This window comes from Acidovorax delafieldii 2AN (assembly GCF_000175235.1).
GTDB lineage: Bacteria > Pseudomonadota > Gammaproteobacteria > Burkholderiales > Burkholderiaceae_C > Acidovorax > Acidovorax delafieldii_B.
On sequence record NZ_ACQT01000004.1, the window covers coordinates 1 to 57,671 of the forward strand.

45 protein-coding genes and 3 pseudogenes (1 of these 48 running past the window's edge) are annotated in these 57,671 nt (G+C 61.2%); 24 read left to right on the forward strand and 24 right to left on the reverse strand.

Annotation, left to right across the window (positions count from 1 at the left end):
- The first annotated feature begins 553 nt into the window (after nucleotides 1–553).
- Entirely contained in the window at nucleotides 554–1,576 is a 1,023-nt protein-coding gene (locus tag ACDELDRAFT_RS23510) for an AraC family transcriptional regulator (protein ID WP_198403193.1), read from the forward strand.
- A 37-nt stretch (nucleotides 1,577–1,613) separates the two neighbouring features.
- Here ACDELDRAFT_RS23510 and ACDELDRAFT_RS26065 read toward each other — a convergent pair.
- Together ACDELDRAFT_RS26065 and ACDELDRAFT_RS01515 are read right to left on the reverse strand one after the other, a co-directional pair.
- Nucleotides 1,614–2,561 (reverse strand): annotated as a pseudogene (locus tag ACDELDRAFT_RS26065) (alpha/beta fold hydrolase).
- A gap of 272 nt (nucleotides 2,562–2,833) precedes the next feature.
- Nucleotides 2,834–4,168, reverse strand: coding sequence for a ferredoxin reductase family protein (locus tag ACDELDRAFT_RS01515; protein ID WP_005792968.1), 1,335 nt, complete (start codon nucleotides 4,166–4,168; stop codon nucleotides 2,834–2,836).
- A gap of 567 nt (nucleotides 4,169–4,735) precedes the next feature.
- On the opposite strand from ACDELDRAFT_RS01515, the gene ACDELDRAFT_RS01525 reads away from it, so the two are divergent.
- On the forward strand, nucleotides 4,736–4,939 hold the full coding sequence (locus ACDELDRAFT_RS01525; protein WP_157764849.1) for a hypothetical protein: 204 nt from the start codon (nucleotides 4,736–4,738) through the stop codon (nucleotides 4,937–4,939).
- A gap of 239 nt (nucleotides 4,940–5,178) precedes the next feature.
- The gene (locus ACDELDRAFT_RS23835; protein ID WP_005792971.1) at nucleotides 5,179–5,592 is read left to right on the forward strand and encodes a VOC family protein; all 414 of its coding nucleotides are present in this window, start codon (nucleotides 5,179–5,181) and stop codon (nucleotides 5,590–5,592) included.
- A 331-nt stretch (nucleotides 5,593–5,923) separates the two neighbouring features.
- Here ACDELDRAFT_RS23835 and ACDELDRAFT_RS01530 read toward each other — a convergent pair whose 3' ends face one another.
- Nucleotides 5,924–6,553, reverse strand: a complete 630-nt coding sequence (locus ACDELDRAFT_RS01530; protein ID WP_005792972.1) for a LysE family translocator — start codon at nucleotides 6,551–6,553, stop codon at nucleotides 5,924–5,926.
- 95 nt (nucleotides 6,554–6,648) lie between these two features.
- Complete coding sequence (locus ACDELDRAFT_RS01535) at nucleotides 6,649–7,461, reverse strand: helix-turn-helix transcriptional regulator (protein WP_040327710.1); 813 nt, start codon at nucleotides 7,459–7,461, stop codon at nucleotides 6,649–6,651.
- A 1,069-nt stretch (nucleotides 7,462–8,530) separates the two neighbouring features.
- Here ACDELDRAFT_RS01535 and ACDELDRAFT_RS01540 point away from each other — a divergent pair.
- From ACDELDRAFT_RS01540 to ACDELDRAFT_RS25955, 13 genes are all read left to right on the forward strand, one after another.
- Nucleotides 8,531–9,568, forward strand: coding sequence for a glycoside hydrolase family 88 protein (locus ACDELDRAFT_RS01540; protein WP_005792974.1), 1,038 nt, complete (start codon nucleotides 8,531–8,533; stop codon nucleotides 9,566–9,568).
- Nucleotides 9,565–10,791, forward strand: a complete 1,227-nt coding sequence (locus tag ACDELDRAFT_RS01545; RefSeq protein WP_005792975.1) for a CaiB/BaiF CoA transferase family protein — start codon at nucleotides 9,565–9,567, stop codon at nucleotides 10,789–10,791. Before ACDELDRAFT_RS01540 ends, ACDELDRAFT_RS01545 begins: the two co-directional genes overlap by 4 nt.
- On the forward strand, nucleotides 10,788–11,921 hold the full coding sequence (locus ACDELDRAFT_RS01550) for an acyl-CoA dehydrogenase family protein (RefSeq protein WP_005792976.1): 1,134 nt from the start codon (nucleotides 10,788–10,790) through the stop codon (nucleotides 11,919–11,921). Before ACDELDRAFT_RS01545 ends, ACDELDRAFT_RS01550 begins: the two co-directional genes overlap by 4 nt.
- A 10-nt stretch (nucleotides 11,922–11,931) precedes the next feature.
- The gene (locus ACDELDRAFT_RS01555; protein WP_005792977.1) at nucleotides 11,932–13,119 is read left to right on the forward strand and encodes a CaiB/BaiF CoA transferase family protein; all 1,188 of its coding nucleotides are present in this window, start codon (nucleotides 11,932–11,934) and stop codon (nucleotides 13,117–13,119) included.
- Nucleotides 13,120–13,138: 19 nt separating this feature from the next.
- Entirely contained in the window at nucleotides 13,139–14,749 is a 1,611-nt protein-coding gene (locus tag ACDELDRAFT_RS01560) for an AMP-binding protein (RefSeq protein ID WP_198403194.1), read from the forward strand.
- Between the two features lie 5 nt (nucleotides 14,750–14,754).
- Entirely contained in the window at nucleotides 14,755–18,291 is a 3,537-nt protein-coding gene (locus ACDELDRAFT_RS01565) for an indolepyruvate ferredoxin oxidoreductase family protein (protein ID WP_005792979.1), read from the forward strand.
- Between the two features lie 31 nt (nucleotides 18,292–18,322).
- The gene (locus ACDELDRAFT_RS01570) at nucleotides 18,323–19,192 is read left to right on the forward strand and encodes a branched-chain amino acid ABC transporter permease (protein WP_005792980.1); all 870 of its coding nucleotides are present in this window, start codon (nucleotides 18,323–18,325) and stop codon (nucleotides 19,190–19,192) included.
- Nucleotides 19,189–20,172, forward strand: coding sequence for a branched-chain amino acid ABC transporter permease (locus tag ACDELDRAFT_RS01575; protein WP_005792981.1), 984 nt, complete (start codon nucleotides 19,189–19,191; stop codon nucleotides 20,170–20,172). The genes ACDELDRAFT_RS01570 and ACDELDRAFT_RS01575 overlap by 4 nt, the downstream gene beginning before the upstream one ends.
- On the forward strand, nucleotides 20,169–20,969 hold the full coding sequence (locus ACDELDRAFT_RS01580; protein WP_005792982.1) for an ABC transporter ATP-binding protein: 801 nt from the start codon (nucleotides 20,169–20,171) through the stop codon (nucleotides 20,967–20,969). Before ACDELDRAFT_RS01575 ends, ACDELDRAFT_RS01580 begins: the two co-directional genes overlap by 4 nt.
- Entirely contained in the window at nucleotides 20,966–21,706 is a 741-nt protein-coding gene (locus tag ACDELDRAFT_RS01585; RefSeq protein ID WP_005792983.1) for an ABC transporter ATP-binding protein, read from the forward strand. The genes ACDELDRAFT_RS01580 and ACDELDRAFT_RS01585 overlap by 4 nt, the downstream gene beginning before the upstream one ends.
- A gap of 63 nt (nucleotides 21,707–21,769) precedes the next feature.
- On the forward strand, nucleotides 21,770–22,948 hold the full coding sequence (locus ACDELDRAFT_RS01590) for an ABC transporter substrate-binding protein (protein WP_005792984.1): 1,179 nt from the start codon (nucleotides 21,770–21,772) through the stop codon (nucleotides 22,946–22,948).
- A gap of 107 nt (nucleotides 22,949–23,055) precedes the next feature.
- Complete coding sequence (locus ACDELDRAFT_RS01595) at nucleotides 23,056–23,691, forward strand: TetR/AcrR family transcriptional regulator (protein WP_005792985.1); 636 nt, start codon at nucleotides 23,056–23,058, stop codon at nucleotides 23,689–23,691.
- Nucleotides 23,692–24,152: 461 nt separating this feature from the next.
- Nucleotides 24,153–24,278, forward strand: coding sequence for a hypothetical protein (locus ACDELDRAFT_RS25955; RefSeq protein WP_269763806.1), 126 nt, complete (start codon nucleotides 24,153–24,155; stop codon nucleotides 24,276–24,278).
- A 201-nt stretch (nucleotides 24,279–24,479) separates the two neighbouring features.
- On the opposite strand, the gene ACDELDRAFT_RS01600 is transcribed toward ACDELDRAFT_RS25955, so the two are convergent.
- The 15 genes from ACDELDRAFT_RS01600 to ACDELDRAFT_RS01670 all read right to left on the reverse strand — a co-directional run bounded on the left by ACDELDRAFT_RS01600 (nucleotide 24,480) and on the right by ACDELDRAFT_RS01670 (nucleotide 42,438).
- Nucleotides 24,480–25,970, reverse strand: a complete 1,491-nt coding sequence (locus ACDELDRAFT_RS01600) for an NAD-dependent succinate-semialdehyde dehydrogenase (protein WP_005792986.1) — start codon at nucleotides 25,968–25,970, stop codon at nucleotides 24,480–24,482.
- A gap of 10 nt (nucleotides 25,971–25,980) precedes the next feature.
- Complete coding sequence (locus tag ACDELDRAFT_RS01605) at nucleotides 25,981–26,262, reverse strand: cupin domain-containing protein (protein ID WP_005792987.1); 282 nt, start codon at nucleotides 26,260–26,262, stop codon at nucleotides 25,981–25,983.
- Nucleotides 26,263–26,291: 29 nt separating this feature from the next.
- Entirely contained in the window at nucleotides 26,292–27,593 is a 1,302-nt protein-coding gene (gene gabT, locus ACDELDRAFT_RS01610; RefSeq protein ID WP_005792988.1) for a 4-aminobutyrate--2-oxoglutarate transaminase, read from the reverse strand.
- A gap of 35 nt (nucleotides 27,594–27,628) precedes the next feature.
- The gene (locus tag ACDELDRAFT_RS01615; RefSeq protein WP_005792989.1) at nucleotides 27,629–28,657 is read right to left on the reverse strand and encodes a histone deacetylase family protein; all 1,029 of its coding nucleotides are present in this window, start codon (nucleotides 28,655–28,657) and stop codon (nucleotides 27,629–27,631) included.
- A 31-nt stretch (nucleotides 28,658–28,688) separates the two neighbouring features.
- Entirely contained in the window at nucleotides 28,689–29,618 is a 930-nt protein-coding gene (locus ACDELDRAFT_RS01620) for a 2-hydroxyacid dehydrogenase (RefSeq protein ID WP_005792990.1), read from the reverse strand.
- Complete coding sequence (locus ACDELDRAFT_RS01625) at nucleotides 29,615–31,015, reverse strand: FAD-binding oxidoreductase (RefSeq protein WP_005792991.1); 1,401 nt, start codon at nucleotides 31,013–31,015, stop codon at nucleotides 29,615–29,617. Before ACDELDRAFT_RS01625 ends, ACDELDRAFT_RS01620 begins: the two co-directional genes overlap by 4 nt.
- Nucleotides 31,012–31,941: a DMT family transporter gene (locus ACDELDRAFT_RS01630; protein WP_005792992.1), complete on the reverse strand. Its 930-nt coding sequence runs from the start codon at nucleotides 31,939–31,941 to the stop codon at nucleotides 31,012–31,014. Before ACDELDRAFT_RS01630 ends, ACDELDRAFT_RS01625 begins: the two co-directional genes overlap by 4 nt.
- A gap of 14 nt (nucleotides 31,942–31,955) precedes the next feature.
- The gene (locus ACDELDRAFT_RS01635; protein ID WP_005792993.1) at nucleotides 31,956–33,452 is read right to left on the reverse strand and encodes an aldehyde dehydrogenase; all 1,497 of its coding nucleotides are present in this window, start codon (nucleotides 33,450–33,452) and stop codon (nucleotides 31,956–31,958) included.
- A complete protein-coding gene (locus ACDELDRAFT_RS01640) occupies nucleotides 33,449–34,711 on the reverse strand; it encodes a Zn-dependent hydrolase (protein WP_005792994.1) in 1,263 nt (420 codons plus the stop codon). The genes ACDELDRAFT_RS01635 and ACDELDRAFT_RS01640 overlap by 4 nt, the downstream gene beginning before the upstream one ends.
- A 14-nt stretch (nucleotides 34,712–34,725) precedes the next feature.
- A complete protein-coding gene (locus tag ACDELDRAFT_RS01645) occupies nucleotides 34,726–36,450 on the reverse strand; it encodes a thiamine pyrophosphate-binding protein (RefSeq protein WP_005792995.1) in 1,725 nt (574 codons plus the stop codon).
- Nucleotides 36,451–36,463: 13 nt separating this feature from the next.
- Nucleotides 36,464–38,113 carry an ABC transporter ATP-binding protein gene (locus tag ACDELDRAFT_RS01650; protein ID WP_005792996.1) on the reverse strand — a complete coding sequence of 550 codons (1,650 nt, stop codon included), beginning with the start codon at nucleotides 38,111–38,113 and terminating at the stop codon, nucleotides 36,464–36,466.
- A 3-nt stretch (nucleotides 38,114–38,116) separates the two neighbouring features.
- Nucleotides 38,117–38,956 carry an ABC transporter permease gene (locus tag ACDELDRAFT_RS01655; RefSeq protein WP_005792997.1) on the reverse strand — a complete coding sequence of 280 codons (840 nt, stop codon included), beginning with the start codon at nucleotides 38,954–38,956 and terminating at the stop codon, nucleotides 38,117–38,119.
- 1 nt (nucleotide 38,957) lies between these two features.
- A complete protein-coding gene (locus tag ACDELDRAFT_RS01660) occupies nucleotides 38,958–39,947 on the reverse strand; it encodes an ABC transporter permease (RefSeq protein ID WP_005792998.1) in 990 nt (329 codons plus the stop codon).
- 109 nt (nucleotides 39,948–40,056) lie between these two features.
- Nucleotides 40,057–41,646, reverse strand: a complete 1,590-nt coding sequence (locus ACDELDRAFT_RS01665) for an ABC transporter substrate-binding protein (RefSeq protein WP_005792999.1) — start codon at nucleotides 41,644–41,646, stop codon at nucleotides 40,057–40,059.
- Between the two features lie 69 nt (nucleotides 41,647–41,715).
- Nucleotides 41,716–42,438, reverse strand: coding sequence for a FadR/GntR family transcriptional regulator (locus ACDELDRAFT_RS01670; RefSeq protein ID WP_040327718.1), 723 nt, complete (start codon nucleotides 42,436–42,438; stop codon nucleotides 41,716–41,718).
- Nucleotides 42,439–43,241: 803 nt separating this feature from the next.
- Between ACDELDRAFT_RS01670 and kdpA the strand changes: the two genes are divergently transcribed.
- Genes kdpA through kdpE form a run of 5 tightly spaced genes read left to right on the forward strand, consistent with a single transcriptional unit; the run spans nucleotide 43,242 to nucleotide 51,264 of the window.
- Complete coding sequence (gene kdpA, locus ACDELDRAFT_RS01680) at nucleotides 43,242–45,047, forward strand: potassium-transporting ATPase subunit KdpA (RefSeq protein WP_005793003.1); 1,806 nt, start codon at nucleotides 43,242–43,244, stop codon at nucleotides 45,045–45,047.
- Between the two features lie 9 nt (nucleotides 45,048–45,056).
- On the forward strand, nucleotides 45,057–47,150 hold the full coding sequence (kdpB, locus tag ACDELDRAFT_RS01685; RefSeq protein ID WP_005793005.1) for a potassium-transporting ATPase subunit KdpB: 2,094 nt from the start codon (nucleotides 45,057–45,059) through the stop codon (nucleotides 47,148–47,150).
- A 10-nt stretch (nucleotides 47,151–47,160) separates the two neighbouring features.
- A complete protein-coding gene (kdpC, locus tag ACDELDRAFT_RS01690) occupies nucleotides 47,161–47,733 on the forward strand; it encodes a potassium-transporting ATPase subunit KdpC (RefSeq protein WP_005793006.1) in 573 nt (190 codons plus the stop codon).
- 59 nt (nucleotides 47,734–47,792) lie between these two features.
- Entirely contained in the window at nucleotides 47,793–50,555 is a 2,763-nt protein-coding gene (locus ACDELDRAFT_RS01695) for a DUF4118 domain-containing protein (RefSeq protein WP_005793007.1), read from the forward strand.
- A 4-nt stretch (nucleotides 50,556–50,559) separates the two neighbouring features.
- Nucleotides 50,560–51,264, forward strand: coding sequence for a two-component system response regulator KdpE (kdpE, locus tag ACDELDRAFT_RS01700; RefSeq protein ID WP_040327747.1), 705 nt, complete (start codon nucleotides 50,560–50,562; stop codon nucleotides 51,262–51,264).
- A 409-nt stretch (nucleotides 51,265–51,673) separates the two neighbouring features.
- Here the strand turns inward: kdpE and pdxR are convergent, their stop codons facing one another.
- Nucleotides 51,674–53,158, reverse strand: a complete 1,485-nt coding sequence (pdxR, locus tag ACDELDRAFT_RS01705) for a MocR-like pyridoxine biosynthesis transcription factor PdxR (RefSeq protein ID WP_040327721.1) — start codon at nucleotides 53,156–53,158, stop codon at nucleotides 51,674–51,676.
- Between the two features lie 110 nt (nucleotides 53,159–53,268).
- Here pdxR and ACDELDRAFT_RS01710 point away from each other — a divergent pair, with 110 nt between their 5' ends.
- The gene (locus ACDELDRAFT_RS01710) at nucleotides 53,269–54,462 is read left to right on the forward strand and encodes a benzoate/H(+) symporter BenE family transporter (RefSeq protein WP_005793011.1); all 1,194 of its coding nucleotides are present in this window, start codon (nucleotides 53,269–53,271) and stop codon (nucleotides 54,460–54,462) included.
- 311 nt (nucleotides 54,463–54,773) lie between these two features.
- Here the strand turns inward: ACDELDRAFT_RS01710 and ACDELDRAFT_RS01715 are convergent, their stop codons facing one another.
- Complete coding sequence (locus ACDELDRAFT_RS01715) at nucleotides 54,774–54,992, reverse strand: hypothetical protein (protein ID WP_005793013.1); 219 nt, start codon at nucleotides 54,990–54,992, stop codon at nucleotides 54,774–54,776.
- Between the two features lie 179 nt (nucleotides 54,993–55,171).
- Between ACDELDRAFT_RS01715 and ACDELDRAFT_RS26175 the strand changes: the two are divergent.
- Nucleotides 55,172–55,378: pseudogene (locus ACDELDRAFT_RS26175) on the forward strand (IS3 family transposase); the annotation flags it as partial.
- Nucleotides 55,379–55,471: 93 nt separating this feature from the next.
- Here the strand turns inward: ACDELDRAFT_RS26175 and ACDELDRAFT_RS25520 are convergent.
- Nucleotides 55,472–55,780 (reverse strand): annotated as a pseudogene (locus ACDELDRAFT_RS25520) (CHC2 zinc finger domain-containing protein); the annotation flags it as partial.
- A gap of 142 nt (nucleotides 55,781–55,922) precedes the next feature.
- On the opposite strand from ACDELDRAFT_RS25520, the gene ACDELDRAFT_RS01725 reads away from it, so the two are divergent.
- Nucleotides 55,923–56,288 (forward strand): helix-turn-helix transcriptional regulator, encoded by a 366-nt coding sequence (locus ACDELDRAFT_RS01725; protein WP_005793016.1) that lies wholly within the window; start codon nucleotides 55,923–55,925, stop codon nucleotides 56,286–56,288.
- 196 nt (nucleotides 56,289–56,484) lie between these two features.
- Here ACDELDRAFT_RS01725 and ACDELDRAFT_RS24895 read toward each other — a convergent pair whose 3' ends face one another.
- On the reverse strand, nucleotides 56,485–56,673 hold the full coding sequence (locus tag ACDELDRAFT_RS24895) for a hypothetical protein (protein ID WP_198403195.1): 189 nt from the start codon (nucleotides 56,671–56,673) through the stop codon (nucleotides 56,485–56,487).
- Nucleotides 56,648–57,671, reverse strand: partial view of an RHS repeat domain-containing protein gene (locus tag ACDELDRAFT_RS01730; protein ID WP_198403196.1) — the end only. Its footprint extends 1,844 nt past the window's final position; only the last 1,024 of its 2,868 coding nucleotides appear in the window; the start codon falls outside the window, past its right edge; it ends in the stop codon at nucleotides 56,648–56,650. The genes ACDELDRAFT_RS24895 and ACDELDRAFT_RS01730 overlap by 26 nt, the downstream gene beginning before the upstream one ends.

The following is a 57,671-nucleotide window of genomic DNA, read 5'->3' on the forward strand; positions in this document are numbered from 1 at the left end:
GATCCCGATCGAGAAAGTTGAGACGATCATGTGGGCGAGTTCGTTAATGGTTGGTGGAAGTCCATCAGCACCCCCAAGCGAGTTGACCAATGTTGGGTTCGCTGGATCGATCTCGGTGTCGATTTCGGCCGCGAAGTTGATCCGAGATGTGATGTGTGCCATGGTGCGATTCGTTGGTGACGCGGAGGGTCGACTGGTTTGCAGCGGATTGTGTGTGCACCACCTAAAGGCGTAAACCGCGTGCACCTGGTGCACATTGCTTTAAGGGTTTGCCCCTAGCGAAGGCGGTAGTCAATCGGCATAGACCGTCGTTGGAGCGAAATAGAGGGAGGCCCGAGGTTCGACTGGATTCCGGTCATGGCAGCTTGTCACGGTCAATGATCTTTGTCGTGAGCTTGTCGGCGCTCATCGCGATGAGCCTTGTCACCGGCCACCACGCCGTAGAACATGTACTGCCTTCAGCCGATAGAGACCATTATTCTTGGCCGTTGGCTCCTTCCGTGAGCGAGCAGCGATGCGATGCTCGAGTCCCTATTCCCGAGCCATCCGACGAATGCCCATTCGCGCGCGCACTGCACATGTCTCCGCTCGTATTGGGGCGATGATCGTTCAGGTGGCCGCCGTTCAAGGTGTGGATGCACCGCGACTGATGACCGAGGCGGGATTTATGCCGGACTGGCTGAACGATCCCGAGGCACGGATTCCGCTGGCCGTTGAGGAGCGGTTGTGGGAGCGAGCCTCCGAGCTGACGGGCGACCCGCTCTTTGGTCTGCATGCAGCGGCCGCAGTTCGCCCCGGGGCCTTCGACGTGCTTGACTACGCCGTGCGCACAGCCCCCGATCTGCGCACGGCACTGCAGCGCCTGTCCCGATACAACCGACTGGTCCACGATCTTGCAAGTTTCGAGGTCGTCCCGGCAGGTGAGGCGGTGCATATTAGGCATCGCTTTGATGCCGCTGGATCGCGGCCTTGCCGGCAGGCTGCGGAGTTCACGTTGGGGTCGCTGGTGGTGGTGGCCTCGCAGATCGGCGACCAGGCGGTTCGAGCGCTGGCAGTCGAGTTCGCACACTCTGCGTTCGGCGATGGGGATGCCTACCGGGCGCTTTTCGGCGTGATGCCGCGCTTTGACGCGCCGGTGTCCTGTCTGGTGCTGTCCAGCGACCTGCTTGATCGCCCTGTGTCAGCCGCCGATCCAGCACTATCGCGCATCATCACTGCCCATGCCGAGCAGTTGTTAGCGGTCCATGTGCCGGCGCATGAGAACATCAGCGCACAGGTGCGGCGCCAACTGGCCGATGGCATGGCCAACGGGCCGATCACGCTGAAGTCTGTGGCGCAGCGCCTGCATCTGAGCGAACGCAGCCTGCAGCGCAGGCTAGACGCTGCAGGCACGTGTTTCGCAAAACTGGTGGACGAGGTACGGCACGAACTGGCCATGCGCTACATCGCCGACGAGCGTCTGACGCTCGGCGAGGTGGCCTACCTGCTGGGCTTCGCCGAGCCCAGCCCCTTTCACCGCGCCTTCAAGTGCTGGACTGGCACCACGCCGGCCGCCGTGCGCCGCGCTAGGCACTGACGATACGAAGGGTAATCGCACTGTGCAGCCGTCTGGATCAGGATGCATAGAGGCGCGCAAGAAAGTCCATGAGGGCTGGCGCTACGCGCTCGGGCATCTCCAGGTGCGGGTAGTGGCCGGCGCCCTCTACGATCAGCGGCTCGGTGCCCAGAACCTCGCCCAGCCAACTAGCTTCGGCGGCGGCGTCTGGGAAGTCTGGGTCCCGCGTCCCCATCACCACCAGCGCCGGCACGCGGCCGCTCCCCAGGATGGACTCAGTGTCCGTCTTGGACAGGCTGACCATCTTGCGCAGCGCGGCCATCCGGCCAGGCTCGCGCAGGTTGGCGGCAAGCGCCGCCTTGGCTCCGGCATGGCCGGCTGGCTTGCGGGACGGGAACAGGCTGTTCCAGTAGGCCATCCAGAACGCTACGCGCCAAGGGCCGCCGAAGCCTACAGCGACTGCGGTCCTTGCGAGCTACGACAGCGGGCCATCGCGTACGATTGGGCCAAGCAGTGCGATGCCGCGCACTCGGGCGGGCGCTTCGTGCGCGGCCCAAAGTGCCGACCCGGCGGCAAACGAGTTCCCCAAAATCACGGCCTGGCTATCACCAAGGTGCTCGATCAGAGCCAGCGCGTCGCGGCCGATGGCATGCGCCGAGTAGTCGCCCCAGTGGGCCGAGGTCTCTCCGTGGCCGCGCACATCCATCGTTACTACGCGGTAGCCAGCCTGCTGCAGTAGCGGGCGCAGCGCGCGGAATTCAGAGCGCAGGTCGCACATGCCCGGGATGGCCAGGACCAGCGGGCCGCTGCCGCCGGTGTCGTCGTAGGCGATTTGACCTTCGCAGACTGCCAGGAAGCGGGTGGACGAAGGCGGCGTGAACACTTCAGCCGCCAGCGCAGCGGATTGGGCGCCGTTCACCATCGAGGTGCCGATCAGGAGCTGGAATAGTGCGTTCATAAGTGACGGTGGCAAATGCAGTGAGTCAATGGAGTCACTATGCCGCATCTGCTGAGAGGCCACTATGACTGCGAACGCCTGCGTATTGACCGCAGGCGCCAAGCGGAAAATCGGGAAAACGTATGCGTCAGCTGACTGGCTTGGAGTCGGCAGAACGCTGATTTCCACGCAAACCTGCCCCACCCGTTTTGAACAGTCAATGTTCTTGGCCACAGGTGGTCAAACCAGTATTTCAGCCGCTTGTTAGAGAGCTGCCACAGCCTTGCCTTCAGTAAATATCCAGGATGAATCCCTTAAGGCCTGTTGAAATCGGAGTGTTATCAACGCATTTCAAACAGTTCTTGATGAAACCTTTCATCAGGCAGTCCGTTGGCGCAGAAATCATCGCGCAGGGCCTGTCCAAACCCAGCCGGGCCGCAGAACCATACACTGGCTGAGCGCCAGTGCGGCACAGCTGTCCTGATGCGTTCTCCGTTGAGCCTGCCATCCTTGCCGTCGACCAGCAGATGCAGCCGCACCCCTGCGGCAGCTGCATCTGCTGTGAGACGGTCTATCGCGGCCTGTTCAAAGTCGGCACTCGGATGAAACAAATCGATTGTCCTGGTATCCGGGTTGGCTGCTCGGTGCTTGAGACGGGCGACGAAGGGTGTGATACCGATGCCTGCGCCGATCCAGATCTGGTGCGGCTGCGTGTCCTCGAAATCAAAGCAGCCATAGGGTCCTTCCACCGTGACCGGCAGGTCGATCTTCAAGCGTTCCCGCAAATGGCTGGTGTGGTCGCCTAGGGCCTTGGTGATGAAGGTCAGGCGAGGATTTGAACGGTTCCATGCAGAGGCGATGGTGTAAGGGTGTGGGCCTTCGTTCTTGTCTGAAGTAACAAAGGCGAATTGACCCGCGGCATGGCCGGGCCAGCCGTCGTTGAGCATGACCGTGGTTTCCAGCACCCGCAGGGCGGGGTACTCAGTCAGGGACTCGATAGTGCCCTGCACTTTGCTACCTGCCCCAATTTGGCCAAACAGGGCCAGCACGGCGGCGATGCTGCCTCCGAGCATCAAGGCTGCTAGTAACCAGCCAATCGGCTGCGTCCAGTAATCGAACTTGGTCAGCACGGCGGAGTGATAGGCCAGAGCCAGGTACGCTGCCGCAAGCCATTTGTGGGTTTTGACGAAAAGGTGGTAGGGAAAACGTCGGATCAGTGCCAGAACGATCAACACTGCAGCGACATAGAACATCCATTCGCCGATGGATTCCGCCAAGCCCCGCTGGCCGCGCAACCAGCCTTCGATGGCGCCCAGGGTCTCTCCTGCATTCGGTTTGCGCGCGGGCCTCTCCAGCCAGCCCCAACCGACCATCCACTTGGTTCCCTTTGCCAACCACCAATGAAGCACGGCCGCCACCAAGGCACAGATACCTAGCCACTTGTGCAGACGGTACATCTTGTCGAGGCCATTCAAATGGCGATCCAGCCATTTGGACCGCAACGCCAGCAGCATGGCGATACTCATCAGACCGATGCTGAGTACCCCGCTGAACTGAATAAAAACGCTGCGAAATGAGAAATAGTTGAAGGGTTCGGGAAGCAATGTGTCGGCAGCCAGCCATAGCGAAGTCAGCAGGACAAGTATGGCTATGAGAGAAACCTTGATGCGCTTCATAGGGGACCTCCGATGCAATGTATGCAGTGTTGATTTCCATGTAACCGTAACCATCCTGGGGGTTAGTGGGCCATTCCTGCGTGGAAATCAACGGGGGGCATTGGGCGCACTTCCACTGGTCGCTGCGCCCAGCTCTTGCCCAACGTTGACGAGCCTATTGGTGAAATTGCCCCCGCTAAATTCTGCCGGAGCGCGGGCGATTGAAATTACGGGAGAACTGGACGGCCCCTGCATGGCGTTCGGCACTCGATTCTGGGCTGCAGTCAACCCGCAAGACCTGCTCAACGGCCTGCTAATTGACAGATCGATCGTTTCGATCAGCTACGAGGATCGCTATATGGTGACCCCCCTGAGCTGCGCCCTGTGGGTTGAGACAATCAGCGTGCTGAAGGCCCGATTTGAGCCATTGGACCGATGGGCCAACCCCGAGATCATGGTGTCTTCAATATACATTGAAGACTCTCGATCAGTGCGTCACCGAGATAAAAGGACGAGCGATTGGCCCGCCGCGGTGCGTGGGTAGTGCTCACGGTGCGATTTCTTTACGGCTGCCGAATCGCTGGGCCCGTGTTGATCGGTGCCAGCGGCATGCGGTGGGAGCGTTTCGCGTTCTCCAATGCACTGGGTGCGGGGGGCTGGGCTGCACTGCTGACCAGTGTCGATTGGTTCTTTGGTCAGGTCGCAGAACTGCTGTTGGGTGAACTGCGGCATTACGAGGGGGCTCTGGCGGTGTTGTTGCTGGCCCTTGCCTTGTGCTATGCGGCGTGGTGATATTTAAGGCGTCCGCGACCACACGAAGCGGGCTTACGCGTTTGCCGAGCTTGATGTAGAGCTCAACGGCTCATATTCTGTCTGCGTAGGAATACATGAACTACCTCCTGGTAGTCCAAGTCTTCGTCCGCACTCCCATCTGGTATCTCGCAAAATTGCTGTATGCTAAAACAGTACTGTTGTTTTATTCAGTATTTCGGCGCCGCACCACACGTCGAGTTAACTTCAGGAGGACCCGCATGCTTGACCATATGACATTCCGCGTTATAGATATCAGTCGCACCAAGGCGTTTTATAGCGCCGCTCTAGAACCGCTGGGCTACAGCGTATGTTTCGAAGGTCGTTACGGCTCAAACATGCTGGGACTTGCCTATCCAGACGCATCTGAGCCTGATGGCAAGAAGGCCGACGTGTGGTTCATCGACGGGCCTTCGCCATACGGCGGCGCATCTGCAACCACCGGGTGCCACCTAGCATGGCGAGCAAAAAGTCGTGCGCAAGTAGATGCCTTTTACAGCGCGGCCATAGCCGCTGGCGGGAAAGATAACGGTGCACCTGGGCTCCGACCGGACTATCACGCAAACTATTACGGAGCATTTGTCATTGACCCTGAAGGCAACAACATTGAAGCGGTCTGCCACTTGCCTGAATAGCTGGCCAATGTGGCAGCATCGCTCTAGTGTGGAAGCTCTCCAATACCTAATGCCGAGCTTGCGCACCAAGGCGGTAACGCAGATGCGGACATTCGGCGTTGAATGATCGGCTCCCATTAAGCCGAACGTCGTCATTGGATCGGAAAACGACAGCCCTAGTGATGGGGAAGCGGTCCGTGGCGAGGTGCCAGTGGGGCCGCGGAAGTTTGACGACCGATATACTTCGTGCAGCGGCCAATCGGGTTATCGCCACTTCGGGCTGGCTGTACGCAGCCCACTGGTGGGCTCAGCAGTGATGTTCTTCAGCGTCAAGGCAATGACGCTCGAATCCTTAGCGTGTAAGAAGAATCCCGATGACGCCGAGTGCAAACAGCACCAGAACAACACCGGAGATGCGTTCCAGCCACGGCAACGTCTTTGCGAACCGATCCAGGACGGTCTGATTACCAATCATGACTGCTACAAAAAAATCCCAGAGCAGAACGGCACTGAACATCCAGGTGCCATAGATCACCTTCCAGCCCATGCTGGCGTGCGGTCCCGTCAGCATCGCTGCCAAGCTCGCGTAGAACAGTGCATTTTTCGGATTGAGTATGCCGGACAGAAATCCCATGCCAGCGGCGCGCCACCATGCGGTGACCGGCGACGCCTGTCGTGGAAGACCATATCCTTGGTCCGGCGTGATTTCCAAGGCATTGGTGCCTGCGTGGCGTACGAACACGGTACCTAGATAGAGCAGGTAGGCGCAGCCTGCAAGTTGCAGGGCAACGAACGTCCCACTTTCGGTCTGCATAGTTGTCGTGCCAGCAAAGGCGGCCACGATGAAAACGCCGTTGGCCAGTGCGATCCCTAAACAGGTGCCGCTGGCCACCCGCCAGCCAGTAGACAGTGAAGTCCGCGCCACCAGAAAAAAGTCTGGGCCAGGGGAGAGCAGCGCCAGAAAGTGCGCTGCGGCAATCATAAGAAAAGGCTGCATTCAAGTCGGCAAAGTCGAGCAATTTGCATTCGACTTTGCCGATTTTGATGCCCCCAGTATTGAAGAAAATTGCAGTGATCTCAGGCTCGGAAAGCGCCTGGCGTAACCCCGGCGTGGGCCTTGAAGACGCGCTGAAAGTGGGCCTGATCTGCGAAACCCAGATCGTAGGCCACCGCGGCAATGTTCTCGCCCGCTAGGATCCGCTTTCGCCCAAGGTTCACGCGTCGATTCAACAGCCATGCATGAGGGGTCATGCCGGTGGCAGTCCGGAACGTCCGTATCAATTGGTAGCGGCTTATGCCGGCCAAACGCGCTAATTCGGCAAGCTCTACGATGGGCGTCGCCTCCTGATGCAAGAATTCCAGAACGGGGCGGAGTAGGCTGTTCACTCGCGCCGGTACGACTGGCTCGTCAATGTGCAGGCCAAGCGCTCCATCGCATTCCCCGATGAACTCGATTAGAGCCACTTCCTTCTCATACGGGTCGGCTTGAGAGAACAACATCGCATTGAGGCGACAGAAACGTGCAAAGACATGAGGTTCATCGATGATTCGGATCCGTTCGAAATGGGCCCCCGATTTTTCTTGTGCGTATTCGTGTCGGACAGCTCCTATCCAAGCTGCGTCCAGATGCAGCATTTGGTAACTCCATGCCGTACCTGACGCAGGGTTACAGGCATGAACACGGGACGCCGGGACGAAAACAACACTTCCGGAGCTCAGGCTGACCGAGCCGCCACTTGCTCCTGTGAAGATACTGCGGCCTTGATCAACCGCGCCGATAGAGAATGTGGGATGGCTATGAGCCTTGTAGCAAATTCTGCTGTTGCAAGCCCGGCGACTTTCCGCGTAGGGCACGGCCGGGTCGCGCCAGAATTGGGTGGTGTTTCTCACATTGCAATGGTATTCGCTGCGACAGATTCAGGCATCTATCCTCTTTTGGGCAGACATTGATCCAGTGATCTGGGAGTGGGGAGTGGGGAGTGGGGAGTGCACAATCTAGAATATTCGCGGGGAGGTGATGGCGAAGCCTTCTGAGGGTTTCTCGGTTTTTGAGCCTGCGCCCTTGTGAGTTGATTCACTACAGGGGAGGTCTGAAAAAAGCCTACCCAGTTTGTGCTGCGGTCAGCGCCTGGCATCCAAGATAGTTTCCGCATTGATCAGTTCCCCAAGGGCCGGGAGCAGCTGTCCAAGAAGCCCAGCAGGGATGAATTCCTTGACGAGATGAAAAGGTCCCCCGCATTGGTGGCCCTCATTGCCACCTTCACCCGTCGCGCGCACCGGCCACTAGGCGTTCGGTCAAACGTGCGTCCGCCAACGTCAACGATTTGGCGCAGGCAGCAAGGGGGGCTGCACGGCAAGGAGAAAAGCTGCTTGGGGTGATGCCGGCTACCGGGACTTTGACAAGCGCAAGGCGCTCGATCCCTAGCGTGAGCTTCACAAACTGCTGGAGAAGGCTGAGCCACTCAGGGCCAGCGTGTGGGTCGAGGAGCGCTACCGGTGTCGGAAGAGGAAAACGGCGAGGCTGCCGATGCTGTTTGCGCTGAGCCAACTGTTGGTTGCCAGGCCGCGCAACATGACCGCGCAGGGACAAGTGCGCTTGAATGGCGCCAAAGCGCTGCACTGCCTGAACCAAGTCTGCACGCGGTGTGAATTTTGCGCCGGGACGCGAGGCCTTGCGAGGAAATTGAGTGACCTATGTTCGTTGTGGCACCAGGCGGGCCCGACAACAGGGGCTTTGCAGACTCGCCCAAGGCGTGAACGCTTGCATCATGATGGACTTGGCCATCATTGATGGCTGTAGGGCGCTGTTTCCTCATCACCTCTGTTCATAGGCTGCACGCAGCAGCAGATGGCACATTTTTGAAACCTCACGTCGCGTGCGAGACAACTGAAGGGTAAACCCTGGGTGTCTTTTTTTTGCTTAAAGCAAACTAGCCAGCCGGTATGTAAAAGGAATAATATGATGGCTGAAAATCAGTTGGCTGAGCGGGTTTTGCAGTTCGCTTTTCTGAATGGTAGCGAGCGAGATTGCTGGACCAAAGCTGCGGTAATCACTGCGGCGCTGCGTGCCGGAAGGAATGTGGAGGTCGCTGATTTATGGCTCTCCCGAGCCGTGGCAACCCAGCGCTCCGACGGCAATTTGGGCTATGCCGACACGGTTCAAGGACTGACTGCTGGGCATGTCCGAAGCTTCACCCCGCTGGCGAGTCTTTCATCCGCACTCGGTTATCCGCTGCTACTGAGTCATCAGCGCAGTCCTAATGCGCGCTTCCTTTCCGCTGCCACCCGTCAGGCGGAGGCCCTTATGGCGGCGCCACGCACGAGCGATGGCGGCGTTTGGGCGCGCGCAGAAGGACCGGAATTGTGGGTGGACTTCACTTATCTGATGAGTCCATTCCTTGCCCTGTACGGGAAAATTACAGGTCGTGCGTTTGCAGTGGATGAAGCCTTTTTGCAGTTCGAGGTGCATGTCGCGCATCTTCTCGACCCGCGCAAGAAACTAGTACGCCACGCATGGTGCGAGAAGCCAGACCACTATCCACAATCTACCTTCTGGACGCGTGGTAACGGCTGGCTGGTTTGTGCAGGCGTGGATCTGCTGGAGATCGCACCCGAACACGATAGAGCTTCATTTGTCCGCAAGACTGTGGTCGATGTCTTGAATGCCATGACCCCGTATCAAGATGCATCGGGCTATTTCTGCCACGTGCTCGACGATACGCGTTCAAACCTAGAGGCCTCAGGTTCCCTGATGTACGCCTATGCCGTAGCGAAAGCGGTGCGTCTCGGCCTCCTGGGCTCTGAAGAACTGACATGTGCCCGTAGGGCGGTCGACGTAGTGGCTGGCGCGGTGGAACCTTCCGGAAAGGTGCCTGGTGTAGCCGTACCTCCAGGCGGTCCGGGAGTGCCTTTTGATTGGACGCTCTTCGGGCAGGGCTTCTTTGTGCTGGCGGTCGATGCCCTGCACGACGTGGCGGAAGTCGGAGTCCCGGTATGACGCACAAGGCATCTGGCCTCAAGCCGTTGACAGGCGTTCGCGTGCTTGACATGTCGCGGCTTGCGCCAGGTCCATACTGCACGCTACTCTTGGCCGATCTGGGCGCCGAGGTAATTGTGATTGGCGGTGGTCGGGCAGGGCTGCCAGTGTCGTCGTTCTCGCGCGGCAAGCATTTCATTGCGCTAGATCTCAAATCTGAGGCGGGGCGCGCTGCCCTTCAGCGCCTGGTCCGCACTGCCGATGTGTTCGTCGAGGGCTTTCGCCCTGGCGTGGCTGGGCGTCTGGGCGCGGGCTACGAGTCTCTTTCGAAGATTAACCCGGGGTTGATCTACTGCTCGTTGACAGGTTACGGCCAGAGCGGCCCATTGGCGCAGGAGGCAGGCCACGATCTCAACTATCTAGCCCTGACGGGCTTGCTTGGATCCATCGGTCCAGTGAATGGACCACCGACGGTCCCATTAAACCTCATCGCTGACTTCGCCGGTGGTAGTCTGGTGGCGACCATCGGCATCCTCGCAGCGCTGTATGAACGCGTGCGCTCCGGACGAGGACAACACATTGATGCTGCGATGGTGGATGGCTGTCTTTCGCTAATGGCCATGCACTCATCTGTATGGGGCAGCGCAACTGCTCCTGCACGTGGACGGGGGTGGCTTTCGGGTGCTGCGCCATACTATCGTTGCTACGCTTGCAAGGATGGTCTGTATGTTTCGGTCGGGGCCTTGGAGCCGCAGTTTTTTGCCGTGCTCTGGGCCGATCTGGTAGGCGGTGCGCCTCCTGATCAGATGGACATGGCCGAATGGCCGCGGATCGAGGCTGTCTTCTGCAACGCCTTTATGCAGCGCACGCGCGACGAATGGGCGGCGCATTTCGCCGGACGCGATGTCTGCGTATTTCCGGTGCTGAGCTCCTATGAGGCATGGCAGCACCCCCATATCCTCGAGCGCCACCCGGAAGCAAGCGCCGATCAGATGCCCGCGGTGCCGCGGTTCAGCCGTACGCCGCTGACGATCGCGCCCACTGACACAACCGATCGCTCTACCCAAGTCTTGGCCGCTGCCGGCCTGTCGCCAGAAGAAATTGAACGGGCCAGCCCCCGGTCGGAGCGTGAACGTGGCCATGACAGTCGTCATGCCTGGCCGCCACCGCTGTACGAATCACCGAAAACCGTACCTATGCCATCACACGGCGCCTCATCGACTTCTGGAGAAATCACGATATGAACCTCAGCGACAGCCAAGCCTATGCAGCCTTCCGTGACACCATGCGCCGCTTTGCAAGCGACAAGGTGGCGCCCTACGCGGCCGCGGTCGATCGCGAGAAGCGTCCCCCGATCGAGGCCTTCGAGGCCAGTTTGGCCCTGGGCCTCCCAGGTCTGCCGTATCCCGAGAGCTTGGGCGGACAGGACGGCGACATGCTCAGTCAGTGCATCATGATCGAGGAGCTTTCGCGGGTCTGCGCTTCCACCGCGTTGACGGTCTCGAGCTGCTGGATCCTTATGGCGGTGATGGACTACGGAACTGAGGCCCAGCAGCGTGAGATCGTTCCGCAGATCACGCGCGGCGAGGCCCGCTGCGCCTGGGGATTGACCGAGCCTAAGGGGGGCTCCGACCTGATGGGAGCGACTACGCGCGCAGTACGTGACGGCAGCGGCTGGGTGCTCGACGGCACCAAGCGCTTCATCACCAACGGCGGCTGGGCAGAGTGGTATTTGATCTTTGCCCGAACGACGGAGAAGCGCTTCGGCTTGTTTCTAGTTCACAAGAACGATCCAGGGGTTTCATTCGGAGCACCCGAGCGAAAGATGGGCATGCGCGGAAGCCCCACTTCAGACGTCATCCTCGACGCTGTCAAGCTGCCAGCTGACCGTCTGCTGGGGGATCCCGAACGCGGCGCCGAGTACATCACCCAGGCGCTGTTGCGCTCGCGCCTGCATATCGCGTCGCATGCGTTGGGCATCGCCGCCGGTGCGCTCGAAGAGACACTACGCTACACAGGCGAGCGCGAGCAGTTCGGTAAGCCGATCGCGCGCTTCCAAATGGTGCGCAGTATGGTGGCCGACATGGCCATCAGGGTCGAGTCAGCCCGCGCCACACTGCACCGTGCTGTATCACTGTACCAAGCCGGAGATCCGCAGGCCAAGATGCTGGCATCCATTGCAAAGGTGCTGTGCTCTGATGCAGCGATGGCGGTCACTACTGACGCGGTGCAACTACACGGCGGATATGGCTACCTGGAGGACTACGCTGTCGAACGCATGATGCGAGACGCAAAGGTCACGCAGATCTGGGAAGGCACCAATCAGATTCAGCGTCTGATGATCGCCAAGGACGTCTACGACGTTCCGGCCTGAGGGGTGCATTATGTCCACTATCTTACAGGGCCTGACGGTGCTCGAACTGTGCGAGGTCTACCAGGGGCCGCTTGCCGGTCAATGCCTGGGTGACTTCGGCGCGCGCGTCATCAAGATCGAACGCGGGCCACTCGGCGATCCGCTACGCGCGGGCGATTTCTACGCCAGCGAGCGCGGTTTGATGAGCAGTTACTTCGCTGCAGCTAATCGCAATAAGGAGTCGGTCTGTCTAGACCTCAAACAGCGAGCCGGCATGGAAGCGCTGCGCGCGCTCGTGAAGACAGCCGACGTATTGGTGCACAACTACCGTCCTGGCGTGATGGAAAAACTTGGCCTTGGCTATGAGGATATGGCTGCGCTCAATCCCCGTCTGGTCTACGCTGCCGCAAGTGGTTTTGGTGAATCTGGGCCCTGGGCCAAGATGGCTGGGCAGGATATTCTCATACAGTCGATCAGTGGCATCGCCGCCAAGCCAAAGGCGCAGCCGCAGTACGTCAATGCTCCGCTGTCTGACTATGCTTCCGGCATGCTGTTGGTACAGGGCATTCTGCTGGCGCTGATGGAACGTGCCCGGTCCGGCCAAGGCCAAAAGGTCACAGTTTCGCTACTGGATACGGCAGTGTCCATTCAAAGCCTGGAGGCCGCGGCCGAACTTAATTATGGCGTCGAAACACGCTGGCTGGACCGCGCGCTCAACTTTCCCATCGAAGCGAGTGACGGATGGCTGACTGTGCTCGGCTTCTTCCGCGACAACCCTCTGCAACTGATCTGCCAGGCACTGGAACTGGACGATCTGAGCGTCGAACTTCAGGTGCCGACGGCCGCAGAACAGTTGGCCCGGCGCGAAGACATTGTGGCGCGTCTGGCTCCGGCTTTCCGTGCGCGGCCCGTGGCCGATGCCGTCGAGCGTCTCCAGCGCGTGGGCATCCTTTCCGCGCCGGTGCTCGAATTCCGTAAGACTCTGCGGATGCCGCAACTCGCGCACAACGGCATGGTACGCGCGGTGCCTGTGGCTGGGCAGGACGATATGCGTGTTATCGACCACCCGCTACGTCTGTCGCGCACGCCGCACACGGTGCGCCGCGGGCCGCCGCGACTGGGTGAGCACACCCGGGCCGTGCTAGCCGAAATTGGCTATGACGAAGCGCGCACGAGCGCCGCGGCGGGCGACTGGAAGGGCGGTGGCTGCAATGAATGAAGATATGGAATGCTGGACAGTGAGCGAGTTGCTCCGTACTCAAGTCGAGCGCGCGCCAGGACGGCCTTTCCTGCAAATGGTTGGAGGCGCAACCTATAGCTACGGTGAAGTCTGGACGCGGGCGTGCAAAGTCGCAGCCGGTCTACGAGCCAGCGGCGTCGGACCTGGCGACGCGGTGGTCATCCTGCTGCCTAATGGACCGGATGCCGTGTTCGCCTGGCTGGGCGCCAACGTGCTCGGCGCCATCGATGTGACTATCAACAGCGGCTACCGTGGCGCCAGTTTTGAGCATGCGCTCAACCAGGTTCGCGCGCGCGTTCTGATTATGTCCGCTGAGTCTCTGCCCCTGCTCAGGGCGAGCGAAGGAGAACTCCAGCATTTGGAAAGCGTGTTCGTGCTTGGTCTGGCCGAAGTGCAGGGCGGGGTCGACTGGATGCCCTGGCGTTTTCGCTTACAGGACTACGACCAGGCCATCGCATCGGCGCCTGCCAGTTATGAGATCGCTCTTCCGGTTCCTAGCGATATCGCCAGCGTGATCTATACCTCGGGCACCACGGGGGCCGCCAAGGGCGTGATGATGCCGCACGCGCAAGTCGTCTTGCTGGCTCGCCAGACGGCGAAGAATTTCCGCATCGGGCCGGATGACATTTATTACAGCTTCCACCCGCTCTATCACATGGCGGGTAAGTTCATGCAGGTGCTTGCCTGCGCCGCCGTAGGTGCGAAGCTGGTGCTGGACAATGCCTTCGATCCGGCGCAGTGGCTGCAGCGCGTGCGTGACAGCGGTGCCACGCTCAGTGGCGCTCACGGCCCCATGCTCGAGATGATCTTCGCCCAGCCAGATTCGTCCGCTGATCGCGAGCACCAGTTGCGGGCCATCTGCAGTGCGCCGTTTCCTCGCCACATCGCGGCCGCGTTCGAGGCGCGTTTTGGCGTGCGTGGCATCGAAGTCTGGGGCATGACAGAGGTCGGCATACCCCTTTGGTGTTCATTCGACGAGCCGTTGCGTGAAGGCTCGTGCGGTCGGGTCGACGGCGATTGGTTCGATTTCTGCGTCGTGGATCCGTCGACCGATCGGCCTGTGCCAACTGGGCAGACGGGTGAGTTCGTCGTACGGAATAAGCATCCGTGGACGCTGATGCAAGGCTACATCGGCATGCCTGATAAGACGGTGGAGGCTTGGCGCAACCTGTGGTTCCACACGGGTGACTCGGGGTATATGGACGAGAGCGGCAACGTTTATTTTGTGGACCGCACTTCGGACCGTATTCGCCGTCGTGCCGAGAACATAGCTTCCTATGACATCGAAGTGGCAGCGCTCCAACACCCATTCGTAGCCGAGGCGGCGGCTGTGGGAACGCCTTCAGAGTTCGCTAGCGACGACGACATTCGATTGTGCGTAGTGCTGCATCCAGGCATGGAGCTGCTGCCCCAGGAGCTGCTTGGGCATCTCGCCGGCCTATTGCCACACTTCATGGTGCCGCGGTACATCGAACAACTGGACGAACTGCCGCGCAGTGCCACGCACAAAGTGCAGCGAGGCGCATTGAGACGTCGTCCACTTGGACCTCGAACCTGGGATCGCAAGGCCCACGGCGTCTCGTTGCGAACCCTGATTCACAAGGAATAGACAACATGACAGACGACAACACTGCCTCGGCGGTGGGGACGGCTACGTCCGTACTTCCTCCGTTGCCCACCGAACCCATGCTCGCCGACCTGTCTGAACGCTACACCCGTGAATCGGGCGTCGTCTTCATGTCAGGCAACCAGGCTCTGGTGCGACTTCCGCTGCAGCAACGCATGCGCGACCAGCGTGAGGGCTTGCGCACCGCAGGGTTCATCTCTGGCTACCGAGGCTCTCCGCTGGGACGCTTCGACATGGAACTGTGGCAGGCTGGCAAGCTGCTCAAGCAACTGGACATTCATTTCCAGCCCGGCGTGAACGAAGATCTCGCCGCGACGGCCGTCTGGGGTACCCAGTATGTTCCGATCCTCCCGGGGCCGCGCGTGGATGGCGTATTCGGCATCTGGTATGGCAAGGGGCCGGGTGTGGATCGCAGCGGCGATGCGTTCAAGCACGCCAATGCAGCCGGAACTTCGGCGCTCGGCGGTGTGCTCGCCCTTGCGGGTGACGACCACGCAGCCAAGTCATCCACCCAGGCCCATCAGTCGGAACAGGCCTTTGTGGCTGCCGGCATTCCGGTGCTGTATCCGTCTAACGTGCAGGAGATACTGGATTATGGGCAGCTGGGTCTTGCCATGAGTCGCTACGCCGGCTGCTGGGTGGCCCTCAAGTTGGTGACTGACGTGGTCGAGGGTTCGGGCTCAGTGCGCGTTGGGCCTGATAGTCCATCTATCGTGCTCCCTCCCGAGTCCGGTGGTTTGACGCCCGACCGTCACATCAAGCGATTCGAACCCGCTCCCATGCAGGAGGCTCGCCTGTACCAGCAGCGTCTGCCCGCCGCTCTGGCCTTCGCGCGCGCAAACCGGCTTAACCGTATCGAAGGTGCGGGCGATGGCGCGACGGTCGGCATCGTGAGTGCGGGTAAGTCCTGGTCCGACACTCAATTGGCGCTGGATAGGTTGGAGCGCGAAGGCGTGATGTTGCCGCGCGCTCGGCTGCGGCTACTTAAGGTCGGCATGGTCTGGCCGCTCGACGCCGACATCGTGACCCATTTCGCCAGAGGCCTGGACAGCCTCCTGGTTGTGGAGGAGAAGCGGCCGCTGCTGGAAGATCAGATCAAGAGCATCCTGTTCGATGCAGGTGGCGAGCAGCCAAGCGTGCACGGCAAGTTTCATGGAGCAGGCATATGGTCCTCGCAGCGCGGTGCGCCTGCATTGCCGCTGGTGGGAGAGCTGTCGCCTTCGGTCATCGCTGCGCACATCGCCGCTTGGCTGGGACTGCAGCGGACGGCCATCCCCGCCCTGGTGCCCACAGTAGCCACGCCAACGGTCGATCGCGCGCCGACTTTTTGCTCGGGCTGCCCGCACAGCACCTCGACGCGGGTGCCGGATGGAAGTCTGGCGCTGGCCGGCATCGGGTGCCACTCCATCGCACTGTTGCTCGATACGGAGCGCACCGGGCCCATTTCGCACATGGGCGCAGAAGGCGCGATGTGGGTCGGGCAATCGCCCTTCAGCGAGCACAAGCACATGTTCGCCAACATCGGGGACGGCACCTACTACCACTCGGGTTTCCTGGCCATACGCCAAGCCGTGGCGGCGAAGGTCAATATCACTTACAAGCTGCTACTCAATGGCTTTGTATCCATGACCGGCGGTCAACCGATCGAGGGTGAGTTGACCCCGGCGCAACTGGCGACCGAGTTGCTTGCCGAAGGTGTGGCGCGGGTGGTGGTGGTGACCGATGATCCAAATAAGTATAGTCGCCAGCGCCTGCCCGACGGTGTTCCCGTGCATCATCGCGAGCGTATGGATGCGGTGCAGCGCGAATTGCGCGAGCACGACGGTGTCTCTGTATTGATCTACGACCAGATGTGCGCTACCGAGCGGCGGCGCCAGCGCAAGCGCGGCAATCTGCCAGACCCGCACAAACGTACCTTTATCAATCCGGCCGTCTGTGAAGGCTGCGGCGACTGCAGCGAGGAATCTAACTGCCTTTCGATCGAGCCACTGCAAACCGAATTGGGGCGCAAGCGCCGCATCAACCAGGCTTCGTGCAACAAGGACTTTTCTTGCGTCAAAGGTTTTTGCCCTAGCTTTGTGACCGTGCAAGGTGGCAAGGTGCGGAGCATGGCGAGCGGAGCGCGGCCTTCACCTTATGACATTGCGCTGCCCGAGCCCGAGGTGCCCGTACTGGATGGGGCGCGGGGAGTCATCGTCACCGGCATCGGCGGCACCGGTGTCATCACCGTAGGTGCCATCATCACCATGGCGGCTCACCTGGAAGGCATTCATGCGAGCTCGCTGGATCTTACCGGATTGGCGCAGAAGTACGGTGCAGTGATGTCGCACATCCGGCTGGCACGGCATGCCGAAGATATGGGTAGCTACCGGCTGGGCCTAGGCGAAGCCGACCTGATACTCGGATGCGACCTGATCGTGACCGCCAGCACCGAGGCCGTCGACCGCATGGCTGCGGCGCGTACGCGGGTGGTCCTCAATACCGATTTGGCCCCGACACGCGACTTTGCCCGCAATCCCGACTGGTCGCCTGATACGGCTGCCTTGCAAGCTCGGGTTGCCGCAGCCGCATGCGACCTGGTTGCCCTTCCGGCCGGCACCATCGCCACCGATCTGATGGGCGATCCGCTGACGGCCAATTTGTTCGTGCTCGGGCTGGCCTGGCAGAAGGGCTGGGTGCCGATCTCGCGCTCGGCTATCGAGCGAGCGATCCGGCTTAATGGGGTTAGCGTGGATACCAATCTCGCTAGCTTTGCGTGGGGCAGAGTAGCAGCCCACGATCCGGCACGTATCGAATCCGCCCGATCATCGGCACTGGGGCCTTCGGGCCATGGTCAGGTACTCCGGTTCGAACCTGCACCACTGCAGCGGCTGCAAGCCATCATTGACCACCGCAGCCAAGCGCTCACCCAGTTCCAGAACGCAGCCTACGCGCAGCGGTACCGGACATTGGTCGAACGTGTAGCGCAGGCCGAGCGGCGGGTGGCGGAGGCGCCATCCGACGAGAGGCTTGCCAAGGCCGTGGCCCGCTACTACTACAAGCTGCTGGCCTATAAGGACGAATACGAGGTGGCTCGCCTCTATTCGGCGCCTGAGTTCGTGGCGGAACTCAAGCGCACTTTCGAGGGTGACTTCAAGCTGCATTTCCATTTGGGGGCGGGGCCGTTCGCGCGCCGGGATCCCGACAACAGCGATATCCGAAAAAGCGAAGTCGGGCCCTGGGTGTGGCCGCTGTTCCATGTGTTAGCACGGTTGCGCTTCCTGCGGGGAACCTGGCTGGACCCGTTCCGGCGCAGCGAGGAACGTCATGCGGCGTTGGCAGCAATCGCACAGTATGAGTCCGATGTCGAGCGAGTGCTAGCTGAACTGGACGCAGGCCGCATATCCCTAGCAGCCGAGATTGCATCCTTGCCGGAGACGCTGCGCGGTTATGGCTACGTGCGCGCAGCCAGTGCCAAGAAGACTGCCGATCGGCGAGATGAGCTTTGGGCCCTTTGGGCCACGGCCGACCTGCAGGCCGCGTGATTGTTACAGCCCCCTCCAATGAGGAGTATTTATGCTGATTGAAATGATGGAGTTCCTGGTACGCGGCATCCTTCTGGGCGCCATCTACGGGCTGCTGGCATTCCCTGTGAGCCTGCTCTTTGCCACCACCGACTCGGTGGACCTAGGCGTCGGCGCCTATGCGGTGCTGGCCGCTGCCATCGCGATGCTGCTGGGCGGATCGTTTGGTATCTTGCTAGGTCTCTGTGGAGCGGTCCTAGCTTCGCTGCTGGCGGGCCTCTTGTCGGCGCGCATCAATGCGGGCGGCCGGGGTGGCGCCAGGAACGACCCTCTGGTGGTGGTGCTCGCCACCTTTGGCTTCGCCATCATCCTGGAGTCTTTCGTCCTGACATTTTTCGGCAAGGACCCCATGGTGCGCCAGGCCTTCGAGACATCCTGGCAGTGGGCAGGCATACGCATCAATCCACAGGCCGCGATCAACGTCGGCACCGCGCTGTTTCTGATGCTCCTGCTTTACCTGTGGCTATACCGAAGTGCGTGGGGGCGGGACATGCGTGCCTGCGCTGCAAACGCGCTGGCGGCGGCATTGGCCGGGATTCCTGTGCGCCACATCGCACTGATGACATATGTGGTCGGTGGCCTGCTGGCCGGCATTGCGGGCGTGCTCATTCTGTACACCACGGGCATGAGCTACAGCGCGGGCCTGCATCTGACCATCGCGGGTTTTGGCGCAGCGGCGCTGTTCGGCCTGCACAGCCCATTGCGTGGCTTCGTCGGCGGTGTCGTCATCGGTACGGTGCAAGCCTTATCGGCGGGATACCTACCTTCGGGCTGGGCGAGCGGTATGCCGATGCTTTTTACGCTGCTGGTGCTGATCAGCGGTCGGGTCAATGTGGCTGGTGTCGTAGGAGGACGCGCATGAAACATCATCTCCTTATTCGTCAGCGGCCTGTGCTCGTTTTGCTTGCTCTGGTGATTGCGGGCACACTGCTTAGCTGGGGCCGGCCTTTCTGGCTCGACAACAGTGTCATGATCGGCATCTTCGCGCTCATGGCGTTGTCCGTCGGGCTGTGTTATGGGCAGGCCGGCATTCTTTCCATGGCTACTGCCGCGTTCGCGTCCATTGGCGCATTTGGCAGCGCCATTCTGAGCACCCGTTACGGTTTTTCGCCCTGGTTGGGGCTGCCGTTCGCGATGATCGTGCCCATGCTTGTGGCCTATCCCTTGGCGCGCGCTCTCACACGACTGTCGCCGCTGCCACTGTCCATCGCCACCTTCCTGCTGAGTGGACTGTTTGAGATAGCGATACGCGAGGGCGGTGATTTCACGGGTGGCTACATCGGCCTTTCAGGAATACCTCCGCTGCCCCTAGTCAAAGGTGTGCAGCAGATGCACTTCCTGGTCTGGGGGGGGGTGCTTGTGGTGGTGGCGCTCTACGCGAACCTGATGGGTTCGACATACGGCCTCGCCATCAACACGGCGCGTCACGATCCTCTGCGCGCCACTGCAGACGGCGTGGGTGTTCCGCATCTGCTTGCCAACACCTTCGCGGCGTCTGCGGCACTCGCAGGGCTGGCCGGCTGGCTGTATGCCCATCACATGAGCTACATGGGGCCCGACTCGCTGACCACGCAGGTCTCCATCAGCGTGCTGCTGATGGCCGTCGTCGGCGGCGCAGGAACGCTCCTCGGCCCCGTAGCCGGTGCAGCGGCGCTGATGCTTGTCACGCTGTACCTGCCCGCCACTGAAAGTCACGGCATGGTCTACGGCGGCATTCTGCTGGTGGTGCTGATGCTGGCGCCAGGTGGGCTGCTGGGCACCCGCTGGCGGAGCAAGCAGCGCGCGCCTGAGTCCAGACTGCCGGTCGCCGAAATGCGGACCGTGCCAGGAGGAACTCCATGAGCATCGAGGTGGAAAACATATCTGTTCAGTTCGGCGGCGTCCATGCTCTCAAGGATATTTCGGTGCGGGTAGACCCTGGGCGGATAGTAACCGTCATCGGGCCCAATGGGTCAGGCAAGAGCACCTTGTTTAATAGCATCACGGGGCTGGTGGCCGTAGACCAAGGCACTGTCTGCATTGACGGCCAGAACTTGGCGCGCGTTCCGGCCTGGCAGCGTATTGGCCGGGGGCTGGCGCGCACTTTCCAGACGCCGCGTTTCGATCCTCGGGTGTGCGTGGAGGACGCCGTTTTGTGCGGCTTCTACCCGGTTTCGCGGGCCGGTATCCTGGGCGCGATGCTGCGTCTGCCCGTCGTGGCGCGGCAGGAACGTGCGTTTTCCGCCGCCTGCGATCGCATTCTGGACGACTTTGGGCTTGATGGCCTGCGTCATGCCTCCCTGGGCGAACTCCCGATGGGTATGGTGCGTCTGGTCGAAGTCGCCCGTGCCATTGCCAACAAACCGCGCTACCTGCTGCTGGACGAACCCGCCGCGGGCCTGACTCGGGCCGAGCAGCAACTGCTGAGCAGCGAGATTCGCCGCATCGCAGCCAGCGGCGTTGGCGTGCTGCTGGTTGAGCACAACTTTGCGATGGTGCGCAGCTTGTCCGACCACACGGTCGTCCTGGATCGTGGCGCTCTACTGGCGCAAGGCCATCCGGAAGAACTGATGCGCGATCCCGCCTTCGTCGCCGCCTATCTGGGCAGTAGCACACCCGGCCTGTCCGGCGCCCAGCCATCTATAGGGACCACTCTATGACAACCGTACATTCTCCCTCCCTCCCCAACGCGCTGGAAGGGCGTTCTCTGGACGCCGCCTATGGCCGAATCCGCGTCGTCGAAGGGGTGGATCTGCAAGTGGCCGCCGGCGAATTGGTGGTGTTGCTCGGCCCCAATGGTGCGGGCAAAAGCAGTTTGCTGGGCGCCATGGCCGGCACCGTGCGCGGCGGCGGGGCATTGACGCTAGACGGGCTGTCCATTGCCGGCCTACCGCCTGAAGTGCGCGCTGCGCGCGGCTTGGCATTCGTGCCTGAGCGGCGCGGGAACGTGTTCCCGGCGATGTCGGTCGCCGAGAACCTCGAACTCGGACTGCGCCTTTCGCCCCCTGCACGACGGGAGCCGATCCGCGAAAACATCCTGGGAATGTTCCCCATCCTTGCTGAACGTATGAACGCCATGGCCGGCATGCTCAGTGGCGGTGAGCAGCAGATGCTGGCCATCGGCATGGCGCTGGGTAGGGAGCCGCGCGTGCTGCTCCTCGATGAACCGTCGCAGGGTCTGGCGCCGGTGATTTTCGACTTGCTGCGCGACGCATTCACGCTGCTGCGCCGCCAGGGGCTGGCGCTACTGGTCGCTGAGCAGAACCTGCCGTTCGCTGCCGGCATCGCCGACCGCTACCTGGTGCTGGTGCACGGCCACCTTGTGGCGGCAGGCAACTCCGCTGAACTCCAGGGCGTAGACGACCTAATGGCGCTCTACATGAGCGCTGATGTCTAACCCCCCCTTCCGACAATCGCTTCTATTCCGCCGAGCCGCATTCACCAACGAAAGGACGAAATTATGAAGATATCTCACTCCCGCCGGGCATTTGCCAGCTCAACGATGCTGGGCTTTGGCTTGTCTTGTCTCGGGTTCGATGCCGGGGCGCAAGGGCAGGAATCTGTCAAGATCGGCGTGCTGCTCAGCCTGAGCGGAGCAGCCGCGACCTTCGGTATTCCCGAGCGCGACATGGTTAAGGTCCTAGCCGAAAAATACAATGCAGAAGGCGGTTTTCGGGGCCGTAAGCTGGAACTGGTCTTCCATGACGACCAGACCAATCCAACTGAATCGGCGCGCGGCGCTACCAAACTGATTCAGCAGGACAAGGTGGTTGTCATCATTGGCCCTACCATTGGTTCAGCCGCGCTGGCCGTGTTGCCGATTGCGGCCCGTGCACAGGTGCCGGTTCTGACGCCTGTGGGCACCATCTCTGTCACTGCGAAAGAGAACAGCTTCTTCCCTTGGGTGTTCCGCACTTGTCCGAACGACGAACTATTGGTGACAGCGTCGATGGAGACGGCGGTACTCAAGGCCGGTTACAAACGTCTGGCTGTGATGTACCAGGAAGATGCCTACGGTAAGAATTCGGCTGCATTCGCTGAGAAGTTCGCCAAGGAACACGGCATAGAAATCGTGTCCTTGGCAAGTGCGCCGGCTGCGGCTGTCGACCTGAGTGCGACGGCCACCCGGATTCGGGCGGCGAACCCCGACAGCGTGCTGCTCTGGACTTCTACGCCCGCTATGGGCGCGGCCTTCGTACGCGCAGCGCGTCAGGTCGGACTGAACGTACCCATCATCGGGTCTGGCGCACTGGTGCAGCGCTCTTTCATTGAAACCGCCGGCTCGGCAGCGGAGAATGTCACCATTCTTGCCTTTGCCAACTGGGATGACCCATCTCCCAAGCTGAAAAAGCTGGGCGCGTTGCTGCGGACAAATGGTAAGACACCGTCCGGTTTCGGCGAACTCCTTACGGCAACAGGGATGGCTGCCTTGACCGCTGCGCTGGCGAAAGTCGAAGGTCCTGTGACAGGAGCTAGGATTCGTGACGCGTTGGAGAAGGTCTGTGGCATTGATAATCCCTACGTTGATGGAAAGTTCTGCTATTCGGCGGACAGCCACGAAGGATTCGGATCCGATGCCCTGCAGGCCGTGACTGTCCGCGATGGCAAATTTCGATCGATTGCACCAAATCCCAAGTAGTTGAACGAGGATACAGCAATGGGTGGCCGTGTTTGTTGCATACGTCAGCATGCGGGCGGCATCTCGGATACTCTGAGCCGTCGATTCGACGCACCCGTTCATTTGATATGGCTACCCATAAAAATAGTCAGGAAACCGTAGAAAAGATCGTTTCCGCTGCGAGGCGTCTTTTCGCCAAGAAGGGTTACGCCAATGCGAGCCTGGAGGACATCGCCAAACTTGCAGGCTTCACCAAGGGCGCCATTTACCACTTTTTCCGGAGCAAGGAGTCCTTGCTGCTGGCAATACTAGTGGACATGGGGGAGCGCTCCATCGGGCAGACCGCCAGGGTCATGCAGAGCACGAACGTATGCGCTTTTGAAAAGCTGCTTCTCTTCAACCGCTTACAAGCGGAATGGGCGGCTCGAAATCCGGATGACCTGGCCATCCTCATGTGGGTCTCTATCGAGTCTGCTAACCAGAAGTCCGCTGTAAGGGCGCAAGTCAGAAGCATTTATTCCCGCATCGAGGAGGTGCTTGAAAGCACCCTAGAAAAGGGGAAGGAAAGCGGCGAGTTTCCCGGTATCCTTCAGGTCAAGGAGACGGTTCTCTGGATCATCGCCATCCATGATGGAAATATGCTTCTTTGGTATCGCAGCGGACGTGACAAGAACGTTGGTCGCAATTTGGCCCAAGCATCTAGGCAGGCAATGGCATACGCGGTAGGAGTGCAGGATCCACATGCTTGTGTGCCTGCGAGCTGACAGTTTGATGCGATGGATGGCGAGGTGGGTGATTCCTCATCCGCTGACACAACGAGAAGCGGATCAAGCTCTCCCTTGGCTCTCAGCCCTATCGAAAACCGGGAGAGTCTTGGGCTTGCGGCATAAAACCAGTCCAAGTTTTTATCCGCACCCCCTGACCCCACGGGGCTAAGTTTGCGTGGGAGTCAACACTGGGCGCCTTTTGGCAGCTGCTGCCAGGACAGGTTGAACGGCCCCGTGTAGGCAGATAGCGGTAAAAAGTTGGCCGCAGGGGCTGTTTTGACTGGCGATCGTCGCGGACTTTAGCGAGGCCGGCATTGGGCTAACTCTTGAAGTTCACAGCAGATCGCTGTGTGGCCACGGTTGGAGATTTCGGAAAACGAATCGATGCGGATCTTGCACGAGGTAGTCTCCAGCCGCTGAACTTTGGAGGCAGAGACATTTTGAGCAGAGACCCCTGCATGTGTCTGCGATCTGGTCAGGAATTGCCACCGCCCCATACTCGCGTGCGGCGCAGTGGCAAGAACTTCGCGACCAACGATGCGACGATCAACCAGAGTCCTGCGCACATCGAGATCAACCGCTGAGATACTGGCCCAGTGTTCGTCCCGGGTCCCGAGATGCTTCATCCGCCCTGAATGCAGAGCATCGTATGCCTCGGCGCAAGCGCCTGCATGCACCGGGGGGCCGAGAATGACCCCTTGCAAGGGCCTTACATCGCTTGCTCCAGCGTATCGAGCATGGACTCAATTCGCATCGAACGGCTGATGCGCTGGGTACTTTCTGGTCTACAACAGCACGTCCCCCAGGCAGAGGTACTTGATCTCCACATAGTCGTCCATGCCGTAGTGCGAGCCTTCGCGGCCCAGGCCGGATTGCTTGACGCCGCCAAAGGGCACATGCTCGGTGGCCAGGATACCCACGTTGATGCCGACCATGCCGTATTCGAGCGCTTCGCTCACACGGAAAATGCGGCCCACATCGCGGCTGTAGAAGTAGCTGGCCAGGCCGAATTCTGTGGCATTGGCAGCGTCGATGGCTTCCTGCTCGGTCTTGAACTTGAACACCGGCGCAAAGGGGCCGAAGGTTTCTTCGCGCGCACACAGCATGTCGGCCGTGGCGCCAGCCACCACCGTGGGCTCGAAAAACTGGCCCGAGCCCAGGCTGGACAGGCGCTTGCCTCCGGCCACCACTTGGCCGCCCTTGGCCAGCGCGTCATCCACATGGCGCTGCACTTTTTCCAGTGCGGCTTCCTCGATCAGCGGGCCCTGGCTCACGCCGTCTTCAAAGCCGTTGCCCACCTTGGCCGCCTTCACCTTGGCGGCGAACTTGGCCACGAATGCGTCGTACACGCCTTCCTGCACGTAAAAGCGGTTGGTGCACACGCAGGTCTGGCCGGCGTTGCGGTACTTGCTGGCAAACGCCCCTTCGACGGCGCTGTCGATATCGGCATCGTCAAACACGATGAAGGGTGCGTTGCCACCCAACTCCAGCGACATCTTCTTCACCGTGGGTGCCGATTGGGCCATGAGGATGCGGCCCACTTCGGTGCTGCCCGTGAAGCTGATGTGGCGCACCACGTCGCTGGCGCACAGCACCTTGCCAATCGCAATCGAGTTGGCACTGTCGGCGCTCAGGATGTTGAGCACGCCCGCAGGAATGCCTGCGCGAACGGCCAGCTCTGCGGCGGCCAGGGCCGTGAGGGGCGTCAGCTCGGCCGGCTTGATGACCACGGGGCAGCCGGCGGCCAGCGCAGGCGCCACCTTGCGGGTGATCATGGCCAGCGGAAAGTTCCACGGCGTGATGGCGGCGCACACGCCGATGGGCTGCTTGAGCACCAGCAGGCGGCGGTTGTTGTCGAACTGGGGCAAGGTCTCGCCGTTGACGCGCTTGGCTTCTTCGGCAAACCACTCCACAAAACTGGCGCCATACGCCACCTCGCCCTTGGCCTCGGGCAGCGGCTTGCCCTGCTCGGCGGTCATGATGCGGCCCAGATCGTCCTGGTTGGCCATCAGCAGGTCGTACCACTTGCGCAGGATGATGCTGCGTTCCTTGGCCGTCTTGGCCTTCCAAGCCGGCCAAGCGGCGTTGGCTGCGGCGATGGCGGCCTCGGCCTCTTGCGGCCCCAGATTGGCCACGTCGGCGAGCTTGGCGCCTGTGGCCGGATCGTGCACGGCAAAGCGGCTGCTGCCTGCCATCCATTGGCCGTTGACCAAGGCATCGGTCTTCAGCAGGCTGGGGTCTCGTAGCAAAGTGAGCGGGGATGTGTTCGTGACCATAAGTCTGGGATCAGCGCATTTCCACCTCGACGAAGATCACTTCGCCAGGGCCGGGGTTGATGACGTTGTGACGCACGCCGATCTGGCGTGCATAGCTGCGGCCCTGAACGAGCTGGCTGGTCTTGATGTCTTCATCGGTTTCCAACACTAAGTTGCCGTCGGTCATGGGCACCACCACATAGTCATGTGCGTGGGTGTGCCAGCCTGTTTCGGCGGTGGGCGGGAAGCGCCATTCAGTGACAATAGTGCGCTCGTCATCAATCTGAACTGTGGGGATGGCTTGGGGCCGCATGGCATTCCTTCGGTGACTGTGGGAACGGCTTAGGCTTGGGGCTGCAACGTATCAAGTGATGCGGCAATGATCGCAAGTCCTTCGTCGATCAACGCATCATCGGCAGTAAGCGGCACTAGGATGCGCACAACGTTACCGTAAGTACCGCAGGTCAGGAGGATCAGGCCACGTTTGGTGGCTTCGGCGGCGAGTGCTTTCGTGAGTTCGGCATCGGGCTGGTGCGGGTCACCGTTTTTGCACAGTTCCATGGCCACCATGGCGCCAAGGCCTCGCACTTCGGCAATGCTGCTGTGGCGCTTGGCCAGGTTTCGCAGGCTGGTTGTGATGCGTTGACCAATGTCGCGGCTGCGTTGCAGCAGATCATGTTTCTCAAATTCGTCCAACACCGCGAGCGCGGCTGCACAGGCCAGCGGACTGCCCGCGTAGGTGCCGCCCAGACCACCGGCTCCAGGAGCGTCCATCACTTCGGCACGGCCGACGACGGCGGATATCGGAAAACCACCGGCCATGGATTTGGCCATGGTGATGAGGTCAGGTGCGATGCCGCTTTGTTCACAGGCGAACCACGTACCGGTTCGGCCTGCGCCGGTCTGCACCTCATCGCAGATCAGCAGGATGCCGTGCTGATCGCACAGGGTACGCAGGTGTCGCATCAATTCGGGCGGAGCCACGTTGAAGCCTCCCTCGCCCTGCACAGGCTCCAGAATGATGGCGGCCACCCGACTGGCATCAATGTCGTTCTTGAAGATCTGCTCGATCGAGGCGATGGTGTCGTCAACGCTCACACCATGCAGGGCGCTGGGAAAGCGGGCGTGGAACACTTCGGCAGGGAAAGGGCCAAAGCCAAGTTTGTAGGGGGCGACTTTGCCAGTCATAGCCAGCGTCAGCAGGGTGCGGCCATGGTAGCCGCCGGAGAACGCGATCACGCCCGAGCGGCCCGTATGGGCGCGAGCGATCTTGATGGCGTTTTCCACCGCTTCGGCACCCGTGGTGAGGAAAAGTGTCTTTTTGGCGAAGTTGCCCGGTGCCTTGGCGTTGATGCGCTCGGCCAGTTCCACGTAGGGTTCGTAGGCCAGCACCTGGAAGCAGGTGTGGGTGTAGCAGTCGAGTTGAGATTTCACAGCCTCCATAACGGCAGCATTGCGATGGCCAGTGTTCAGCACGGCGATGCCGCCAGCGAAGTCGATGTAGCGGCAGCCTTCGACGTCCCAGACTTCGGCGTTCTCTGCCCTACTGATAAAAATGTGATGGCTTTGACCAACGCCACGAGGGATAGCGGCTTCGCGCCGGGCCATAAGGGAAGCATTATTCAAATGAGATTCGCGTTGCATGGTGTGCTCCTGTGGAAAGACTGAAAAGGTGGGGATTAGGGGGCAGGGCGCTGGAGTGCGCCTGAGAAGAACATGCGGGTGTTCTGTGCCAAAGCGTCGACGTGATAACCGCCTTCCTGTACGTAGACGGTGGGTAGGTCCAGACTCGCTACGGCTTGGCCAAGGCGGCGAAAACCTTCGCTGCTGACCGCGACTTGGGATTGCGGATCGTCTTCGTAAATATCGAAACCCAGTGAGAAGACCAGCGCGTCGGGTTGGAAGGATCTGATGGCGAGCAGCGCACGTTCGATCTGCTCGAAGAACACAGCTTCGGACGAACCATGGGGCATGGGAAGGTTCAGGTTGAAGCCCAAGCCGGCGCCGGCGCCGGTTTCATCGGGAAATCCGGCGACACCGGGGTAGAAATTCGTCGGATCGCCATGGATCGATACATAAAGCACGTCGTCGCGCTCGTAGAAGATTTCTTGTATGCCCTGACCGTGGTGCATGTCGGCGTCCAAAATTGCCACGCGTGCGTGCTTCTGGCGCAGGAGCTGTGCCGCAATGGCTGCGTTGTTCAGGTAGCAGAAGCCACCGGCGGCCTCAGTTCGTGCGTGATGACCGGGCGGTCGGCAGAGCGCGTAGCTTTGGCGATCCCCACTGAGCACCGCCGTGGCGGCAGCCGCCGCGCACTGCGCTGCCCAGTAGGCCGAGCGCCAGGTGAACTCACCCACTGGACAGCTTCCGTCAGCTAGATAGGCTGCTGCCTGAGCGAGTACGCCGCGCAGAGCATTGGGTTCGCGCACAAAGATGTTGGACATGACTTCGTCGCCCCAGTCCGCCGGAATCTTCTTCCATTCGGCGTAGGCCGTTTCGAGAAAACGGAGGTAAGACGCGCTGTGTACCGCCTGAATTGGCGCTACGCCATAGTCAGCAGGTTGATGTACCTCTAAGCCCAGTTCGCTGACTCCGCGCAGGATGGCGAGGGCACGGTCGGGGACCTCTTGGGGTTTGCGCATTTGTCCGCGCGAGAGATACGTCTGGGGATGGTGCAGCAGCTGCTCGGGGTGAAAAAACGTTTTCATGCAGGATCTTGAAAGAAGGTGGTGAGGAAGTTCAGTAGCCGACCGTGCGGTCAACAGCGTGTTGGAGAGGCTCACCACGCATCGCGCGGCGGATGTTCTCGATAACAGTGACGGACGATTGCGCTGGATCGCTGAGCGAGGCCACGTGGGGCGTGAGTCGCAGATAAGGATGCGTCCAGAATGGGTGATCTACGGGGAGCGGTTCGACACTGAAAACGTCAATGAAGGCACCTGCGACCTGGCCCTGATCTAGTGCGGCTAGGAGATCGGCCTCGACCAGATGCCCGCCCCGGCCCACTTGAATCAGGCAGGTCTCTGGCTTCAACAGGGCGAAGAAATTGCGGTTGAGCAGGCCCGATGTCTCGGCCGTGAGCGGCAGCAGGTTAATGACCACGTCGCAGCTACCAAGTGATTGCGCCAGGGCGGCACTGCCAATGCGGCATTCCACATCGGTAATCTGTTTGGCGCTGCGGCTCCAACCGGTGACCTGGAAACCCAGTTGTGCTAGGGCTTGGGCGACGGCGGCGCCCAACTCACCCAGGCCTAACACCAGCACGCGGCGCTCTGAAGTGTTTCCCGGGGGGAGAAAGCGCCATTCGCGCGCTGCCTGGTGCCGGGCGTGCAAATGCAAGTGACGGTGGAAGTAGAAGACGGCAGCTAGGCAGTACTCGACCATTCGCTGCGTCAGGGTTGGGTCGATCAGGCGCGCTACGGGGATATGGGCGTCGATATCGGTCAGGCGGAGTTGATCGATGCCCGCGCCCAGCGACAGCACGGCGCGCAGATTGGTGAAGGCACGGAAGCCCTGGGGCGGTGGCGTCCACACCAAGGCCACGTCCACAGCTTCCGGCTGGTCGCACTCAGGGCCGGTTACAAATTTCAGATCGGGAAGAGCCGCCTGCAGCGTGGCCCGCCAGGCTTGCGGGTCATCCAGATCGCTGTAAAAAAAAACCGTGGTCATGCCAGCACCTTGCCCCGGTTAAGGATGTTCTTGGGGTCCATCGCATGCTTGATCGTGCGCATCAGCGCCAGCTCCTGTGGCGTGCGTGAGTGGCTGAGGTAGGCTTTCTTATGTTCTCCAATGCCGTGTTCGGCTGAGATCGAGCCGCCATAGCGGCGCACAATGCCGTAGACACAAGCATCAATCCGGTCCTCTGGGAAGACACCGTGGCCTGGGCGGATGTGTACCCCCACGTGGAGATTGCTATCACCCACGTGGCCGAAATGCACGTGTTCGCAGTGCGGGAAGGTGTCGCGCAGGGCCCTCTGAAGCTCGTCTACAAAACGGCCAAGGCTACTGATGGGCAGGCTGACGTCGTAGCCGCAGTAGGGCGCCCACATCAACGGAAATTCGGACACGGCGTCGCGCAGACGCCAGAAGGACTCGCGCTCCTTGAGCGACTGTGCGATAGCCGCGTCTCGCAGCCACCCCTGTTCTAGCGCGGCTTCCAGCATGTTCGAGAACATCGCCATGTCGCGGCCGGCCTCACCGCCTTCCATTTCGATGAGCACCTGCAGGCCATGTGCATTGACGGGCGAGCGCAGCCCGGGTATGCGTGTTGTGGCCAGCTCGTGGAAATCCGGCCACATCACTTCGAACGCCGACAGCGTGCCGCTGAGGGTGCGTTGCGCATGACGCAAAAAGCGCACCACCGTGTCGTAGTCGGGCAGGGTGCACCAGGCGGTGTTGCAACTCTGAGGCTGCGGGTGCAGGCGCAGCACCGCTCGGGTGACGATGCCTAGAGTGCCTTCCGAGCCGATGAACAGTTGCCTCAGGTCATAGCCAGCGTTGTTCTTGAGCATCTTGTTGAGCCCGCACACCACGGTGCCATCGGCCAGTACGGCTTCAAGGCCCAGCACTTGGTCGCGGAACATGCCGTAGCGGATCACGCGGTTGCCACCGGCGTTGGTGGCGATGTTGCCGCCGACCTGACATGAGCCTCGTGCTCCCAGATCCACGGCCAGCAGCAGCCCGGCGGCGCGGGCCGCGTCCTGCGCAGTCTGCAGCGGTGTTCCGGCCAGCACCGTGAGGGTGCACGCTGCGGTGTCGATTTCCTCGATGCCGTTGAGTCGCGCCAGGGACAAGGCGATGTCGTTTTCGGCTGGCACCGCGCCGGCCACCAGGCCGGTGAGTCCGCCCTGCGGCGTGACAGGCTGGCCGTGCCGATGACAGATGGTCATAACCTGGGCCACCTCGACTGGGGTACCAGGGCGTACAAGGGCCAGCGGCACATGGGTGTGGGTTTGGAACCAGTCGGTACAGCTCTGGAGTGGGATGGCATTACCGGTCAGCACATGGGCGGCACCCACCGCCTGAGTCAGTTCGTCGATCAGGGTGGTCGTGGTGTGAGGTTTCATCGGGCCGCCTCTCGCGAAGCAAGCATCGCTCGCCACTGGGCTCGGAACATAGGTAGAGACAGCGCTAGGCCTGCGCAAGCGATCACGGAAATGCCCAGCAGCGCAACGGCGTCGGGCCGCTGCCCAAATACGAGCACGCTGAATACCACCGCGAGTAGCAGGTGGAAATAGTTGAAGGGCGCCAGCGACGAGGCAGGTACTTTCTGGAATGCCTCGATCAGCAGATACTGGCCGATGCCACTAAGGGCTCCCACCGCGACCATCAGAGCCAGGTCGCGTGCGCCGGGTAAGGCCAAATGGTCGGCCGTTGGCAGGGACAGGACCGTCATTACGGTGCAGATCAGCGCTGTCCATGCGAACTGTTGCTCCATGCTGACCTTTCCGGCTAGGTGGCGGGTGAGGATTTGCAACATGGCGTATGCGGCAGCGGCCAACAGCATCAGCACCGTACCAACCAGTGGTAGTGCGCCGCCCGGGCGCACGATCAGCAGCATACCGACGAAGCCGGCTACCACTGCCACGGTCTGTGCCGTGCTTACCTGCTCGTCCAGCAGCCAGGGAGAGATGGCGACGATGATCAGCGGCGACAAGAAGTAAATGGCGGTGGCTTCGGCCAGCGGCATGGTGTTCAGGGCCTGCATGAAGGTCAGTCCTACAGTGCCTAGCATGACTCCGCGCCACAGCACTATGCGGCGGTAGGCTGCGGGCAAGCGCCAGCGGGTGCCACGCCTGTGCATCAGGCCAAAGGCCATCAGCAGCACGATGCTGTAGCGCACCAAGTTGACCAGGGGGGCTGGATGGCGGGCCACTAGGTCCTTCGCCAACACATCTAGCGTGGCCAAGGCCACGATGGCACACAAAAAGATGCCGCATGCGTGCAACCAGAGGTTATGGGCGGGCCGTTGGCAAGCCTTGGAAGAGATCACGATGGCCGGACCGATCAGAGTAGGTTAATCCAGGTGGTCTTGAAATCGCTGTATTTGTCCAGGGCGTGCAGCGATTTGTCGCGACCGAAGCCGGATTGCTTGACACCTCCGAAGGGCACGGTGATGTCGCCGTCAAAGTAACAATTGACCCATACCAGACCGGCACGCAGGCGGCGTGATATGCGGTGCGCACGTCCCAACTGCGCCGTCCACAGGCCGGCGCCCAGGCCATAGGGCGAGTCATTGGCCAGTGCCACCGCTTCGTCCTCTGTGCTGAATCGCTGGGCGGCTAGGACCGGGCCGAAGATCTCTTCGTTAACGATGCGCATGGCCTGGCGCGGGCAGTCGAAGATGGTGGGCTCCACGTAGTAGCCGCCAGTGGCAGTGCGTGCCCGCTGGCCACCGGTACGCAGCTGCGCACCTTCGCTCAGGCCGGACTCAATGTAGCCAAGCACCCGGCGCATCTGTGTTTCGTCGACGATGGCGCCCATGGTGGTGGCGGGATCCAGTGGGTCGCCAGGGCGCATGCCCTGGGCATACTGGGCAACTTTGTCCATGAAGCGGTCGTAGATGCCGTTCTGCACATAGAGGCGCGAACCCGCAATGCAGACCTCGCCCTGGTTGGAGAAGATCCCTACGGCGGCTGCCTGAGCGGCCTTGTCGAGATCCGGGCAGTCGTCGAACACAATGTGGGGCGACTTGCCGCCACACTCCAGCCACACCCGCTTAAGGTTGGACTGGCTGGAATAGGCCATGAAGCGCTTGCCTGTGGCGGTGGAACCGGTGAAGGCGAGGCAGTCCACGTCCATGTGCAGGCCCAGGGCCTGGCCGGTGACCGGGCCCAGACCGGGCAGCACGTTGAACACGCCCTGGGGCACGCCGGCCTCGGCAGCCAGCTCGGCCAAGCGCAGGGCGCTCAGCGGCGACTGCTCTGCTGGCTTGAGTAGCACGCTGTTACCGGCGGCCAGGGCGGGCGCAATCTTCCATGAGGCCATCATCAGCGGGTAGTTCCAAGGTACAACGGCGGCTACCACACCAATCGGTTCGCGGGTGATGGTGGCCAAGGCCTCGGGGCCGGTGGGCGCGATTTCGTCATACTGCTTGTCGATGGCTTCGGCGTACCAGGCAAAACACTTAGCGGTTTCTGGCAGGTCGTAGGCCAAGGCGTCGCTGATGGGCTTCCCCATATCCAGCGTTTCCAGCAGGGCCAGCTCATCGCGGTGCAGTTCGATCAGGGCCGCCAGGCGAAGCAGCACGCGCTTGCGTTCCCGGGGGTGCTGCTGTGACCATACGCCCGACTCAAAGGCACGTCGCGCGGCTTGTACGGCGCGGTCCACATCGGCTGGCTGGCAGGCCGCCACGTCGGCCAGCTTCCGGCCGTTGGCAGGGTTGATAGTGGCAAAAGTCTGACAATCTTCGGCGTCGACGAAGCGGCCGTCGATGAAGGCTTGGTGGAGCGGACGCACAGCGTTGGCTCTGGTTTGCCAGGTGTCGAAGTCGGCCGTGCTCATGCCACTACCTCCTGGGCAAGGTGCACACCGGCGGTCTGCAGCATGGCGTTGAGTAGCACGTTGGCGCCAGCCTCCAAGTGCTCGGGCTGGGCGTCCTCGATTTCGTTGTGGCTGATGCCGTCCTTGCAGGGTACAAAGATCATGGCGGTGGGTGCCACGTCGGCGATGTAGACCGCGTCGTGGCCGGCTCCGGTCACGATGTCCATGTGGGAGTAGCCAGCGCGCTGCGCCTGCTCGCGGATGTGCTGCACCAGCGGCGTAGCAAAGGGCGTTGGTGGAAAGTGCTGCACGTCGATCAGCTCCACCTTTACGCCGAAACGCTCGCCCGCTTCGGCGCAGGCCTGGCGCCAGCGCTGATCCATGAGCGCCAGCGTGGCCGCGTCCTCGTGGCGCAGGTCTGCGGTGAATTGCACCTGCCCCGGAATCACGTTGCGCGAGCCCGGGTGCACCTGGACCACGCCCACCGTGCCGCGGCCGTGAGGCTGGTGGTCGCGCGCGATGTGGATGACCTCCTGCATCAGGTGGGTCGCGGCGAACAGCGCGTCCTGGCGCACCGACATGGGGGTGGGGCCGGCGTGCATTTCCATGCCGGTCACGTTCACGTCGTACCAGCGCAGGCCCAGCGAGCCGGTGACCACTCCAATCACCTTGTCCTGGGCTTCCAGGATGGGGCCTTGTTCGATGTGGGCTTCGTAGTAGGCTCCCACCGGGCGCCCGCCCACTGGCAGCATGCCGGCGTAGCCAATGGCCTGCAGCTCATCGCGCACGCGTTTGCCGGACATGTCGGTGGCGTCCAGCGCGGTGGCCAGCGGGAACTTGCCGGCGAACACCCCCGAGCCCATCATCACCGGCACAAAACGCGAGCCTTCCTCGTTGGTCCAGATAGCCAGCTCCAGCGGAGCTTCAGTCTGCAGGCCTGTGTCCTGCAGCGTGCGCATGATTTCCAGCCCGGCCATGACGCCGTAGCAGCCGTCGAACTTTCCGCCCGTGGGCTGGGTATCGATGTGGCTGCCAGTCATCACCGGTGCCAGCGCTGGGTTGCGGCCGGCACGGCGGCCGAAGATGTTGCCCACCTGGTCCACGCTGATGGACAGGCCGGCGTCTTTCATCCAACCGACCACGAGGTCGCGGCCTTGGCCGTCCAGGGCCGTAAGGGCGAGGCGGCAGTTGCCGCCCTGTTCAGTAGCGCCCACGCGGGCGAGCTCCATCAGCGACTGCCACAGGCGCTGACCGTTTATTTGTAGTGAGGTGTTTGACATGATGTGCGGAGTATTCAGACGGCGGCCGCGCGCTCGCGCTGGAGTTGCTGCGCGCTGGCGCGGATGGCGGAGAGCGTTTCGCCGGGCGCGATGCCGTCGGCGTCGTAGCGGATCTCGATGAGGGCCGGTAGCCGTTCGCGCTCGGCAAAAGCCAGGGCGCGGGCGAAGGCGGCCTCGAACTGGGTGTTGTCGCTGACGACCTCGCCGTGGCCCCGGTAGGCGCCCACCAGATGGGCGAAGTCCGGGTTGTCAAATGTCAGCGCGATGGTGCGGTCTGGGAACTCTCGTTCCTGGTGGGCACGTATGGTGCCCCACATGCCGTTGTTGAACACCAGCACGACGATGCCCAGCCGGTACTGCATGGCTACGCCCAATTCCTGCAGGTTCATCTGGAAGCAGCCGTCGCCCGCGTAGCAGACCACGGGGCGTTGCGGATCCTCGAGCTTGGCCGCAATGGCAGCCGGCAGGCCGTAGCCCATGCTGCCCACGGTGGGTGCGAGCGAGCTGCCGATGCCATTGAACTGGCGGTAGCGGTGCGGGTAGAGTGCGTAGTTGCCAGCGCCCACGGTGATGCATGCCTCGGCCGGCAGCACGGTGTTCACGTGGCAGGCGGCCTGATCCAGGCTCATGGCGCTGGGCGAGGGCAGGGGCGCCAGCGTCGCGCGATAGGCGGCGTTGGCGGCACGGGTGTGGGCACCCCAGGTCGGGATGCGGCTGGGGCTAAGGGTGGCCAAGCCTTCCGCCATGCCGACGTTGCTGGCGCAGATGGCCTGGGTGGGCTGGAATACGCGTCCGAGTTCGTTGGGGTCGGCGTACACGTGGACGAGTTGCTGGCGCGGGCGTGGGCTCTCGACCACGCTGTAGCCCTCTGTGGTGGCTTCGCCCAAGCGCGCGCCCAGTGTCAGCAACAGGTCGACGCTGCGCATGCGCTGGCGCAGGCCCTCGTGCATCCCCCAGCCCACATGGCCGGCAAAGTTGGGATGCCTTTGGTCGAAACATTCCAGGCGTCGCCACGACACGCCCACGGGCAGGTCGAATCGTTCGGCGAAGCCTCGCACCTGGGCCAGGGCTTCGGAGGTCCAGCCGCTTCCGCCCACCAGTAGGAAGGGGCTGTGAGCTGCTTCAAGGCGTTCGCGCAGTGCGTCGAGATCGGCCGTGCCCGGACGTGTCAGCACGCGGGTATAGGACGGAAGGTCAGCCACCTGGGCCGTTCCCCACAGGGTGTCTTCGGGCAGGGCCAGTACCACTGGGCCGGGGCGCCCGCTGGTGGCCACGCTAAAGGCGCGGGCGATGAACTCCGGAATGCGGTCGGTGCGGTCGATCTGCGCCACCCACTTGGCCATTTGGCCGAACATGCGGCGGTAGTCGATTTCCTGAAAAGCCTCGCGTTCGTAGAAGCCGTTACCCACTTGGCCTACGAATAGGATCATTGGCGTGGAGTCTTGGAAGGCGGTGTGAACGCCGATGCTTGCATTAGTGGCGCCAGGGCCGCGCGTGACGAAGCAAATCCCGGGGGCGCCGGTGAGCTTCCCGTGGGCCTCGGCCATGTAAGCGGCGCCGCTTTCCTGGCGGCAGACCACCGCCTGGATCGCGTCCTGGTGCTCGTTGAGCGCATCGATGCAGGGAAGGTAGCTTTCACCAGGCACCAGGAAGATGCGGCGTGCGCCGTGGTTGCGCAGCTGCTGGATGAGGATCTGGCCGCCGTTGCGGGCTGCCGTGATGGGGTGGGTTTGGGTCATGTTGGTGAGGTGATCAGGCAAGGGCAACGCTGGCGCCCACCGGGCTCCAGTGTTTGCCAGGGATGGCCGCGATGAGGCGCTGCGTGTATTCGTTCTGCGGGCGATCGATCACCTGGGCTGGTGTGCCGTGCTCGACGATGCGGCCCTTGTGCATGACCACGATCTGGTGGCACATCTGGGCCGCCACGCGCAAGTCGTGGGTGATGAAGATCATGGCCAGGTTCAGACGCTGCTGGACGTCCTGCAGCAGCTTGAGTACCTGGGCCTGAACCGAAACGTCTAGAGCCGACACCGACTCATCGGCCACGATCAGCTGCGGCTCCAGGGCCAGGGCGCGAGCAATGCCGATGCGCTGGCGCTGACCGCCCGAAAAGGCGTTGGGGTAGCGATCAAAGGCGGACTCATCCAGTTCTACTAGGCGCAGCAGCTCGCGGGCCTTGCGCTCGGCTTCGGCGTAGGGCACGCCGTTGGCTACCGGGCCGTCGGTGATGCTGCGCCCCACGGTGTGGCGAGGGTTGAGCGAGGCGAACGGGTCCTGAAAGATCATCTGCAACTGCTGGCGCATGGGCCGGAACTGCGCCTGCGCAAGCTGGGCGATATCGGTGCCGTTGAAGACGATTTGACCGCCGTCGATCTCGGTCAAGCGAAGCAGGCATTTGCCTATGGTGGATTTTCCCGAACCAGACTCGCCCACGATGCCGAGGGTCTGGCCCCGGTGCACCTGAAAGCTCACGCCGTCTACTGCGTGTACCACGCGCTTGGGCACAAACAGGCCCCGTTCGGTGACGTAGGTCTTGCGCAGGTCTTTCACGTCCAGCACAACTGGGTCGCTCGTGGCGTCTTCGGTGAGGCAGTCGCCGCCGCGGTGGGGTACGGCGGCTATCAGGCGCTGGGTGTAGGGGTGTTGCGGGCGGTTGAGCACCTGCTCGGCCGGTCCTTGCTCAACCAGCACGCCCTTTTCCATGACGGCCACGCGGTCGGCGATGTCGGCCACCACGCCGAAGTCGTGGGTGATGAACATAACGCCCATGCCCATGCTGGACTGGATGCGCTTGATCAGCGATAGGATTTGCGCCTGGGTCGTCACATCCAGCGCAGTCGTGGGTTCGTCCGCGATCAGGATGGACGGCTCCAGCGCAAGGGCCATGGCGATCATGACGCGCTGCCGCTGGCCACCCGAGAGGCGAAAGGGGTAGGCGTCCTTGAGCGTCGATGGGTCGGGCAGACCCACGAAGTGGAGCAGTTCCAGCACGCGCTGCTGGCGTGCTAAGCCGGTGTAGGCGCCATGCACTGTGAGCACCTCGGCGATTTGCTCGCCCACCCGCATCAGCGGGTTGAGCGCCGACATGGGCTCCTGGAACACCATGCCGATGTCCTTGCCGCGTAGCGCCAACAATTGGTCCTCGCGCAATTGCAGCAGGTCGCGGCCCTTGAACAGGATGCGCCCGGTCTGGGGCCTGAGGTAGGCGGGCAACAGGCCCATGATGGCGTTGGCGCTGATGGACTTGCCCGATCCGGACTCGCCCACGATACATAAGATCTCTCCGGCACGCAGGTCGAAGGACAGGTCCTTGACCGCGTGTGCTCGGTCGCCACCAGAGGGTAGGTTCACGGTCAGCTGCTCAATGCGCAGCAGCGGGGCGTCGGTCTGGGAGGTGGTCATATTTCATTCCCCCCGCTTGCGCAATTGGGGGTTCATAGCGTCGTTCAGGCCTTCACCGATAAGATTGATGGCCAACACGGTGAGCAGGATGGCGATGCCGGGCAGAACGCTCATCAGCGGCGCCTCACGCAGCATGGTGCGCGAGGCGCCGATCATGAATCCCCAGCTCATGAGGTTGCGATCTCCCAGACCAAGGAAGGACAGCGAAGACTCGGTGAGGATGGCGGTGGCGATCATCAGAGAGGCCGTCACGATGATGGGTGACATGGCGTTGGGCAGGATTTGCGTGAAGATGATGCGAGCCGGCTTCTGGCCTATGACGATCGCGGCCTGCACGAACTCTCGCTGCTTGAGTGAGAGGAACTCACTGCGCACCAGCCGCGCCACCGGCGGCCAAGAGACGATCGCGATGGCGCCCACGATGGAGAAGATGGAGGGCGTGAAGATGGCCACGAGCACCACGGCCATGGCGAGTTGCGGGATGGTCTGGAAGAACTCGGTAAAGCGCATCAGCAGGTCGTCGATGCGCCCGCCATAGAAGCCGGCCAGTGCGCCGATGAGGATGCCGAAGATCACCGCCGCCAGTGTGGAGACCACGCCCACCAGCAGTGACACGCGGGCTCCGTAGGCCAGGCCGGCGCCCAGGTCGCGGCCCAGCATGTCGGTACCCAGCGGGTAGTCGGCGTTGGTCAGCGGTTTGAGCAGGGGCTCGGCCACCATGGACCAGGGGGACTCCTCATACCAGACTGAGCACAACACGGCGGTGAGGATCACCAGGCACAGGATGGCCAGGCCCATAAGCGCGCCTTTGTTGGCGGCAAAGCGGTGCATGAATTTCTTCATTTCAGGCTCCCAATTCGATGCGGGGATCGACCAGGCGGTAGACCAGATCGGTGATCAGGTTGAACAGCACGACCATGGTGGACGTCACCAGGAAAACGCCCAATAGCAACTGGTAGTCGCGCTGCATCAGGGCGTCGAACATGAGGCGACCGATGCCGGGCCAGCCGAAGACGGTCTCGGCCAACACGGCACCGCCGGCCATCTGGCCCAGCTGGATGCCTGCGAAGGTGACCACCGGCAGCATGGCGTTACGCATCACATGACGGCGGATGACCTGGCTGGCGGGCACACCCTTGGCTCGGGCTGTTTTTATGAAGTCCATGCCCATCACTTCCAGCATGGAGGCGCGTGCCAGGCGGGCGTACACGGCCATGAAGAAGCAGCCCAGCGAGACCACAGGCAGCACTAGGTGGGCACTGATGTCGGCCACGCGGTCCCAACCGGTGAGGCCCGCGCCAACGCTCTCCATACCGAAGGCCGGCAGCCAGCCCAGCGTGACGGAGAACAGAATGACCATCAGCAGCGACAGCCAGAACAATGGCGTGGCATAGAAGAACAGCGAGACGGACATGATCAGGCTGTCCAACCAGGTGTTGCGGTTGGTGTAGCGGCTGCGGGCAGCGAAAACGCCCAAGAGACCACCCACAAGCAGAGAGAACCCAAAGGCCAGCGTCATCAATAGCAACGTTGCTGGCAAGCGCTCGGCGATAAGTTCGAGCACCGGCAGGTTGTTGCGGTAGGAAAATCCCAGATCCAGTTGCAGGATGCCCTTGATATAGAGCCACAGTTGCGTCCACAGCGGCTGGTCGAATCCGAACTGTTGACGCAGTTGCGCCAGGTAAGCAGGGTCGGACGATGCGGCCTCTCCGGCCATGATGGCAGCGGGATCGCCCGGGGCTAGACGGATGAGCAGAAAGTTGAAGACCACGACGCCCAAGATGACGAAGAAGGCCTTGCCCAGTCTGGCAATGAGAAAGGAAATCAGTTTCACGTTACGGCGCCTCTGTTTGCAAGGCGCAGCTCCACCCGGACCGCGCACGGAGTGCGCGGCCAAGAGCTGCGTTCAGGAGGTGACCCGCGCGAGTCGGGTCGGTCAGGGCTTACTTCTTGTCGAAGTAGACGTCGTCAAAGGTCTCATTCAGGCCGATACCGGTTTTCACCAGGTTCTTGACGTTTTTGGGGTAAAAGGTGGCGTATTCGATTTCGAACAACACGCCATTGGCCACTTCGCTCATCAGGATGGTTTGCACCTCCGAATACAGCTTCTGGCGTAGCTCGGGTGTGCGAGCGGCAGCGGCGGTGGCGAACAGTTCGTCGACCTTCAGGTTTTTGTAGCCCTGGTTGTTGACGAATGGTGAACCCTTGATCGCATTGGTCGACAGGAAGTGGCGCGCTACGCCCAGAGCCGGGTCGCCGTATTGATAGGTGAAGTTAAAGGTGAGATCGAAATCAAACTCTCCGGAACGCTTGGCCCAGCCGCCCGCATCAGCCGGGTCGATTTGCACCTTGAAACCGATCTGCTCCAGACTTTGTTTGGTGTACTCGGCCAGGCGTTCCCAGGCGGAGCCGTAGGGAAAGGACAGCAACTTGACCGGGGTGGCGCCGACGTTGACTCCCGACTCCTGGATCAGCGCGCGTGCCTTTTTCAGGTCGTAGGCGTACTGCGGTACGTTCTTATCGTGGTACAGCGTGGTCGAGGCGATCGGGCTGGTGGCGACCTTTCCCATGCCGAAGAAGATGTTGTCGACGATGAATTTGCGGTTGATGGCGTGCATCACTGCCTGCCGCACCTTGACGTTGTCGAACGGAGGTTTGCGCTGGTTCATGCTCATGAAGGCCAGTGGCGCGTACATTTCCCATCCCTTGGTTGTCATCTCCACGTTTGGCAGGGCGCGTAAGCGCTTCACGTCCACGTTGTCTACGTCGCCACCACGAAGAAGTTGCACGTCGCCCTTTTCGAAGGCTACCGCCCTTGAGGCCGCATCGGGGATTACACGGAACACGATCTCGTCCAGGTAGGGTTGGCCCTTCTTCCAGTAGTCAGTGTTGCGGGTCAGCACGATGTGCGAGCCTTTTTTCCACTCCTTGAACTTGAAAGGGCCAGTGCCGATGGGGGTCTGGTTGGCGGGGTTGGTGCGGTAGTCGGTGCCGTCATAGATGTGTTTTGGCACCATGGGCATGTTGTCGACCACGAACAAGCTCATGAATGGCGAGAAGGCCTCCTTGAGCTTGAACTCCACTGTGTGCTCGTTGATCGCAGTGACCGACTCTATGTACTTGTTGATTACTAGACGACCGCGTGGGTGGGTTTCGCGCAGGAACTTGTCGACGCTGAAAACCACGTCTGCGGCGGTGAATGGCTTGCCGTCGTGCCATTTGACGCCACGCTGCAGTTCGAAGGTGTAGGTCAGGCCGTCACTTGACGTCTTCCACGACTTAGCCAGCGACGGCAGAGGCTGGAGTGCAGCGTCATAGGTTAGCAAGCTTTGGTAGATCTTGCCGGCCACGTACTGCGTTGGGGCTTGCTGGTTAAGACCTAACATCAGGGTCGGTGGCTCGGGCTGGACGATGGCAGTGAGCGTGCCGCCCTGCGTTTGTGCCAGTGCGGCGACTGGGCCGAACAGGCCCGCGGCGACCGCTAGTACGGCACCCGCCTTGCGGAAGGTCGAACGGGCAATGGTTAGTTTCATCGGGTTCTCCAGAAGATTGAAGACAGGCTGTGGGTCAAGAAGGGAATCGGAAAGTGTTGGAGCGTGGAGTCAGATTTCCCTGTCCTCGCTCGCATCGAGTCCGAGGCGGCTGCAGATGCCCAGCAGGTGGTCGCGCATGGCGCGCTTTGCTGCTGTTGGGTGCCGCCTCTTCAGCGCTCGCAAAAGAGGTAGGTGTTCGTTGTGCGCCACTTCCCAGACTTCGCCGTAAACGAAGTGCTGGTTAAGCTTGGCGAAGATGGCACTGTTCTCACTCAAGGCCCATAGGTGCTGGACGGTAGACGCCAGCGCAACGTTGCCGCAGGCTTCCGCGATCAGCAGGTGCAGACGGTCGTTGTGTTTGAAGGGTTGCTCAGAGCCTGGTAGGGCCATGGTGGCTTCTTCCATGGCTCTAAGCTGCGCGTCGGTGGCGTGGCGTGCCGCCAGCTCGGCACAGTGAGGCTCCACGAGCAGGCGTGCCTGCAACAAGTCCGCTGCACCCACGTCCAGCGGTAGCAGGGCTCCCGGGTTGGGTGTTTCACTGAGGCTGAGGTGAGACTCTGGGCCGGTTACGTAAACGCCGCTACCTACTCGCACGTCCACCCAACCCTCAATTTCAAGCGCGATCAGTGCCTCACGCACCGAGGGGCGACTGACTTGCAGCATCTCCGCTAACTCGCGTTCCGATGGAAGGCGCTCGCCGGGGCGATAGCTACCGCCACGGATCTTGTCTTTGATCTGGTTGGCGATCATCCGATAGAGGCGAGCGACACTGACAGGTTGGAAGGTACTCATGAGAAATTCGTGGTGTTAGGTAGCCAGGTGGCCAAGTGGTAAGGCCAATGTAGTTAAAAAAAGGCTAAACACTATCGGGGTAACTACCGTACTATGGCGGAAAGCAAGACGCATGCCAGCTAATGTTGGCCTACGCCTGTCTTCCAGTACGGCCGCATTTTTGCGGGATATGGCGATCTATAGGGGGTTATCGACCCATAGTAGGGATGGGGGACGCCCTAATTCGGGCCTTTTTGCACTCGCTGGGTGCGGCGCGTGAATGCAAGCACACCCAGCATCTCAATTTGGAGGAGTGATGCTCCTGTGCCTGTAAGTAGCCGCGTCACCATATTCGGTAAGGGTGCCCGATGCCAGCCATGAGCCTCAGCAAGTTCTCTAGTGCTGGCCGACTGTCCCCCGCGATTGTGAGGCAGTGAACGATGAAGGAGGGCCGCCACCGCAGCACGGAGCAGGTCGTATCACGTACTCAGCCGTCCCCGCAGGACTTCCGCTAGAGGTGCTCTTACTGTTTACGCCATTTTTACGGCGGCCTACCAAATCTGTGCACACTTTTTACAGCGGCATCTTGAGAATCAACACACGTTTTGATTCAGGAGTTGTCGATGGACATGATCTGGATAGCCGCATTGACGGCTCTGTGGTTGGCCATGGCCGAGGCCGTGGTTCTTCTGCAAAAGTTCGGCCCGGCCAAGGGTGAGCGCGCATGATCGGCCTCGAAGCTCTATACGGCTTTGGCGCACTGTTGGCCGGCGTTTTGCTGGCTTATCTCGTGTTTGCGTTGATCTGCGCAGAGGGGCTCTAACATGGAGATCTCTGCCTGGAGCTTGCTCGGGCTCTTTCTAATTGGGCTTAGCGTTCTGGCATGGCCGTTGGGCAAATGGTTGGCCGCCCTATGCGACGGTCGATTGCCTCGGTGGATGCATGTGGTCGAAAGACCGCTCTACAAGATGGCCGGGGTGGCGCCTGATCAGTCGATGCACTGGCACAACTATGCGCTGGCACTGCTGGCGTTTAATGCCCTCGGTGCATTGGCGGTGTATGGCCTGCAGCGCCTGCAGCACCTATTGCCGCTCAATCCGCAGGGAATGGGCGCGGTGTCCGGCGACTCGTCATTCAACACGGCTATCAGTTTCGTTACCAATACTAACTGGCAGGGCTACGCGGGTGAGTCCACGATGAGCTATCTCACGCAGATGCTCGGCCTTTCCGTTCAAAACTTCTTGTCAGCTGCTACCGGTATCGCCGTGGCGTTCGCGTTGGCCCGCGGTTTCGCAGCCCGACGCACCGATGGACAGGGATATGTCGGCAACTTCTGGACCGACGTCACACGAATCACGGCTTGGGTACTTGTTCCGGCCTCCTTTGTGATTGCACTCGTTCTGATCGGGCAGGGCGTTATCCAGAATTTTGACGCCTACAAGGAAGTCGCCACCCTGGAGCAGACGGTCTATGAAGTGCCCAAGCTCGATGATTCGGGCCAACCCGTGGCAGGTGCTGACGGAAAACCTGTCATGGAGGGCAAGACGAGCAAAATCCAGACGCTGGCCATGGGGCCGGTGGCCTCGCAGGAAGCGATCAAGATGCTCGGGACGAACGGCGGCGGGTTCTTCAACGCCAACTCTGCCCACCCTTACGAGAATCCAACGGCCTTGACGAGCTTCGTGCAAATGCTGGCGATCTTTCTAATCCCCACGGCCTTGTGCTTCGCATTTGGCCGTGTTGTAGGCGACCAGCGCCAAGGTGTCGCGATCCTGGCTGCAATGACGGTGATGTTCGTCGTGGCCGTCGTGGCCCTTGTTGCGGCGGAACAGGCCGGCAATCCGCAATGGAGTGCGCTGGGGGTGGATCAGTCCGTCAGCACCCTGCAATCGGGCGGGAACATGGAGGGCAAGGAAGTGCGATTCGGAATCACTGCGTCAGCGATTTTTGCGGCCGTGACCACCGCAGCCTCATGTGGCGCCGTGAACGCGATGCATGACTCGTTCACGCCTCTGGGAGGCATGGTGCCTCTGGTTCTCATGCAACTGGGAGAGGTCGTTTTTGGCGGCGTGGGCACTGGTCTCTATGGCATGTTGGTATTCGCCATCCTCGCCGTGTTCATGGCGGGTCTCATGATCGGCCGGACGCCTGAGTACTTGGGCAAGAAGATCGAGGTGCGCGAAATGAAGCTCACATCGGTCGCCATCCTGGTCACGCCGATCCTGGTGCTCATGGGTACCGCGATTGCCGTGAGTGCGGGTGCAGGAAAGGTTGGCGTTGCCAACCCTGGAGCCCATGGGTTCTCAGAAGTCCTCTACGCATTGACCTCCGCCGCCAATAACAACGGCAGCGCGTTTGCGGGGCTGTCGGCCAATACGCCGTTCTACAACGTACTGCTGGGACTGGCGATGTGGTTTGGTCGCTTTGGAGTGATCGTGCCCGTCCTGGCCATCGCTGGCTCGCTGGCCGCGAAAAAGCGCTTGCCGGTCACGGCAGGCACCATGCCCACTCATGGGCCGCTGTTTGTTGTTCTCCTCGTGGGGACCGTGCTTCTGGTAGGGCTTCTTAACTACGTGCCTGCCCTGGCTTTGGGTCCGATGGTCGAGCACCTGATGCTCTGGGCCAAGTGAGGTCTTCCAATGACTAGAAAGAATACCGCTACTTCTCTGCTGGATCCTGTCTTGATCAAGACGGCGCTTTGGGGGGCGCTGGCCAAGCTCAGCCCGCTGGTTCAGTGGCGCAACCCGGTGATGTTCATCGTGTACATCGGCAGCATCTTCACCACGCTGCTGTGGCTGCATGCCCTCAACGCGCCGGCGGATGCGAGCATGCGCCCGAGTTTTGTGCTGGCCATTACCGTTTGGCTTTGGTTTACGGTGCTGTTCGCCAACTTTGCTGAAGCGTTGGCCGAAGGCCGCAGCAAGGCCCAAGCCGCCTCTTTGCGTGGATTGCGCAAAGAAACCTGGGCCAAGAAACTCAAAGAGCCGGTCCATGGTTCAGCGTTCTTGCCGGAGCAGGCCACCAACTTGCGCCGCGGCGACGTGGTGCTGGTAGAGGTCGGCGATGTAATTCCGTTGGATGGTGAAGTGATCGAAGGTGTAGCCTCCGTCGATGAAAGTGCCATCACCGGCGAATCTGCGCCGGTGGTTCGCGAGTCCGGTGGAGATTTCTCCGCTGTGACGGGCGGCACCCGCGTGCTTTCCGATTGGCTCGTGGTGCGCGTGTCCGTGAATCCGGGTGAGTCTTTCCTGGATCGGATGATTGGAATGGTGGAGGCTGCCAAGAGGCAAAAGACACCCAATGAGGTCGCGTTGACGATCTTGTTGGTGGCATTGACGATTGTGTTCCTGGTCGTCACCGTCACCCTGCTTCCTTTCTCGATCTTCAGCGTGCAGGCTTCAGCGAATGGGACTGTCGTCTCTCTGACCGCTTTGGTTGCCCTGCTGGTGTGTCTCATCCCCACCACCATCGGCGGACTGTTGTCGGCCGTCGGTGTGGCTGGCATGAGCCGGATGATGCAGGCCAACGTGATTGCGACCTCGGGGCGGGCCGTGGAGGCCGCAGGAGACGTCGATGTGCTCCTGCTGGACAAGACCGGGACCATTACCCACGGGAATCGCCAAGCCAGTGCGTTCCTGCCCGCTGCAGGGGTTTCGCCTAGCCGTCTGGCGCGCGCAGCCTTGCTGGCATCGCTTGCGGACGAGACACCTGAAGGGCGCAGCATTGTCGAGCTTGCCCGCCGTTCGGGTACCACCGACGAGAATCCGCAGAACGTGCTGCTTGTGCCTTTCACTGCGCAGACGCGGATGAGCGGTGTGGACCTCCCCGCCGTTGGGGCGTCCGGGCAACCTGCAATCACGTTGCGCAAGGGGGCCGTGCAAGCCATCGCGCGGCATGTGGAAGCGCTGGGGGGCGCCATGCCACACGACGTGGTGGCTACCGCCGATGGGGTGGCATATCGGGGAAGCACCCCCCTGGTGGTGACCGAAGGGCGTCAGGTGCTCGGTGTTGTAGAACTCAAGGATGTCGTAAAGGTCGGCATCAAGGAGCGCTTCGCCGAACTGCGCCGCATGGGCATCCGCACCGTCATGATCACGGGTGACAACAAACTCACGGCAGCCTTCATCGCTGCGGAGGCCGGGGTCGACGACTTTCTGGCGGAGGCGACGCCGGAGGACAAACTGGCGCTGATCCGAAAGTATCAGTCGGAAGGCCGATTGGTGGCCATGACCGGTGACGGCACCAACGATGCGCCGGCATTGGCACAGGCCGATGTCGCGGTGGCGATGGGGAGCGGAACGCAAGCCGCAAAGGAAGCTGGCAACATGGTCGACTTGGACTCCAACCCGACAAAACTCCTGGAGGTGGTGGAGACTGGCAAGGCGCTCTTGATGACGCGCGGCTCTCTCACGACGTTCTCGATCGCAAACGATGTGGCGAAGTATTTCGCCATCATTCCGGCCATATTCGTGTCGACCTATCCACAGCTTTCCGCACTCAATGTCATGCAGCTGGCGAGCCCATCGTCTGCCATCTTGTCGGCTGTGATCTTCAATGCGCTGGTGATCGTCTTCCTGATCCCCTTGGCATTGCGAGGGGTGCAGTATCGCCCTGTGGGCGCTGCGGCCCTGCTGCGCCGCAACCTCGCAATCTATGGCCTAGGAGGTTTGATCGTGCCATTTGCTGGCATCAAGCTGATTGATTGGATACTGATGGCCGTAGGGCTGATTTGAGGAGTCTTCTATGAAAAACATTCTTCGCCCGGCACTCGTCGTGTTTGTGGCCCTCAGCGCGTTGACGGGCTTGCTTTACCCCTTGGCCGTTACCGGAGCGGCGCAGGCCATTTTCCCCCACGAGGCTGCGGGGAGCCTTGTGCAGCGCACTGGCCAAGCCGTTGGTTCTTCGTTGATCGGCCAGAATTTCACGGGCCCCGCGTATTTCTGGGGACGTCCGTCGGCCACGGCGCCCATGCCTTACAACGCGGCGGCGTCGGGCGGCTCCAACCTGGGGCCCCTCAATCCGGTGTTGAACGATGCGGTCAAGGCTCGGGTGGAGGCGTTGCGCGCAGCTGACCCTGGGAATTTGGCGCCAGTGCCCGTGGACTTGGTGACGGCGTCTGCCAGTGGGTTGGATCCGCATATCAGTGTCGCGGCGGCACAGTACCAAGCCGCCCGCGTGGCGCGGGCTCGCAATGTCTCCGCGGCGAGCGTGAATGCCCTCGTCGACAAGCTCGCCGAAAAGCCGCTCCTGGGCCTGCTGGGCGAACCCAGAGTGAACGTACTGGCGCTGAATCTTGCCTTGGATGATGCTCGGTAACCCTGCATCCCGCCTTTCGCCAGCCTTGGCCATGTGGCCCGCTTGGGAGCAAATGCGGCATGGCTGACATGCAGCGCCCAAGCCCCGATGCGTTGATCGCGCAACTGCGTGCGCAGGAGGCGCAGACCGCGTGCGGCAAGTTGCGCATCTACTTCGGTGCCAATGCCGGGGTGGGCAAGACCTGGGCCATGCTCAGTGCGGCGCAGCGGGAGCGTAGCGCTGGCCGTGACATTCTGATCGGGGTAGTGGAAACCCATGGCAGAGCCGAGACAGCGGCCTTGCTCGTGGGATTGGATGCATTGCCCCTCAAGGAGGTGGAGTACCGTGGCCGGCTCCTTCTTGAATTTGACCTGGACGCAGCCCTCGCACGCAAGCCAGCCATTCTCCTGGTGGATGAGCTTGCCCACTCCAACGTGCAAGGATCCCGCCATGCCAAACGCTGGCAGGATGTTCAGGAGTTGCTCGCCGCGGGCATCGATGTGTGGACTGCGCTCAATGTCCAGCATCTGGAGAGCCTCAATGGGACCGTGGGTGCGATCACGGGGATCAGGGTCCATGAGACGGTGCCCGATATCGTTCTGGACGACGCGGACGAAGTAGTGCTTGTCGACGCCACCCCCGATGAACTGATATCCCGTCTGAGTGCGGGGAAGGTTTATGTCCCTCAGCAGGCTGCGCGTGCGGCTCAGAGCTTTTTCCGCAAAGGGAACCTGATTGCCTTGCGCGAAATCGCACTGCGCCGCACCGCTGAGCATGTGGAGGACGACGTGCTGGGATGGCGGATCGAACAGTCAGGCATTTCTGGCGAGCGCGTGTCTGTCGCCTGGAACACCTCGGGCAGCATACTGGCATGTGTCGGGCCGAACGAAGATGCCGCGCAGACCGTGCGCACGGCCGCTCGCCTGGCAGGGCAGCTCAACGTGAAATGGCATGCCGCATACGTGGAGACGCCGCGACTGCAGAGGCTGGATGCGACGCGGCGCGACAGGATTCTGGCCGTGCTGCAACTGGCGCAAGAGCTGGGCGCCGCGACGGCGGTGCTGACGGGCGACCACGTTGCACCGGCCTTGGCTGCACAGGCGCTTCATCTCAATTGCGCTACCCTGGTCCTGGGGCGTCCTGCGGAGCGGCGCTGGTGGCAAAAGTGGCCATCGACAAAGGAGGTGGGCCGGGAAATCGCGGGTCTCGCCCCCTCGCTTGATATTGTGGAAACGGCGCGCGTAGGTAGTTCGAGGCGGTTGCCGCAGGCACTCTGGAGCCAAAAAGTAGGCGTTGAGGCCAGGGAAACCGACGAGACCGCGCACCCGCGCTGGCAGGGCTTCCTCTGGGCGCTCGGTGCGAGCATTGCGGTCACGTTGATAGCGACACTGTTGCACGAAGTCCTGGAGTTGACCAATATCGTAATGTTGTACCTGGTCGGCGTTGTGGGGGTCGCCATGCGATTCGGGCGTTTGTCTGCGGCGATGGCAGCTCTGCTCAATGTGCTGGCCTTTGATTTCTTCTTCGTATCACCGCGGCTGTCTTTCGCGGTCAGCGACGTGCAGTACGTGGTCACTTTTGCTGTGATGCTGGGGGTGGGACTTCTAGTTGGGCAGCTCACCGCCGGCCTCAGGTTCGCGGCCGGAGTGTCCAACAGCCGAGAGCGCCGGGCGCAATCGTTGTTCGAGCTTGCGCGCAAGCTGTCGGCGGCCTTGGAGACGAGCCAAGTGATCGAGATTGGCGCGGCGGCAGTGCAGGGGCATTTCGGTGGCAGAGCGGTGGTGGTTGCATTGGACGCGTCGGACCGCCTTCACTACCCCGATGATCTGCCTCAGGAATTTGACAAGAGTGTGGCAGATTGGACTTTGCGGCAAGGACAAGGTGCGGGGTTGGCAACAAATACTCTGGCGGCGCAGGCATGGCGCTATGTCCCCCTCAAGGCGCCCATGAGAGTGCGGGGTGTGCTGGCTCTGGAGCCTGCGCACCCAAGGTGGCTTTTGATTCCAGAACAGGCTCAGCAGCTCGACACCTTGGCCCGGCAGATTGCCATTGCGCTCGAACGTGTGCACTATGTCCACATCGCTCAAAAGGCGTTGGTGGACATGGAGTCCGAGCGGTTGCGCAATGCCTTGCTGGGCGCTGTTTCCCATGACGTGAGAACACCGCTGACGGCTCTGCTCACGCTGGCCGAATCGCTCAAGGGATTGCCGATGGAGGAGCACGATGCCGTGGCACAAGCCATCGTGCATCAGGCGCACCAGCTCAATGCGCTGGTCAGCAACCTGCTGGACATGGCTAGGCTGGAAAGTGATGTCTCGGGCCAAAGTGTCCACTTACGACGCGACTGGCAGTCTGTCGAGGAAGTCGTGGGTGCCTCGATACGGGCCGCCAAGCCCGCGCTGAAGGAGTTGACTGTTCGCACGGAAATCCCCGCCCATTTGCCACTGGTGGAGTTCGACCCCGTCCTCATGGAGCGCGTGCTGGTGAATTTGCTTGAGAATGCCGCCAAGTACGGTGCACCACCCGTTGTCATCAAGGCTTTTGCAACAGAGGAGAGCCTGGTGCTGACCGTAACGGACCATGGGCCTGGCCTGCCACCGTCTTTGCGTGGCAAGGAGCACATGCTGTTCGAGAAATTCACCCGGGGACAGGCTGAATCGGCGACACCGGGGGTGGGCCTGGGGTTGGCGATCTGCAAGTCGGTGGTGCACGCGCACGGCGGAACGATTTCTGCTGCCTGCGCAACTGGGGGCGGGGCGGAGTTCACCATCACGCTCCCGCGGCGAGAGCCTCCCCATGATCCCGATTTGGAAGATATGGAGCGGGACGTTGCCGTCCCTTGATGCGATGCAAATGCGTACCGTGTTGGTGGTTGAAGATGAGCCGCAGATCCGGCGCTTCGTTCGCAGCGCGCTGGAGGCAGAAGGATGGCAGGTTCATGAAGCCGCGACAATGCGCGAAGGACTGTCTGCAGCGGGTACCCGCCAGCCCGATCTGCTGGTGTTGGACTTGGGGTTGCCTGACGGCGATGGAGTTGACCTGATTTGCGACGTGCGGGGCTGGTCCGCCGTGCCGATCATCGTCCTGTCCGCGCGTACCGATGAGGCCGACAAGGTCAGGGCACTTGATGCTGGAGCTGATGACTATCTCACCAAGCCCTTTGGTACTGGAGAGCTTATGGCGAGGGTGCGCGCCAATCTGCGGCGTCCACGTGCTGCAAGAGGAAATGGCATCACCGTTGAAGGGGGTGATCCGGTTTTTCTGTTTGGCGATGTTGAAATTGACCGCAGCGCCCGCTTGGTGCGCAGAGGAGGGGTTGAAGTCCATCTGACGCCGACCGAGTACCGCATGTTGTCAGTGCTGGTTGCCAATTCGGGAAGGGTTATCACCCAGAAGCAGCTACTCCGCGAGGTGTGGGGACCGATGCGGTCTGAACAAAGTCACTACCTGCGAATCTACATGGGCCATCTAAGGCAAAAGCTAGAGGCAGACCCTGCACAGCCTCGTCATTTACTGACTGAGTCGGGGGTAGGGTACCGGCTTGCCATTTGATTCAAAAATCGATGGACTCCATTGCTAAACCGGTGCGCCTGACGCGTTCTCCGCAATAAACAGTGACCGTGCATTTTTACAGCTAGCGGTGTTTGAGAGGCGCTGCTCGGCGCTTCGCATGACCGCCTTCTTGGCCGGATTATGGTTGACCGATCTGCTGTTGATTGGTACCAGAGGTTGAGCATCCATGCCTGTCGATATCTTGTTGCGCAGCGACGTACGCGAAGGTACGCATGGCAACATGAACATTCGTTAGGTTGCGAGACGGTCAGTTCGGGACTACTTTTCTCCCTTGGTATGGATATGGCGTGCGATTTATCGCCCTCGGGTGAGTACTTAGGCATCGATCTCAAGGACGAGATACCGACCAAGGCCGTCAGACCGGCCTAACCGCAAGGGCGCGTCGGATTCAGCGGTCTAACACACGCAGCACCACTGCGAGATTCTTCACCGCAACTTCCAGCTCCGTCGGCGCATACGCGGCAAAGCCCATGAGGAACCCAGGCCGGAATGCGCCCGATGCATGCAATGGTGTAAGCCCGAGCAAATCGATTCCGGCACGCTGCGCTGCGCCCACGGCTTCCAGTTCGGGAATGTCGCGAATGAACCGACAGGGCATTTGCATGCCGCCGTCCGGCACTTCTGGCTCCACGAAGTCTGCCAAGTGCTTGCGCACGAGTTGCTCCAGGACATCGCGCCGCTCGCGATAGACGGCACGCATGGTTCGCACATGCGCCCCGAAATGCCCGCCCTCCATGAAGCGTGCCAGGGTCAGTTGCGCAATTGGAGCGCTGTGTCCGTCCAGCAAGGTGCGTGCGGCCGTCATCGGCGCCACAAGCTCAGGTGGCAGCACCATGAAGGCAGTACGTAAGCCCGGAAACATCGACTTGGTGAACGTGCCGATGTAGATCGTTCTCTGATGCGGGTCCAGCCCCTGCACACAGGCCGTGGGTTTGCCCTCGTAATGGAACTCGCTGTCGTAGTCATCCTCGATGATCCAGGCTTGGTGCTGCTGGGCCCAATCGATGATGTCCAGCCGCCGGTCCAGCGCCAAGGTGGCTCCGGTCGGAAACTGGTGCGAAGGCGTAAGAAACACCGCCTTGCCCGGTTGCCGCACCTGGCGCAGATGCCCCACCTGCATTCCCTCGGCATCCAGCGGGATGGGGACGCATTCCAGGCCTGCGGCGTCGAACGCCTTGCGTGCGCCGTGATAAACGGGGTCTTCAACAAAGATGCGGTCGCCGACGTCAAGCAGCACGGTAGCGCACAGAGTCAGGGCTTGCTGGGAACTGGTGACCACCAGCACACGCTCGGGGGTGGCATGCGCGCCGCGTTCCAGGTTGACGTAATTGGCAATCGCGCGCCGTAGCGGCTCCATCCCTTGCGGGGGGCTGTGCAGCAGTGCTGTGGTGCCCCAGTCCTTCAACACCTGCCGCTCAAGCCGCTCCCAGGTGGGCAGCGGGAACGTGCGTGTTTCCGGCAGGCCAGGAGCGAACGGGCGAGGAGTCAGAAAGTCTCGTACCCCGCCAGCGCGGTACATGGCCGCACCGCGCTGGCTCAGCCGCAGAGGTACACGCAGTGGTCCAAGGCGCCACGCCGTGCCACGTCCCGGTAAACGCAGAGCCCGCTCCGAGACGAAGCTGCCGCTACCCACGCGTCGCTCGATAAAACCCTCTGCATGCAACTGGCTGTATGCCGACTCCACCGTGTCGCGTGACACCTCCAGCGACTTCGCCAGGGCACGGGAAGCAGGCAGCGGCGTGGCGGCATCGAGTGCACCGTCGAGTATCAGTTGCCGGATCGCGCGTTGGATGCGCGCGTGCAAGGGCAACGCCCTATTTGCCGGATCAAGGACCCAGGCTTTTACCGATTCGAGTTGTGCATGCTTGAACAATTGGCCGGTATCGCATCAGAAAAATGGTAGGGCTCAGTATGCCATTCAAGGTCTATAAATCCTTACCAGGTTCAGTCCAATAGATCACTTACAAGAGCCCGATACAAACCATGCCATCCGCCTCGTCGTCCCCACCTTCCCGCTTGCTCGATCTCACCCACCCCATCGTCGCGGGTCTCATTTCGGTCATCGTCAACTATGGCGGAACTTTCATTTTGGTATTCCAGGCGGCCAAGGTGGCCGGCCTCAGCCCGGAGTTGACAGCATCGTGGGTGTGGTCGATTTCGATTGGCGTGGGAGCCACGGGAGTCATCCTGAGCTGGCTGACGCGCGAGCCAATCATTACCGCGTGGTCCACGCCGGCTGCAGCGTTCCTGGTGACGGCGCTGGCGACTACGCCCTATGCCGAAGCGGTGGGCGCCTATCTGATATCTGCCGCGGCCTTTGTGGCTCTGGGGCTGTCAGGCTGGTTCGAGCGCTTGATCCGGCTGATTCCGCCTGGCGTGGCCGCCGGCTTGCTCGGGGGCATCCTGCTCCAGTTCGGGATCAAGGCTTTCGGCGGCATGAGCGTCGATCCGTTACTGGCAGGTTTGCTGATCGTGACTTATGTGGTGCTCAAGCGGTTCAGCGCGCGCTATGCCGTCGTAGGCATTCTGATGCTGGGGCTGCTCTTTCTGCACATGCAGGATCGGGTGGACCTGTCGGGATTGGCGTTGAAGCTCGCCGCGCCGGTTCTCACCATGCCGGCGTTCTCGCTCAATGCTTTGCTGAGCGTCGCACTGCCGCTGTTCCTCATCACTCTCACTGGCCAGTACATGCCGGGCATGCTGGTGCTGCGTAACGACGGGTTCAAGACCAGCGCCAATCCCATCGTGGCGCTGACCGGGCTTGGCTCCCTGCTAATGGCACCGTTCGGCTCACACGCCTTCAACGTTGCAGCCATCACGGCAGCCATCGCAACGGGCCGGGAAGCGCACGAAGATCCGTCCAAGCGCTGGATTGCGGGCGTCGCAGCAGGTGTGAGCTACATCCTCGTCGGTGTGTTCGGCGTGACACTGGCCGCCGTCTTCATGGCCCTTCCGGCGACTTTTATTACGACGCTAGCGGGCTTGGCGCTGCTGGGCACCATTGGCGGCAGCCTGGCCACCGCCTTGGCCGACTTGAAGACGCGAGAAGCGTCTCTGATCACCTTCCTGGCTTCGGCGGCCAACATCACATTGCTGGGCATCGGTGGCGCGTTCTGGGGGCTTGTAATCGGATTGGTGGCCCATGCCGTGCTCAATGGACAACTGAAGCGTCGTTAGCGGCCGCTCATTACAGACCGGCTGCTGGGCCCGAGTTCAAGGAGGGGGCGAATGCCCGAGCCTTAGGGCAACCACGCCTGTCAGGGCCAGTCCGGCCCGGATGGCGCCGCTTCGTGATTGAGTTTCAGGCCCCGGGGCAGTCTGCGCGTGGTCGAGGCCCCGGAGCCCTGCTCGGAGTGAATGCTATGTTGTCTGTAGCGCATTTGCTGTTAGGCCTGATCCAGCCTCCGTGAAGGCGATGCTTACTGGTGGCCTCCCGGATCGCAAGAACTCGGTTTTGTGGAGATTCGGGGTGCAGGGCCGCCATTCAACTATGTCTTGGACTTTAGAACTCCGCCAACCTCAAACAATTCCCGTAGGCTCTTTGCATGAAAGTCTTTGGGAAGCGCTGGAAGTCCGTAATCCACCATGAGCGCATCGATTGCTCGATGGATGAGATCTTCCGGACTAATTCCCCACTCGGCAGCTCTGGCTCGCAGGCGGTCAGGCATGGTTTCGTCATCATCGAACTCGATGAGAAATGTCTTCATGGGATGGATCCTTTCTGCATGGTGACGCCGCACTCGCAACCGTTACTAGTCTCAGGTACTGGCGCTGCGCACCTAAAGAGCTAGGAGGTATTCGATGCTACTTTGGCCTGGAACGACACCGATCTCTCCGTGTTGTCGAGGAGGTGCGGACGAAAACCTGGACTACCAGGAGGTAGTTCATGTATTGCTACCAAGATCGAATCCGAGCCGTCGAGCTCTACATCAAGCTGGGCAAGCGCGTCAGGCCCACCATCCGGCAGCTGGGTGATCCAACGGAGAATTCTTTGAAGGGTTGGTACAACGCGTACCTGCTCAAGCTCAACTTGTCCGCTGGCTACGCAGGCCGTGAACCGAAGTTCTCGCAGGCGCAGAAGGCTGCAGCCATCCGCATCCATGTGCACGGGTGCGGGCAGGCCGCGCACGGTGCTGCGCTTGATGGCCCCTGAATCTCCAAAGCCTTCAGCAGCTAAAGAAGAATCTTCGCGCAGGAGCTCCACCGCGTGACGGAACGAGATGCCCTTGAGCTTCATCACCCAGTCAATGGGCCCACCGCCGATGCCGCAGCCAAAGCAGTGCCACAGGTTCTTGGCGGGCGTGACGATGAGGCTCGCGGTTTCATCCGCGTGAAAGGGGCAGCGCCCTGCCAAGTCCTTGCCCGTCTTCTTGAGCTCGACGCCTGCGCCCTCAACCAGGCGTTGCACTGCAATTTCTTCTTTTAGCCGCTGGATGTCAGTGTTTGGGATGCGGGGTATGGCAGCAAGTCCTGTGCGATGGATTCCTGGAAGCAGCCTGAGGTCTTACCCGGAAGACGATCCGGATTTTGTTAACTCGACATCAGAATACTACGTAAAGTAGTATTAAACACCACTCATCGCAAAGGCGGACCCTGTGCCCGCTACTGTCTCCACTTTCCCGCAGGCACACGCAGTCATGGCCATCAGCAGCGAAGAGCGCGATTTCTTGGTGACGTTGGGCGAGCGCATCGCCGCGCAGCGTCAAGCATGCGGCATCACGCAGGTGCAGCTGGCTGAGGTGTTGGGGGTGTCGCAGCAGACCGTGCAGGCCTATGAGGTAGGCCGCAGGCGCATTCAAGTCGCTGCGCTGCCAACCGTGGCCAGAACCCTGTCCTTGTCGCTGGAGGAGTTATTTGGAGAAGACACACAGGCCCGGCGCTCCAAGCGCGGCCCAGCGTCTAAATTGGAGAATCAACTGGAGCGCATCAGCACGCTTCCCAAGCCTCGCCAGCGCATGGTGATTGATGTGATCGAGGCCATGCTGGCTCAACACAGCTCGTAGCACACGCAACGCTGACACCATAAAAGAAGCCACCCGGAACCCCACAGCTTTAGCGGCTGGCAGGGGGTGCGGGTGCTTTTTGTTTTTTAAATGATGTTAATTTCTGCGGAGTTGGTGGTAAACGATAGCGTGCCCAATACCCGGCAAACTGCCCCAATCAATTAAAAATGCCAGCCAGGCCAAACTACTCATTGGATTACCCGGGAAGAAATAAAAACCAAGGAACACGAGAATCCCACCAAGCAAGGGTATCCAAGATGGCGAAGGCTGCTTTTTTATAAACGCCACATAAAAGCAGCGCCAATTTAGGAATATCAGCCAACTCCCGATCAAAAGCAAAAAAACGCACAAAATATTCATCATGGCAAATAAATCCTTTGCCCAAATAGGCCTTTCCAAGCACCATCAATGCCAACACCCGTTGGCCATCTGGCTGCACTTGCAGGAATTTGATAACTAGCACCCGTTCCGTATGGGGCAAATTGATTACCCATGCCAGGCTGCCATTTGAAAGATCGGGCGTAAGTCCACCAGTTTTGACCGCCCTTCATCACCCAATCGCCCGTTTCAAGTCCTTCGCGACCCCAGCGAGAAACAGTGATGGTTTCAGGTGCTGCACAAAACAAAGGCGCAGATGCTGATCCAACCAATCCAATAGCAGATGGCGTCAGCCCAGCAGTCACGGCGGGTAGTGTGATCGCTCTTGTCCACGCCCCCGCTCTTACGGCATCGTCCAGCGTTGTATTGCGCCTTGCTCCTGCAAGCGTCGTCAGGTCAAGAAACTGCAAGCCCACTGGGTCCACGAACGAAAGCGGATTCCCGCCCACATACCCAAACCGATTCCATCCACCCCCGAGCCCAATGGGATCCGCCTGGATATACCGCCCCGTGGCCGCATCGTAGTACCGATGCAGGTTGTACGCCAGCTTGGTCTCCGCATCCCACTGCTGGCCCGGATAGCGCAGGTCGAACGCCACTGCTTCGCCGTACGCCGTCCCCTGCCCATCATGCTTGTAGCCAGCGGCTGCCGTGGTGGGCTGCACTTCTCCGAAGCCAGTGATCAGCCACTGCCACACCACCTGGCCTTGCTGGTTCGTCATGCGCCTGGGGGTGTTCAGGTGGTCTGCATCGATGGCATACAGCCGACCGTTGATCTGCGCGGCGATGGGCATGGGGCCGCTGGCCGTGGGCAGATAGATGATCTCCGTCGTGTCCGTCTCTCCGGCCGGTGCAGTGCTGGTGGCGCTGCGTCGGTTGCTGTACTGGCCCAGAACGGTGCTGCCGATGCCATCTTCGTCATAGACGGTTTGCTGGGTGAGTGGGCTGGTGGTCGATAGCCTGGCGTCACTCTTGATCACGCGCTGGCCCAGGGCGTTGTAGCGG

Excerpts from the sequence above, each read along its gene's own strand:
- ACDELDRAFT_RS23510 (WP_198403193.1), top strand. The coding sequence starts at position 554 with ATGCCCATTCGCGCGCGCACTGCACATGTCTCCGCTCGTATTGGGGCG.
- ACDELDRAFT_RS01515 (WP_005792968.1), bottom strand. The coding sequence starts at position 4,168 with ATGAAGCGCATCAAGGTTTCTCTCATAGCCATACTTGTCCTGCTGACT.
- ACDELDRAFT_RS23835 (WP_005792971.1), top strand. The coding sequence starts at position 5,179 with ATGCTTGACCATATGACATTCCGCGTTATAGATATCAGTCGCACCAAG.
- ACDELDRAFT_RS01530 (WP_005792972.1), bottom strand. The coding sequence starts at position 6,553 with ATGATTGCCGCAGCGCACTTTCTGGCGCTGCTCTCCCCTGGCCCAGAC.
- ACDELDRAFT_RS01540 (WP_005792974.1), top strand. The coding sequence starts at position 8,531 with ATGATGGCTGAAAATCAGTTGGCTGAGCGGGTTTTGCAGTTCGCTTTT.
- ACDELDRAFT_RS01545 (WP_005792975.1), top strand. The coding sequence starts at position 9,565 with ATGACGCACAAGGCATCTGGCCTCAAGCCGTTGACAGGCGTTCGCGTG.
- ACDELDRAFT_RS01550 (WP_005792976.1), top strand. The coding sequence starts at position 10,788 with ATGAACCTCAGCGACAGCCAAGCCTATGCAGCCTTCCGTGACACCATG.
- ACDELDRAFT_RS01555 (WP_005792977.1), top strand. The coding sequence starts at position 11,932 with ATGTCCACTATCTTACAGGGCCTGACGGTGCTCGAACTGTGCGAGGTC.
- ACDELDRAFT_RS01565 (WP_005792979.1), top strand. The coding sequence starts at position 14,755 with ATGACAGACGACAACACTGCCTCGGCGGTGGGGACGGCTACGTCCGTA.
- ACDELDRAFT_RS01570 (WP_005792980.1), top strand. The coding sequence starts at position 18,323 with ATGCTGATTGAAATGATGGAGTTCCTGGTACGCGGCATCCTTCTGGGC.
- ACDELDRAFT_RS01575 (WP_005792981.1), top strand. The coding sequence starts at position 19,189 with ATGAAACATCATCTCCTTATTCGTCAGCGGCCTGTGCTCGTTTTGCTT.
- ACDELDRAFT_RS01580 (WP_005792982.1), top strand. The coding sequence starts at position 20,169 with ATGAGCATCGAGGTGGAAAACATATCTGTTCAGTTCGGCGGCGTCCAT.
- ACDELDRAFT_RS01585 (WP_005792983.1), top strand. The coding sequence starts at position 20,966 with ATGACAACCGTACATTCTCCCTCCCTCCCCAACGCGCTGGAAGGGCGT.
- ACDELDRAFT_RS01590 (WP_005792984.1), top strand. The coding sequence starts at position 21,770 with ATGAAGATATCTCACTCCCGCCGGGCATTTGCCAGCTCAACGATGCTG.
- ACDELDRAFT_RS01595 (WP_005792985.1), top strand. The coding sequence starts at position 23,056 with ATGGCTACCCATAAAAATAGTCAGGAAACCGTAGAAAAGATCGTTTCC.
- ACDELDRAFT_RS25955 (WP_269763806.1), top strand. The coding sequence starts at position 24,153 with ATGTGTCTGCGATCTGGTCAGGAATTGCCACCGCCCCATACTCGCGTG.
- ACDELDRAFT_RS01600 (WP_005792986.1), bottom strand. The coding sequence starts at position 25,970 with ATGGTCACGAACACATCCCCGCTCACTTTGCTACGAGACCCCAGCCTG.
- ACDELDRAFT_RS01605 (WP_005792987.1), bottom strand. The coding sequence starts at position 26,262 with ATGCGGCCCCAAGCCATCCCCACAGTTCAGATTGATGACGAGCGCACT.
- gabT (WP_005792988.1), bottom strand. The coding sequence starts at position 27,593 with ATGCAACGCGAATCTCATTTGAATAATGCTTCCCTTATGGCCCGGCGC.
- ACDELDRAFT_RS01615 (WP_005792989.1), bottom strand. The coding sequence starts at position 28,657 with ATGAAAACGTTTTTTCACCCCGAGCAGCTGCTGCACCATCCCCAGACG.
- ACDELDRAFT_RS01620 (WP_005792990.1), bottom strand. The coding sequence starts at position 29,618 with ATGACCACGGTTTTTTTTTACAGCGATCTGGATGACCCGCAAGCCTGG.
- ACDELDRAFT_RS01625 (WP_005792991.1), bottom strand. The coding sequence starts at position 31,015 with ATGAAACCTCACACCACGACCACCCTGATCGACGAACTGACTCAGGCG.
- ACDELDRAFT_RS01635 (WP_005792993.1), bottom strand. The coding sequence starts at position 33,452 with ATGAGCACGGCCGACTTCGACACCTGGCAAACCAGAGCCAACGCTGTG.
- ACDELDRAFT_RS01640 (WP_005792994.1), bottom strand. The coding sequence starts at position 34,711 with ATGTCAAACACCTCACTACAAATAAACGGTCAGCGCCTGTGGCAGTCG.
- ACDELDRAFT_RS01645 (WP_005792995.1), bottom strand. The coding sequence starts at position 36,450 with ATGACCCAAACCCACCCCATCACGGCAGCCCGCAACGGCGGCCAGATC.
- ACDELDRAFT_RS01650 (WP_005792996.1), bottom strand. The coding sequence starts at position 38,113 with ATGACCACCTCCCAGACCGACGCCCCGCTGCTGCGCATTGAGCAGCTG.
- ACDELDRAFT_RS01655 (WP_005792997.1), bottom strand. The coding sequence starts at position 38,956 with ATGAAGAAATTCATGCACCGCTTTGCCGCCAACAAAGGCGCGCTTATG.
- ACDELDRAFT_RS01665 (WP_005792999.1), bottom strand. The coding sequence starts at position 41,646 with ATGAAACTAACCATTGCCCGTTCGACCTTCCGCAAGGCGGGTGCCGTA.
- ACDELDRAFT_RS01670 (WP_040327718.1), bottom strand. The coding sequence starts at position 42,438 with ATGAGTACCTTCCAACCTGTCAGTGTCGCTCGCCTCTATCGGATGATC.
- kdpA (WP_005793003.1), top strand. The coding sequence starts at position 43,242 with ATGGAGATCTCTGCCTGGAGCTTGCTCGGGCTCTTTCTAATTGGGCTT.
- kdpB (WP_005793005.1), top strand. The coding sequence starts at position 45,057 with ATGACTAGAAAGAATACCGCTACTTCTCTGCTGGATCCTGTCTTGATC.
- kdpC (WP_005793006.1), top strand. The coding sequence starts at position 47,161 with ATGAAAAACATTCTTCGCCCGGCACTCGTCGTGTTTGTGGCCCTCAGC.
- ACDELDRAFT_RS01695 (WP_005793007.1), top strand. The coding sequence starts at position 47,793 with ATGGCTGACATGCAGCGCCCAAGCCCCGATGCGTTGATCGCGCAACTG.
- kdpE (WP_040327747.1), top strand. The coding sequence starts at position 50,560 with ATGCAAATGCGTACCGTGTTGGTGGTTGAAGATGAGCCGCAGATCCGG.
- ACDELDRAFT_RS01710 (WP_005793011.1), top strand. The coding sequence starts at position 53,269 with ATGCCATCCGCCTCGTCGTCCCCACCTTCCCGCTTGCTCGATCTCACC.
- ACDELDRAFT_RS01715 (WP_005793013.1), bottom strand. The coding sequence starts at position 54,992 with ATGAAGACATTTCTCATCGAGTTCGATGATGACGAAACCATGCCTGAC.
- ACDELDRAFT_RS01725 (WP_005793016.1), top strand. The coding sequence starts at position 55,923 with ATGGCCATCAGCAGCGAAGAGCGCGATTTCTTGGTGACGTTGGGCGAG.